The organism is Microcoleus sp. PH2017_28_MFU_U_A, from assembly GCF_020738035.1.
Lineage (GTDB): Bacteria > Cyanobacteriota > Cyanobacteriia > Cyanobacteriales > Microcoleaceae > Microcoleus.
The window spans coordinates 1-57,671 of the sequence record NZ_JAEQCX010000040.1 but is presented as its reverse complement, the minus strand read 5'-3'; the positions used below and the strand labels follow the sequence as shown (position 1 = coordinate 57,671).

48 protein-coding genes (1 of these 48 running past the window's edge) are annotated in these 57,671 nt (G+C 45.4%); 26 read left to right on the top strand and 22 right to left on the bottom strand.

Features of this window, described 5'->3' with window-relative positions; genetic code table 11:
* The 8 genes from JGK14_RS08725 to JGK14_RS08690 all read left to right on the top strand — a co-directional run.
* Positions 1 to 112: the 3' end of a GNAT family N-acetyltransferase gene (locus tag JGK14_RS08725; protein ID WP_293176364.1), read on the top strand. Its footprint begins 407 nt before the window's first position; only the last 112 of its 519 coding nucleotides appear in the window; its start codon lies beyond the left edge, outside the window; the stop codon is at positions 110 to 112.
* Between the two features lie 43 nt (positions 113 to 155).
* Positions 156 to 689 carry a dihydrofolate reductase family protein gene (locus tag JGK14_RS08720; RefSeq protein WP_293176366.1) on the top strand — a complete coding sequence of 178 codons (534 nt, stop codon included), beginning with the start codon at positions 156 to 158 and terminating at the stop codon, positions 687 to 689.
* Positions 690 to 1,803: 1,114 nt separating this feature from the next.
* Positions 1,804 to 2,913 carry a phosphotransferase gene (locus tag JGK14_RS08715; RefSeq protein ID WP_293176368.1) on the top strand — a complete coding sequence of 370 codons (1,110 nt, stop codon included), beginning with the start codon at positions 1,804 to 1,806 and terminating at the stop codon, positions 2,911 to 2,913.
* A gap of 108 nt (positions 2,914 to 3,021) precedes the next feature.
* On the top strand, positions 3,022 to 3,444 hold the full coding sequence (locus JGK14_RS08710) for a hypothetical protein (protein WP_293176370.1): 423 nt from the start codon (positions 3,022 to 3,024) through the stop codon (positions 3,442 to 3,444).
* A gap of 245 nt (positions 3,445 to 3,689) precedes the next feature.
* The gene (locus JGK14_RS08705; RefSeq protein ID WP_293176372.1) at positions 3,690 to 4,547 is read left to right on the top strand and encodes a hypothetical protein; all 858 of its coding nucleotides are present in this window, start codon (positions 3,690 to 3,692) and stop codon (positions 4,545 to 4,547) included.
* Between the two features lie 466 nt (positions 4,548 to 5,013).
* On the top strand, positions 5,014 to 6,096 hold the full coding sequence (locus JGK14_RS08700) for an RNA-guided endonuclease InsQ/TnpB family protein (RefSeq protein ID WP_293195818.1): 1,083 nt from the start codon (positions 5,014 to 5,016) through the stop codon (positions 6,094 to 6,096).
* A 188-nt stretch (positions 6,097 to 6,284) separates the two neighbouring features.
* Positions 6,285 to 6,686 (top strand): GNAT family N-acetyltransferase, encoded by a 402-nt coding sequence (locus JGK14_RS08695; protein WP_293176534.1) that lies wholly within the window; start codon positions 6,285 to 6,287, stop codon positions 6,684 to 6,686.
* Between the two features lie 128 nt (positions 6,687 to 6,814).
* A complete protein-coding gene (locus JGK14_RS08690) occupies positions 6,815 to 6,943 on the top strand; it encodes a hypothetical protein (protein ID WP_293195820.1) in 129 nt (42 codons plus the stop codon).
* Here the strand turns inward: JGK14_RS08690 and JGK14_RS08685 are convergent.
* Positions 6,923 to 7,654 (bottom strand): WecB/TagA/CpsF family glycosyltransferase, encoded by a 732-nt coding sequence (locus JGK14_RS08685; protein WP_293176378.1) that lies wholly within the window; start codon positions 7,652 to 7,654, stop codon positions 6,923 to 6,925. The two genes, JGK14_RS08690 and JGK14_RS08685, sit on opposite strands and share 21 nt — an antisense overlap.
* 171 nt (positions 7,655 to 7,825) lie before the next feature.
* Positions 7,826 to 7,963 (bottom strand): hypothetical protein, encoded by a 138-nt coding sequence (locus JGK14_RS08680; RefSeq protein WP_293190302.1) that lies wholly within the window; start codon positions 7,961 to 7,963, stop codon positions 7,826 to 7,828.
* A gap of 111 nt (positions 7,964 to 8,074) precedes the next feature.
* Between JGK14_RS08680 and JGK14_RS08675 the strand changes: the two genes are divergently transcribed.
* Positions 8,075 to 11,284 (top strand): glycoside hydrolase family 15 protein, encoded by a 3,210-nt coding sequence (locus tag JGK14_RS08675; RefSeq protein ID WP_325314965.1) that lies wholly within the window; start codon positions 8,075 to 8,077, stop codon positions 11,282 to 11,284.
* 104 nt (positions 11,285 to 11,388) lie between these two features.
* Here the strand turns inward: JGK14_RS08675 and hisB are convergent, their stop codons facing one another.
* Positions 11,389 to 12,030, bottom strand: coding sequence for an imidazoleglycerol-phosphate dehydratase HisB (hisB, locus tag JGK14_RS08670; RefSeq protein WP_293176536.1), 642 nt, complete (start codon positions 12,028 to 12,030; stop codon positions 11,389 to 11,391).
* Positions 12,031 to 12,198: 168 nt separating this feature from the next.
* Positions 12,199 to 12,975, bottom strand: coding sequence for an enoyl-ACP reductase FabI (fabI, locus tag JGK14_RS08665; protein WP_293130545.1), 777 nt, complete (start codon positions 12,973 to 12,975; stop codon positions 12,199 to 12,201).
* A 317-nt stretch (positions 12,976 to 13,292) separates the two neighbouring features.
* Between fabI and ntcA the strand changes: the two genes are divergently transcribed.
* The 3 genes from ntcA to ruvX all read left to right on the top strand — a co-directional run bounded on the left by ntcA (position 13,293) and on the right by ruvX (position 16,749).
* Entirely contained in the window at positions 13,293 to 13,958 is a 666-nt protein-coding gene (gene ntcA / locus JGK14_RS08660) for a global nitrogen regulator NtcA (RefSeq protein ID WP_293145473.1), read from the top strand.
* A gap of 77 nt (positions 13,959 to 14,035) precedes the next feature.
* Positions 14,036 to 15,724, top strand: coding sequence for a DUF3084 domain-containing protein (locus tag JGK14_RS08655; protein WP_293210222.1), 1,689 nt, complete (start codon positions 14,036 to 14,038; stop codon positions 15,722 to 15,724).
* A 614-nt stretch (positions 15,725 to 16,338) separates the two neighbouring features.
* Complete coding sequence (ruvX, locus tag JGK14_RS08650; protein WP_293216890.1) at positions 16,339 to 16,749, top strand: Holliday junction resolvase RuvX; 411 nt, start codon at positions 16,339 to 16,341, stop codon at positions 16,747 to 16,749.
* Between the two features lie 79 nt (positions 16,750 to 16,828).
* Here ruvX and JGK14_RS08645 read toward each other — a convergent pair whose 3' ends face one another.
* The 3 genes from JGK14_RS08645 to JGK14_RS08635 all read right to left on the bottom strand — a co-directional run bounded on the left by JGK14_RS08645 (position 16,829) and on the right by JGK14_RS08635 (position 20,217).
* Positions 16,829 to 17,428: a hypothetical protein gene (locus JGK14_RS08645; protein ID WP_293176390.1), complete on the bottom strand. Its 600-nt coding sequence runs from the start codon at positions 17,426 to 17,428 to the stop codon at positions 16,829 to 16,831.
* A gap of 71 nt (positions 17,429 to 17,499) precedes the next feature.
* A complete protein-coding gene (locus JGK14_RS08640; protein WP_293195829.1) occupies positions 17,500 to 18,405 on the bottom strand; it encodes an Rpn family recombination-promoting nuclease/putative transposase in 906 nt (301 codons plus the stop codon).
* A 231-nt stretch (positions 18,406 to 18,636) separates the two neighbouring features.
* Positions 18,637 to 20,217: a photosystem II high light acclimation radical SAM protein gene (locus tag JGK14_RS08635; RefSeq protein ID WP_325314968.1), complete on the bottom strand. Its 1,581-nt coding sequence runs from the start codon at positions 20,215 to 20,217 to the stop codon at positions 18,637 to 18,639.
* A 375-nt stretch (positions 20,218 to 20,592) separates the two neighbouring features.
* Here JGK14_RS08635 and JGK14_RS08630 point away from each other — a divergent pair, with 375 nt between their 5' ends.
* Both JGK14_RS08630 and JGK14_RS08625 read left to right on the top strand, forming a co-directional pair.
* Positions 20,593 to 20,982, top strand: coding sequence for a DUF1830 domain-containing protein (locus tag JGK14_RS08630; RefSeq protein WP_293210231.1), 390 nt, complete (start codon positions 20,593 to 20,595; stop codon positions 20,980 to 20,982).
* A 482-nt stretch (positions 20,983 to 21,464) separates the two neighbouring features.
* Complete coding sequence (locus JGK14_RS08625; RefSeq protein ID WP_293210233.1) at positions 21,465 to 22,049, top strand: hypothetical protein; 585 nt, start codon at positions 21,465 to 21,467, stop codon at positions 22,047 to 22,049.
* Between the two features lie 180 nt (positions 22,050 to 22,229).
* On the opposite strand, the gene JGK14_RS08620 is transcribed toward JGK14_RS08625, so the two are convergent.
* Positions 22,230 to 22,877, bottom strand: a complete 648-nt coding sequence (locus JGK14_RS08620) for a calcium-binding protein (RefSeq protein WP_293190312.1) — start codon at positions 22,875 to 22,877, stop codon at positions 22,230 to 22,232.
* 505 nt (positions 22,878 to 23,382) lie between these two features.
* On the opposite strand from JGK14_RS08620, the gene JGK14_RS08615 reads away from it, so the two are divergent.
* Positions 23,383 to 24,282: an AfsR/SARP family transcriptional regulator gene (locus JGK14_RS08615; protein WP_293195836.1), complete on the top strand. Its 900-nt coding sequence runs from the start codon at positions 23,383 to 23,385 to the stop codon at positions 24,280 to 24,282.
* 5 nt (positions 24,283 to 24,287) lie between these two features.
* Here JGK14_RS08615 and JGK14_RS08610 read toward each other — a convergent pair whose 3' ends face one another.
* A complete protein-coding gene (locus JGK14_RS08610) occupies positions 24,288 to 27,965 on the bottom strand; it encodes an NB-ARC domain-containing protein (RefSeq protein ID WP_293176400.1) in 3,678 nt (1,225 codons plus the stop codon).
* A 470-nt stretch (positions 27,966 to 28,435) separates the two neighbouring features.
* On the opposite strand from JGK14_RS08610, the gene JGK14_RS08605 reads away from it, so the two are divergent.
* Positions 28,436 to 29,800: a calcium-binding protein gene (locus tag JGK14_RS08605; RefSeq protein ID WP_293176402.1), complete on the top strand. Its 1,365-nt coding sequence runs from the start codon at positions 28,436 to 28,438 to the stop codon at positions 29,798 to 29,800.
* Between the two features lie 139 nt (positions 29,801 to 29,939).
* On the opposite strand, the gene JGK14_RS08600 is transcribed toward JGK14_RS08605, so the two are convergent.
* From JGK14_RS08600 to purL, 7 genes are all read right to left on the bottom strand, one after another.
* Positions 29,940 to 31,016, bottom strand: coding sequence for a DUF3474 domain-containing protein (locus tag JGK14_RS08600; protein WP_293176404.1), 1,077 nt, complete (start codon positions 31,014 to 31,016; stop codon positions 29,940 to 29,942).
* A 1,064-nt stretch (positions 31,017 to 32,080) separates the two neighbouring features.
* Positions 32,081 to 33,547, bottom strand: coding sequence for an amidophosphoribosyltransferase (gene purF, locus JGK14_RS08595; protein WP_293176406.1), 1,467 nt, complete (start codon positions 33,545 to 33,547; stop codon positions 32,081 to 32,083).
* A gap of 777 nt (positions 33,548 to 34,324) precedes the next feature.
* Positions 34,325 to 34,759, bottom strand: coding sequence for a hypothetical protein (locus JGK14_RS08590; protein ID WP_293176408.1), 435 nt, complete (start codon positions 34,757 to 34,759; stop codon positions 34,325 to 34,327).
* Positions 34,760 to 34,791: 32 nt separating this feature from the next.
* Positions 34,792 to 35,196: a hypothetical protein gene (locus JGK14_RS08585; RefSeq protein ID WP_293176410.1), complete on the bottom strand. Its 405-nt coding sequence runs from the start codon at positions 35,194 to 35,196 to the stop codon at positions 34,792 to 34,794.
* Between the two features lie 5 nt (positions 35,197 to 35,201).
* Positions 35,202 to 35,417, bottom strand: a complete 216-nt coding sequence (locus JGK14_RS08580) for a hypothetical protein (RefSeq protein ID WP_293176412.1) — start codon at positions 35,415 to 35,417, stop codon at positions 35,202 to 35,204.
* A gap of 124 nt (positions 35,418 to 35,541) precedes the next feature.
* Positions 35,542 to 36,345, bottom strand: a complete 804-nt coding sequence (locus tag JGK14_RS08575) for a formylglycine-generating enzyme family protein (protein WP_325314963.1) — start codon at positions 36,343 to 36,345, stop codon at positions 35,542 to 35,544.
* Positions 36,346 to 36,464: 119 nt separating this feature from the next.
* Positions 36,465 to 39,047, bottom strand: a complete 2,583-nt coding sequence (gene purL, locus JGK14_RS08570; protein ID WP_325314962.1) for a phosphoribosylformylglycinamidine synthase subunit PurL — start codon at positions 39,045 to 39,047, stop codon at positions 36,465 to 36,467.
* 633 nt (positions 39,048 to 39,680) lie between these two features.
* Here purL and JGK14_RS08565 point away from each other — a divergent pair.
* The 3 genes from JGK14_RS08565 (at position 39,681) to JGK14_RS08555 (ending at position 41,742) form a co-directional block, all read left to right on the top strand.
* On the top strand, positions 39,681 to 40,280 hold the full coding sequence (locus JGK14_RS08565) for a pentapeptide repeat-containing protein (RefSeq protein WP_293176417.1): 600 nt from the start codon (positions 39,681 to 39,683) through the stop codon (positions 40,278 to 40,280).
* A gap of 641 nt (positions 40,281 to 40,921) precedes the next feature.
* Positions 40,922 to 41,065, top strand: coding sequence for a hypothetical protein (locus JGK14_RS08560; RefSeq protein ID WP_293230776.1), 144 nt, complete (start codon positions 40,922 to 40,924; stop codon positions 41,063 to 41,065).
* 23 nt (positions 41,066 to 41,088) lie between these two features.
* On the top strand, positions 41,089 to 41,742 hold the full coding sequence (locus JGK14_RS08555) for a hypothetical protein (protein WP_325314961.1): 654 nt from the start codon (positions 41,089 to 41,091) through the stop codon (positions 41,740 to 41,742).
* On the opposite strand, the gene JGK14_RS08550 is transcribed toward JGK14_RS08555, so the two are convergent.
* A complete protein-coding gene (locus tag JGK14_RS08550) occupies positions 41,671 to 42,225 on the bottom strand; it encodes a hypothetical protein (RefSeq protein WP_325314960.1) in 555 nt (184 codons plus the stop codon). The genes JGK14_RS08555 and JGK14_RS08550 overlap by 72 nt on opposite strands.
* On the opposite strand from JGK14_RS08550, the gene JGK14_RS08545 reads away from it, so the two are divergent.
* Both JGK14_RS08545 and JGK14_RS08540 read left to right on the top strand, forming a co-directional pair.
* Positions 42,203 to 46,600, top strand: a complete 4,398-nt coding sequence (locus JGK14_RS08545) for a S8 family serine peptidase (protein WP_325314959.1) — start codon at positions 42,203 to 42,205, stop codon at positions 46,598 to 46,600. The two genes, JGK14_RS08550 and JGK14_RS08545, sit on opposite strands and share 23 nt — an antisense overlap.
* Positions 46,601 to 46,608: 8 nt before the next feature.
* A complete protein-coding gene (locus tag JGK14_RS08540; RefSeq protein WP_293190326.1) occupies positions 46,609 to 47,889 on the top strand; it encodes a hypothetical protein in 1,281 nt (426 codons plus the stop codon).
* 158 nt (positions 47,890 to 48,047) lie between these two features.
* On the opposite strand, the gene JGK14_RS08535 is transcribed toward JGK14_RS08540, so the two are convergent.
* Positions 48,048 to 48,224: a hypothetical protein gene (locus tag JGK14_RS08535; RefSeq protein WP_293205866.1), complete on the bottom strand. Its 177-nt coding sequence runs from the start codon at positions 48,222 to 48,224 to the stop codon at positions 48,048 to 48,050.
* 140 nt (positions 48,225 to 48,364) lie between these two features.
* On the opposite strand from JGK14_RS08535, the gene JGK14_RS08530 reads away from it, so the two are divergent.
* The gene (locus tag JGK14_RS08530; protein ID WP_293195841.1) at positions 48,365 to 49,498 is read left to right on the top strand and encodes a flagellar assembly protein H; all 1,134 of its coding nucleotides are present in this window, start codon (positions 48,365 to 48,367) and stop codon (positions 49,496 to 49,498) included.
* A gap of 121 nt (positions 49,499 to 49,619) precedes the next feature.
* Positions 49,620 to 51,377: a DUF3352 domain-containing protein gene (locus JGK14_RS08525; RefSeq protein WP_325314958.1), complete on the top strand. Its 1,758-nt coding sequence runs from the start codon at positions 49,620 to 49,622 to the stop codon at positions 51,375 to 51,377.
* Positions 51,378 to 51,800: 423 nt separating this feature from the next.
* Here JGK14_RS08525 and mrdA read toward each other — a convergent pair whose 3' ends face one another.
* From mrdA to JGK14_RS08505, 4 genes are all read right to left on the bottom strand, one after another.
* On the bottom strand, positions 51,801 to 53,627 hold the full coding sequence (gene mrdA / locus JGK14_RS08520; RefSeq protein WP_442921441.1) for a penicillin-binding protein 2: 1,827 nt from the start codon (positions 53,625 to 53,627) through the stop codon (positions 51,801 to 51,803).
* 174 nt (positions 53,628 to 53,801) lie between these two features.
* Positions 53,802 to 54,617 (bottom strand): RNA-guided endonuclease InsQ/TnpB family protein, encoded by an 816-nt coding sequence (locus JGK14_RS08515; RefSeq protein ID WP_293216880.1) that lies wholly within the window; start codon positions 54,615 to 54,617, stop codon positions 53,802 to 53,804.
* Positions 54,571 to 55,296, bottom strand: coding sequence for a helix-turn-helix domain-containing protein (locus JGK14_RS08510; RefSeq protein ID WP_325314957.1), 726 nt, complete (start codon positions 55,294 to 55,296; stop codon positions 54,571 to 54,573). Before JGK14_RS08510 ends, JGK14_RS08515 begins: the two co-directional genes overlap by 47 nt.
* 202 nt (positions 55,297 to 55,498) lie before the next feature.
* A complete protein-coding gene (locus JGK14_RS08505) occupies positions 55,499 to 55,792 on the bottom strand; it encodes a hypothetical protein (protein WP_293176435.1) in 294 nt (97 codons plus the stop codon).
* Between the two features lie 113 nt (positions 55,793 to 55,905).
* Here JGK14_RS08505 and JGK14_RS08500 point away from each other — a divergent pair, with 113 nt between their 5' ends.
* From JGK14_RS08500 to JGK14_RS08490, 3 genes are all read left to right on the top strand, one after another.
* Positions 55,906 to 56,388 carry a hypothetical protein gene (locus JGK14_RS08500; RefSeq protein ID WP_293176437.1) on the top strand — a complete coding sequence of 161 codons (483 nt, stop codon included), beginning with the start codon at positions 55,906 to 55,908 and terminating at the stop codon, positions 56,386 to 56,388.
* 190 nt (positions 56,389 to 56,578) lie between these two features.
* Positions 56,579 to 57,376 carry a serine O-acetyltransferase gene (gene cysE, locus JGK14_RS08495; RefSeq protein WP_293176439.1) on the top strand — a complete coding sequence of 266 codons (798 nt, stop codon included), beginning with the start codon at positions 56,579 to 56,581 and terminating at the stop codon, positions 57,374 to 57,376.
* Between the two features lie 8 nt (positions 57,377 to 57,384).
* On the top strand, positions 57,385 to 57,588 hold the full coding sequence (locus tag JGK14_RS08490; RefSeq protein WP_293210258.1) for a hypothetical protein: 204 nt from the start codon (positions 57,385 to 57,387) through the stop codon (positions 57,586 to 57,588).
* Positions 57,589 to 57,671 lie beyond the last annotated feature (83 nt).

Sequence of the window (57,671 nt, the reverse complement as noted above, 5' to 3'; positions counted from 1 at the left end):
ACGTCTTGGCTTTCAATTTGTTGAACCGCGACAGTTTGGTGACGATGACTGTTTTGTTTATCGCCTGAACCGGGCAGATTGGCACCCCAGTAATGAGAATAACGCTCAATGACTTGTTCGTTGCACAAGCATCGCCCTGGAAAGGAGGTTAATCAATGACAAAAATCGTACTTTATATTGCAACCAGTCTGGACGGTTATATTGCTCGTAAAGACGGCAGTATTGATTGGCTTACAGCTTTTGAGACGGACGAAACTGACCACGGGTATGGTGAGTTTTATCGATCGATCGATGGATTGGCGATGGGACGCAAAACCTACGAACAGGTGTTGAGCTTTGGCGAGTGGCCCCATCCCGGCAAGCCATCCTACGTTTTTACCCAGCAAAGCCGATCGCCCGATCGCGATGATGTGTTATTTACCTCCGCAACGCCCGATCGATTTCTGCACGAAATGGAGTTGCAAGGACTCAAACGAATTTGGCTAGTTGGAGGTGCAGAATTAATCGCCTCATTCCTCCAATGTCAACTGATTGATGAATATATTCTGTCGATCGCACCTATCATGTTAGGCGAAGGAATTCCCTTATTCTTGCCATCTCCCATGGAGATGAAATTAAAGTTAATAGAAGTACAGAAGTATCCGACCGAGTTAGTTCAAGTAAGATACACCAAATATAAAAGTAAATAAAAAATACAGACAAAGGAAGCTTTCACATGAGCAAAGTTCGCATTTAATTCTGCTGAGGAATCAGTACAGGTTTTATTTATCGAGTGATGTCTAGCTTTAAAATGATTAGAGGCGTACCAATTGCATCGGGATAGCGACGGTTAACAACAACTTTGAATGCCAACTCAATTTGAGTCTGAGGAAAGTTTTGTGAAACCCATGCTGGCGAAAAATTGTATTAAGCAGACGATGGCGACAGTCCTAATAATGAATGTAATTGTTGGCAATCCGTTTCAGCAACAAACAATCTCAGATGTACCAGATAGGAATCTCCTCAGAATACAGTCTTATCGTCAGTCAGTTTTCCTGTTCTTGAATTAGTACAGGTCAAGGGAATTTTCAAGGTCAAAATTCATTCTTTATTGTAGAATATCTTTGAGCAAACTCCACAGCAGCAATCGGGTGGGATCAAAGCCTCTGTCCACAACCAGAAGTTTGATGAAAGCCGACGAACTCCCGCGATTGCTATCAGTCAAGCCCCTCTCTATCCCAGGGCTGATTTATTCTAATATCAATTTACGATTTAAATCTGGACAAAGCTTTTAGTAGCAAGGAAAACAGGAGTTTTTAATAATTTGCTAAGCCTGCTACAGAAAGATCTACCCAACGCCTCATAACATAAGGGTTAGAGAGATTGGAAAATTTTAGAAGGAATCAGCCCTGCTCTCTATCCCAATCTCCTGCTGCTTCAAAAGCAGAGTTTGCCTAATATCGATAGGGACTGTTGACATTTGGTAAAATCCCCATGTATTGTTAACGGAAAATTAGTACCCCGTGAGGACGGTGATTATATCTATTCAGGCGATCGTCTCAATTGAGACTGATTACCAGGAATATTTGGTGAGGTCAGACAGGAAAATGTCAGTGATGCAACCGCATCAAAATCTCGCAATCGAATCGGATTTGCAGCGGTATGGTTAACGGCTTGAAAACACTCAGGCTGTTATGAGTTTCCTTGGGCGCTGCCCTACAGCTTGCTTGGAACAATTGAGATCAATGGTAATGGCGCCGACAAAGTTATTGTCAAACGTGCTCTGAGTATGAAGGCACTAGCTTTGAGTTCTAGGAATACAGAATGGTCAACTCAATCGCATTTTCAGGGGTGAAGGGTACGGTTGTCAAAGTTGTTTTCCAGGAATGTAAATTCGTTGAGGATTTTATGCCAAACTCTACTTTGAAATCATCGATCCCAGAAGCAAAACTCGAAGCAGTTGAAACAGCAATTCAAACTGCTTTTAATACCAGAAATGTCGAAAGTATCCAGCTTCTAACTGGAGGGTTCTCCTCAGCGCTGGTTTATAAAATTACCGTGAATGGTAAAGCTTATGTATTAAGGCTGATTATGCAGATCGATCCGCTCAGCGATCCCGTTCGGCAATATGCTTGCATGAATTTGGCCGCAGAAGCTGGCATTTCACCACAGGTTTATTATTTCAGCACGGAAGATGCTTTAGCAATTACCGACTTTATCGAAGCTGTACCTTTGTCGAAATATGTTGGCTCGCGAGATGATTTGCTGGCAGAATTCGCAAAAATGATTGAATCGATTCATGCTACCTCGCTTTTTCCAAAATTCGTGAATTTCATGGATGGCATTGACGGTTTTATTCAGGAGTTTAAGGCTTCAAAAGTATTGCCAGAAACTGCAACAGCAGAAGTTTTCAAATATTACTCAGAAATCCAGATGGTTTATCCGCGTCACGATCGCGATTTAGTCTCAAGTCACAACGATTTGAACCCACACAATATTCTTTTTGATGGCAATAAATTCTGGGTTATTGATTGGGAGGGAGCCTTTGGGAGCGATCGCTATGTGGATTTGGCGATCCTTGCCAATAGCTTTGTCACCACCGAAAAGCAGGAAAACATCTATCTAAAGGCATACTTCGGTGACGCACTGGATGACTGCAAGCGCGATCGCTTGTTCCTGATGCAGCAAGTTTGTCACATTTTCTACGCGCTACCGTTTATGAAGTTTGCTGCGGCGTTGCGTCCCCCCAATTTCGTCCATGACAGCAGCATGGATACGCCTGGTTACAGACAATTTTGCTGGCAACTTGGGGCTGGTGAAGTTTCGCTTAATTCCTATGAAGGAAAACTATTGTTTGGAAAAGTCTTGTTGAACGAGGCTTTGCACAATATGAAAACAGCGCGATTTGTAAGAGCGATCGAGCAAATGGCATAATAAGATATGATGTTCGCAACCTAACTCTGTGAATTCAGATTCCATCTCTTGAGAGCAAAACAGTTCCATAGATCGCGATTAAGGGGTAGCACATTGATTTCCACAGCAATGCAAAATCAAGAAATCACAGATTTTGGAATCAAACTGATTGCAACGGTGAATGGGATTGCAGCCTTACTGCACTTGGGTTTCTGGATATTTGCTTTCCTGCGGCTGCCCCGTCCATCGGTTGTCGAGACAGAAGCAGAACGTGTTGACCTAATCGTGACTTACGGGTTGGGAGTTGCGGATCTTTTATGGTCTGTACCTCTGTTGATTGTGGGTTGTTTTTGGCTTTACAATGGCAGGGAAATTGGTTGGCTAGCGGCACAAATGGCAAACGTGCTTTATTGGTACTCTTTTACGTTCATTCTGATCCGCGAACTGAATGCTAAGTCTATTCGTTTTGGCACCCTGCTATTTTCGCCGTTTGCGATGTTCTCACTGTGGGCGGCCTGGTATCTATGGCAGGTTCGCACCATGTTTTATTAACCAGAAAATAGATTAGATTAATAGTGCAGAAAAAGTTCTAGCTGGATGATTCTGAAGCAAAACTACTGGTTGGAAAAGTCTTGTTGAACGAGGCTTTGCACAATATGAAAACAGCGCGATTTGTAAGAGCGATCGAGCAAATGGCTCGATAAAATCTACGCTTTAGTCATGACATTCAGGGAAATTGCCTGCGTTTAGTAAGCGGGATAGTTAGATATAAATTCCACCTTTTTGCCGATCGTTGAATGAAACATACCGCAATTGATATGCCGCGCATTCCCACCGCGCCGAGTTCAATTCAGAAGGGAGTTCCTCTGAAGCATCTGCTTGGGTCAGAAGCAGTTGATTGTTTGGCACACAATATCTTGCTCGCGTACCCGCAATTTGATGAAAAATCGTTTCGTCAGGTTGCGTTAGATGGATTGGATTCGCTTGAACTTATGGAACGCGGCCGACATCTGGCATTAGCACTCCGTCAATGTTTGCCTGATAAATATGCGACAGCTATTGAGATACTTGTGGCTTCTTTGACACCGCCACTAACTCAAACAGATGGACTAAAACTGGCAGTATTTTTTTATCTTCCTCATATTTGTTTCATTGCTAAGTATGGTATAGAACTAAAAGATAATGATGGACAAGATCCGTTTGAAATATCCATGCTTGCCCAATACGAACTTACCAAACGGTTTAGTGCGGAGTTTTCCATACGACCGTTTCTAATTCAACAACAATATCGCACCCTTTCGCAACTGCTTGATTGGACATCGGATCCAGACCCCCATGTCCGTCGTCTTTGTTCTGAAGGTACGCGATCCAGACTTCCTTGGGGAACGCGAATCCCCGCTTTCATCGCCAACCCAGCCCCCGTATTCCCAATCCTTGATGCCCTGAAGGACGATCGCAGCCTTTACGTGCGTCGCAGTGTCGCCAACAATCTGGGCGATATTGCCAAAGACCACCCCGAACAGGTATTTGCAATTTGCGATCGTTGGCTAAACGGTGCCTCTAATGAAGTCAAATGGCTCATCCGCCATGCTCTTCGGTACCCAGCAAAAAAAGGAAATAAAACCGCTCTCCAACTTAGAGTCGCAGCTAAATAACGAAAATCACTTTAATAAACCTCTCCTAAAAAGATTCTGGAGGCCTTGCTATATGACGATTTTAAAATACAATAAAAATAAAAGTGTTTTTGTTGCGTAAGTCATATTTGAATTAAATTTCCAATCAAATATCGATCGAGAAGGCAGAACCATGATTGAGACGACTAATCTGCAACTACTCCCCGTCGAACGGATACACATCAAGGCTTTTTTGAGCAGTAAAAGCGAGCTGGCAGAACTTTTGCAAGTCACAGTACCTAATAACTGGCCGCAGTTCCCTCACCGAAAACGAGCGGGAAGCCCCGGGCTTTAGACATGGGGAGGAACGCGGCTGCGACTTATTTAGTCGCCTACATCTTTTTTGAGAATAAATCTTTTCATAGTCGCCTACAAAATGTTTTTTATTGGCAAAATCCCACCTTAAATAAGATTGCTATGCTAATCTAATAATCAGGAGGAAATAGAAATGTTTGGATGTCAACAAAATCTCATTAGTCCCGATAATAATCTCAAAGCAATTCTAGAATTCCTGTGCAGTGAGTCATCAAAATTGACGAATTGCGGAATTTATTATGCTCGACAGATGTACTTCAAGACTGGTAAAATACCGACGAGGGCAGAGTTACACAAAGTGTTAGGCACGGAGAATCAAAATCTGCATTACAAGGCATTCTATTCGGACACGGCACAGCAGATTTTAACTACTGTCGCCGAGTCTTTTAAATCCTATATTGGACTTCTAGAAGGCATCAAAAAAGGGACGGTAACTCAAAGACCTAGATTACCTAATTATCGACAAGGTGGTCTAGCTTTGGTGACTTATACAGGTCGCTCCGTTCGACTTAAAGACGGACTTTTGAGATTTCCGCTGGGTACTAAAGTTAAAGCCTGGTTCGGATTGGATGCTTTTTATCTACCTTGGCCTACAAACTTAGACGACAAAGCAATCAGAGAATATCGAATCCTACCTAGAAACGGCTGCTTCTATTTGGAATTAGTCTACAAAACGGCAGATATCCAAGCAGATGTAGACCCATCTAAAGCTTTGATGATCGACCACGGAATGAACAACTGGCTAACTTGTGTTAGTAATATAGGAACTAGCTTGATCGTTGATGGGTTACATTTGAAGTCGCTCAATCAAGGATACAATAAGCGTGTTGCTTTTTTGATGTCAGGGAAGGCAAATGGTTATTGGTCAAAACGACTGGCGCGTTTGACAGAAAATCGCAATCGGACGATGCGAGATGCTATTAATAAAGCAGCTCGAAAAGTGATAAATCATTGCTTAAGCAACAATCTTGGTACTGTTATATTTGGTTGGAATGCTGGCATGAAGAATGCTATTAATCTTGGCTCTCAAACCAATCAGAATTTTGTGCAAATTCCGACGGGTAGACTCAAGAATAGAATTGCTAAACTGTGTGAAGAATACGGGATTAAGTTTGTAGAAACGGAAGATTCGTATACTTCCAAGGCTTCATTTATTGACCTTGATTTGCTACCTAAATTCTGCGAAAAACTTTCGTGGGTGGCAACCTTGTGGTAAACGAGTTAAGCGCGGATTGTATCGTACTCTTGAAGGTTTGTTGATTAATGCAGACTGCAATGGGGCAGCGAATATTGGTCGAAAAGTAGCGGCAACCTTGGGGATAAGTCTCAAGGGAGTCAGTAGAGGTGCTTTGATAACGCCTTTGAAAGTCCCTTTGTGGTCTTAGTCAAGAATCCCCCTGATTCATCAGTGGGGAGTATCAAGCATTTTCCCTCCCTGAGGATGAATCCTTACCGCTTTCTAATGGTTGGAATGGATATTTGTTTATTCACCCGCAACAGGCAGTGCTTGTGGGTAATGGAGGTTTCAAAGGTGAACCAAATGAGTCGGGCATTGTAGAAATTGGTTATGAAATAGCTGCCGAATACTGGAATCGCGGATTGGCAACTGAGGCAGTACAGGGGCTAATTGACTATGCTTTCGATCGCGAGGAAGTGCGAGCAGTCAACGCTCATACTCTGGGTGAAGCTAATGCTTCCAATCGGGTACTACAGAAGGTGGGGATGCGGTTTGTGTCCGATGTTGTTCATTCTCAATTAGGTACAATCTGGCTCTGGCAGATCGATCGAGATTCTGCCAATCGTTGATGGAATTGATGAGGATTTTTGTAGCAAGGTCAACAGGTGCGATCGATCGCCCGCAATGACTCGCCAGTTGTTTCGAGCATCCGCTTTAACACTCGCTACATCACCTGTGCTTCATCATCATGTAGAATATGCTGAATCTGTCAAATAAATTAACCACAATTATTGTAGAGACGGGTTCGCGGGCGATCGCAAATATCAGCAATAACACCCGCAAACCGGATTTGATTGGGAACTTTCTAAGCTCGCAAATCGCCTAAAGCTTTCAAGGCAAATTGTGGCAAAGCCAACATCCTGCGCCAGCGCCAAGGTTCTTGATAAAGCCGGTACAACCATTCTAAATGATTGTCGCAAAACCACGCCGGTGCGCGGTCTTTTGTTCCAGCCCAAATATCAAAACTGCCGCCAACTCCCACCCAAATTGACTGCGGACAAAGGTGGCGGTGTTCGGCAATCCAAAACTCTTGGCGCGGCACTCCTAAGCCGACAAAAATAATTTTTGGCTGTATTTGTTTGAGGCTTTCACAGAATTCTGTTTCTTCCTCAGCAGAAAGATAGCCGTGTTGAGCAGAAATAGACAATCGATTAACTTTTTGCTGCCAACTTTCCGCCGCCTTCGCCGTGACTCCGGGCGCACCTCCAAAGAAAAATATTGGTTCGGAATTCGGCAATTTTCCGGCCTGTTGCAGCAGCGATTCTGCTAGTTCAATCCCCGGAAACCGCTGTGCCGATTTGCCGCGCATTCGCAAATACAGCACTACTCCAGAACCGTCGGGTATCACGAGCTCGGCAGAGCGAATTACATCGGCTAAAGCCGGGTTTTGTTCGGCTTGCATTGCCATTTCAGCATTCAGCGTCACGACGTGAGTCCCTAACCCTTGATGCAGGCGCTCTATCAGCCAACCTGCATAATCGTCTAATATGTGAACTGGTAGTCCCAGCACTGAAAATTGCGGGCGCGATCGATCCATATTTCTTTCTTTGAGATTCCTACACACCTAGTTGTTTAAATTAGCTTAGTTTGGCGATCGCCCTCAGACAAGTCTCGGACGCAAAAAACCCGATTTTTGGCACCAAAAGTCTGTTAAGTCATCATTCTGTGGCCGATAAACCGGGTTTTTGGTCGAAATCGCGATCGCCTCTTAGCGTTCCATTTTCTTGACAGAGCCGTCAGCGTACCATTCCATCGGCACGAGTTCAATTTTACCATTAATTTTCACTGTAGAGTAGACAATCTTTACGAAAGCAACGCTGTTGTTATTGTTGTTGCGGCTAGACATGGCAAATACCTTGTTATGTTTGTAGAACTTGAGAAATGATAGAAACTCTGATATATTTAAAAGTCTATTCACCGCAATTCGGCTCGCATCAGGAAAACTAAGGAAAACGAAATGGCGATCGCAACAACCCAGCGGCAAACCCGGTTAGATTATTACTACCAGCAAATCAAAAACGTCATCCTCAAACGCCAGAACCCAATAACCGGTTTGCTGCCGGCGAGTACGGCTGTTAACGCCCACGGCGACTACACCGATGCCTGGGTGCGCGATAACGTGTACAGCATTTTGGCAGTGTGGGGTTTGGGTTTAGCTTACCGCAAAATTGATGGCGATCGCGGCAGAACATTTGAACTCGAACACAGCACAGTCAAACTAATGCGCGGCTTGATGTTTGCGATGATGCAGCAAGCAAACAAAGTCGAACGTTTTAAAAATACTCAATTGCCCCTAGATGCCCTGCACGCTAAATACAATACTCAAACCGGAAACATTGTTGTCGGCGATGACGAGTGGGGACACTTACAGTTAGATGCTACATCTATATTTTTGTTGATTCTTGCTCAAATGACGGCTTCTGGATTGCATATAGTTTTTACAATCGATGAAGTCAATTTTGTCCAAAATTTAGTTTACTACATCGGTAGAGCTTACCGCACTCCCGATTACGGAATTTGGGAAAGAGGCCATAAAATCAATCGCGGTAATGCCGAATTAAATGCCAGTTCTGTGGGTATGGCAAAAGCAGCACTGGAAGCAATCAATGGATTGGATTTGTTCGGAGTTAACGGTTCTCAAGCATCGGTAATTCACGTTTTGCCGGATGAAATTGCCAGAAGCCGCATCACTTTAGAATCGCTTTTGCCTCGCGAATCTAGTTCAAAAGAAGTAGATGCTGCTTTATTGAGCGTGATTAGTTTTCCTGCTTTTGCTGTGGAAGACAAAGAATTAGTAGCACGGACTCGCAATAAAATTATTGACAAATTACAGGGAAATTACGGCTGCAAGCGGTTTCTGCGGGACGGACACCAAACAGTTTTAGAAGATGCCGATCGCCTGCATTACGAACCGACAGAATTAAAGCAGTTCGAGCATATAGAATGCGAGTGGCCGCTATTTTTCACTTATCTGCTCTTGGACGGTATATTTGAGGGAAATCAAGCCCAAGTCGAAGAGTACCAGCAGCGTTTGGCATCTCTGGCAGTCGATCGCTCTGGTTTACCTTTACTACCAGAATTGTACTACGTCCCCGCCGTAAATATAGAAGCCGAAAAATTAAATCCCCGCAGCCAGAAGCGCTTACCCAACGAAAATGTTCCCCTAGTTTGGGCGCAAAGTTTATATTTTCTCGGTCAATTGCTGAACGAGAAATTAATTGCAGTGGGCGATATCGACCCGCTAGGAAGGCATCTGTCAGTCGGCCAGCAAAGAGAACCTTTAGTGCAAATTGCCCTGTTAGCTGAAGACGAAGATTTGCAAGCAGAACTAGCCGCTAACGGCATTGCAGCCCAAACGCCCAAGCAGGTAGCACCCATTCAAGTCCGCCAGACTAAGGAATTATCCGCTATTTACGCGGAGATTGGACGCAACGATCCGCTAGGCTTAACCGGCCGCCCCGTGCGCCGTTTGCGGAGTTTGACGACTTCCCGGGTGTTCAAAATTTGCGGAGAGGCGATCGTATTTCTCCCCTCATTTTTGGACCCAGAAGAATTTTACCTAACTCTAGACTACCATTTTCTAGTATCTAAAATCCAAAGTGAAATCGCTCACATTCACCGCCACTGGTATCAGTTGGGACGCCCCACAGTAACGCTAATGTTAACTCATGCGATGCTGGAAACCGGCCGGGAAGCGTTGTTAGACTTGATGAAAGAACTCCGGGACGGACACTGCAAAAACACGCCAGTTAAACTCGGGAATCTCAACCAGTTAATGCTGACTGCGGGTACGGAAAGAATTGATTTCATGCACGATTTTGAATTCACCGAATCTCCGGTAACAGGTGCAATAGAAACCCGCAGCTATCTCGGTTACAATCCCGAAAAAACTTGGCCTTTGGGTCACACGCAAGAATTCAAACTAGAGTGCGAAACTAATACTAAATTGCTGCTCGCTAGCCTGCGCGGTTCAGAGAACTTGTACGAACAAATAGAGCTGCTGCACACATTGATTCGACTAAAAGGACTAAATTTCGATACAGGATTTGGATGCGCCGAAGCAACAGTAAAAGTTGTGGATTTGCTCAACGAAGTTTATACAAAAGCTGGAGAAAGTTCGCAGTCAAAAATCCAATGGGCAGTCATCCGCCATGCTGCTGGATTGCTGGACAAGGTTGATATCAGCTTGTCGGATGCGGTGACAGACATTTTGGTCAGGCAAAAACAAATTGCTGTGGGGAAAGCCTACAGCGAAGATTCGGTGATTTCGCGGCCTGGTTCTTACATGGAAGTGATGGACAAAATCCGCCAATTCTGCGGAGAAGATGTTCGCGATCGAGTTCTCACCCAAGAAGTTATTATCTATCTCAGCGTCCTAATTAAAGCCGAACCGCAGTTATTTAAAGGTCTGCTGACACTGAGAGTTAGCTACTTTATTTTGTTGTTGACCAGCGAATTAGCCCGCGAATTGGGAGTTACGCAAAACGAAGCTTACGAACATTTAATGCAGCTAAGTCCCTTTGAAATCAAAAATCGCCTGCGCCAAGTGTTGACAGAATACGAGGAAATGAATCAAATCCTCAAAGAGCAAGAATCTCTGCGCGTCAAACAGCCGGAAAAAGATATTGAATGGGTAGTCGCGCCTGTTTTTGAAGAACCACAAATGCCTGCGGGAGGATGGCGCCGGAAGCGGCAAATGGAAGGTGCAGTCAATCGCGTGCCCAAGGATTTTTATCCGAATGTCTGGGGATTGCTGCGGCACTGTAAAGGCTTGATTATTGGCGACAAATTAGAGCGCCGAAATCGCTTGGACAGCGATGTTATTTTATCGGAAATGACCCCGGGCGAAAAGAATTTTGCGCTACAAATTGAGCATTTGCTGAACAAGATTGTGGCACCGGAATATCGACAAGTAAATATTGAGGCGCTGATGGAGTTGGCGGCGATCGCCCAGCGGAATCCAGAATTGAAAGTAGAAGAATACATTGTTTTAGATGTATTAGTCGGTCACGCGGTGCGGCTGAATTGGCAAGGAAAACACCCGGAAAGAGCGGACAGGTATGATGAAGATAAGGCGGCGGCGTGGCAAGGTTTTTACAATACTTCGCCCTACGTTTGTGCGAGTCACGTCCTCGATGCTTTCCGATTCTTGACGACGTTTGGATAGGTAGTAGGGTGTTGTGAATTTAAATTGCATATTCGGGGTGGTGCTGCGAAGCCCACCCCACTAATTGTTTGATTGTTTTTTGGGACGCAGTTACTACCCCTAAACTACAAAACTCCTTTAGAGCTCGGAATCCGACTGGCGCGCCGAGGATCGATCGCCACCGCCATCCGCAGAGCCCGCGCAAATGCCTTAAACGCGGCTTCGACAATGTGATGAGAATTCCCGCCCTGCAACTGTCTGACGTGCAGTGTCATTTGAGTGTGGTTCACCACCGCAGCAAAAAACTCTCTCACTAACTCGGTGTCGTAACTACCGATGCGCTGGGTGGGAATTTCCAAGTTGTAACTTAAATGAGGCCTTCCCGAAAAATCTAGCACTACTTCAATTAATGCTTCATCCAGCGGGGCGATGAAGTGTCCGAAACGAGAAATGCCCGATCGATCTCCGACAGCTTTTGCTAGGGTTTGACCTAAGGTAATGCCCACATCTTCGTTCGTGTGATGGTCGTCGATCGCCAAATCGCCGATCGCCTGCACGTCCAAATCAATCAATCCGTGAGAAGAAATCTGCTGCAACATATGGTCTAAAAACGGAATTCCTGTAGACGCCTTGCAAGTTCCCGAACCGTCGAGATTGAGGCTGACAGTGACATCCGTTTCGAGTGTTGTGCGCTTCACCAAGGCGGCCCTGGCGATCGTGTTACTAGAAATTGGAGGAGGTACAGGCGGGCGATCGATTATTTCCATAATTCGCAATTGGTCATTCATTAGAATTAATTAGTAATTTGGGATTAACACTTTTGTAGCGAACAAAAGACAGTTATTGACAGTTGACTGTTTGCAAATCTTGCTGTCAACTGTCTAAAAACTTCGCTGTCAACTGTCAACTGTCAACTGTCAACTGTTTAAAAGCTGTTACATTCCCATGATTTCGTAACCGGCATCGACATACAAAACTTGACCCGTAATCCCGCTAGATAGATTGCTGCACAGAAAAGCCGCAGCATTTCCCACTTCCTGCTGAGTTACCGTCCGCCGCAGCGGTGCCACTTCCTCAACGTGGTGGATCATGTCCAGAATGCCGCCAACTGCTGACGAAGCCAGAGTCCGAATCGGGCCTGAAGAAATGGCATTTACCCGAATATTTAACGGGCCGAGTTCCGCCGCCAGATACCGAACATTCATTTCCAAAGCAGCCTTAGCAATTCCCATGACATTATAATTAGGAACTACCCGCACACCGCCCAAATAAGTTAGCGTGATAATACTGCCGCCTTCGGCCATCAGCGGTTTAGCAGCAGCACAAAGCCGCACCAGCGAGTAAGCGCTAATATCCAAAGCATTGGAGAAGCCTTGACGCGAGGTGTTGCTGAAATCTCCGGAAAGTTCGTCTTTGCCGGCAAAAGCCAGACAGTGAACTAGGACATCTAACTTGCCCCACTTGTCGGCGATGGTTTTAAAAGTAGACTCGATTTCGCTTTCGTCTTGGACATTGCAGGGCAGATACAGACTGGGATTGAGCGGTTCCACGAGTTCAGCGACTTTGCGCTCGTGCTTGCCTTTTTCGTCCTTCAAATAAGTTATGCCGAGATTAGCCCCAGCTTTGTGGAGCTGCTGGGCGATGCCCCAGGCGATCGAGCGATTGTTGGCAATGCCCGTAACAAGAGCATTTTTTCCGGTCAAATCTATCATCTGTATTTTTTTAAGAAGCAACTAGCACCGTTCTCATTGGCTGTATGCGACAACCCCGCCAGTTTAGACACAACCGATTCAGATTTAACTGATTCAGACACAATTGAGACACAATTGATATTAATTTTGCTGTGGAGCTAGATGGGGCGGAATTGAAAAAGTTAAGAGAAGGGCTAGATTTAATCATACAGCGTGTGCTTACCTTAACATTAGATGACAGTAACAGAATCCCTAGAGATTGGAGGTTGGGCAGTATATTTACTCAATAAGGTTAATCGACAAGTTACAAAGTATTGATTAGTACAAAGGATCTCGTCGTGACACATGATAGACCGCTAGCAGCCGTGTTCCGCCAAATCAGCGGCGGGGCGTTTCCGCCCATTGTCGAAAACTTTGAACGGGGCAAGACAATTTTTTTCCCTGGAGATCCGGCTGAGCGCGTCTACGTTCTCATTAAAGGCGCTGTGAAGCTCTCCAGGGTGTACGAAGCAGGGGAAGAAATTACAGTCGCCCTCCTGCGCGAAAACAGCGTATTTGGGGTGCTGTCTCTGATTACGGGACACAGATCGGATAGGTTTTACCACGCGGTAGCCTTTACACCGGTGGAATTGATCTCGCTGCCGATCGAACAAGTCGAGAAAGCGCTCAAGGAAGACCCGGAATTGTCGATGGTGATGCTCCGGGGACTCTCTTCTCGGATTTTGCAAACCGAGATGATGATCGAAACGCTGGCACACCGAGATATGGGTTCGAGACTCGTCAGCTTTTTGCTGATTCTATGCCGGGATTTTGGGGTGCCGAGTACGGATGGGATTACGATTGATTTGAAGCTGTCCCATCAGGCGATCGCCGAGGCGATCGGCTCGACGCGGGTAACTGTGACTCGTTTGCTGGGGGATCTCAGACAAGAAACAATGATCTCGATCCACAAGAAAAAGATCACAGTTCACAATCCGGTGGCCTTAAGCCAGCAATTCACTTGATGCCGAGAAATTATACGATTTTGGATTTTGGATTCTTTCTTCAATCCAAAATCCACAATCTAAAATAAGAAATCGGAATGACTGCTGGATACATCTTAATATTTGTAATGTTAGTGTTGGGCGGCGTGATCGCTACTGTTAGCGATCGCCTTGGGACGAAAGTCGGCAAGGCCAGATTGAGTTTGTTCAAACTGCGCCCCCGCGATACCGCTGTTGTAGTGACAGTGATGGCCGGCAGCATCCTGTCAGCCATTACTCTGGGCATTTTATTTGCTACCAGCAAGCCGCTGCGAACCGGAGTTTTTAGCATAGACGAGATTCAAAAAAGACTCAACAACGCCCGCAGAGAAATCAAACAAGCCACTCAAGAGAAAAATCGAGTTGAAACTGAATTAGCTCAAGCTTTGGCGGCTCAATCCCAAGCTAAAGCCAATTTAGAGCAAATTAATCAATCGCTCCAAGCAGCTAATGCCGAGCAAGCTAAGACGCAAACAAAATTAAATTCGCTGCGGGCCCAACTTAACAGCGTGCAAGCAGCCAAGTCTAAAACTGAACAGCAGTTAAGTCAGGTAGAAGCGGCTAAATCGCAAACGGAAGAACAGCTTGCTACTGTGGAAGCGGCTAAATCTCAGACAGAAGAACAATTGAAATTGGTGGAAACGGCGCGATCGACTACCAGAGTTCAGCTCGATCGCACTGAGAATCAATTGAAGACTGTTTCAGGGCAAAAAACGACTTTGAGCTCGGAAATCGCCCAACTGCAAGCGGAACGCCAACAGTTAATCGAGCAGCGAGAGCAGGTTAAAACTCAAATTGCTCAGCGGGACAAGGAAATTGCCCAGCGAGAGGCAGAAATTACAAAACGAAATGTGGCAATTGTCGATCGCAACAAGCTAATTGCTGAGCGAGACAAGGAAATTGCCCAGCGTGCGGAAAATCTCGCCCAGCGCGATCGCATAATTGTCGAGAGGGACAAGGTAATTGCCGAGAGGGAAGCACTTTTAGAAACCCTGGGACAGCAACAAGCTCAACTCGAACAGCAACAAACTTTATTGCAGCAGCAAATGCAAGTTTTGGAACGCGATTTTCAAGCCATCCGCGAGGGAACAGTTGCGATCAGGCGCGGTCAAATTTTAGCTGCTGGTGTTGTTAGCATCAAAGAAGCGGGTACGGAAAGCCGCGCGATCGATCGACTGTTGCAAGAAGCAAATAAAACCACCGTCGAACTGATGCAGCCGGAAAATAATAAGGTTAGAGAGCAGGTTATTCAAATTACTAAAGCGGAAATCGATCAATTAATCAGTCAGATCAAAGACGGTAAAGACTACGTGGTGCGGATTGTAGCCGGCGCTAATTACCTGCGACAAGAAAAGGTAATTAAGGTATTTGCAGAAGCCGAAATCAATCGAGTGGTGTTCCGGGCTGGAGATGTGATTGCAGGGGTTGCTGTCGATCCGGTAACTTTACCTGACGAACAGGTGCGACAACAGTTGCAGCAATTGATCGAAGCTTGTCAATTTCGCGCTCGGTTAATTGGTGTTGTCGGCGGTAGAGTCCAAGTTGCGGACAATCGGATTGAAACTTTGGGCGGTTTTGTCGATCGACTGCAACAATACGATAAACCGCTGGAAGTTCGGGCGATCGCCGCGGATGTCACTTACATCGCCGGGCCGCTGAAAATAGATTTAGTTGCTCTGTCAAACGGAGTCGTGGTTTTCCGCACCGGACAACAAGATCCAGGTAGGGGAGATTTGAAACTTAGATAAGAAGTGCGATCGATTTTGCACCGATTCAAGATAGTAGGGTGCGTCGCCATCTGCAATTTGCAAATCAAATCGACAATCTCACAGCAACGCACCGCCAGAATCAGATACGCCTTCTGATATCATGTCTGGTCGATTACCATAACAAAAAACGGTTTGTAGTGCGGACTTCAGTCCGCTCAATATTGCCGGTTTGTAGTGCGGACTTCAGTCCGCTCAATATTGCGGACTTCAGTCCGCACTACGAACGAATCTTGCTGCGGTCAATGGATGGGAGACGATATCGATCGAAACAGAGAAGTAAAGATTGTGGCAAAAACCCGGTTTCTGATTGCTGCGGGGAGTCAAAGAAACCGAGTTTTTTCGATAAATTAAAACGGGAAAGCAAAGATTGTGACAAAAACCCGGTTTCTGATTTTAGGCATTATATGGTCGCACGGATTCCCATGATGATATAATATGTCAATCCTGCAAAAAAGTCAAGTAAAATAAGTGCGATCGCCCGCCAAGATTTTGCGACAGTCAAAAATGCAAATATTAGATTAGATATAGGTTGGCGATTGAGTTGGCCGGCGCTCGATCGCAACTACAAACTTATTAACACAGGACTCATAAATATGATTTTAGGTTTCGATCCGGGTAAAGACAAGTGCGGCATCGCCGTGATGGGTAGAGATAAGAACGTCTGCTACCATCAAGTTGTGCTGTCCGACGAAGCAATATCTACCATTCAATCACTGTGCAAACAGTTTCCGATCGAGTTATTAGTCATGGGAGACCAAACAACTTCTAAAAGTTGGAAACAAAAACTCAGTCAGACTTTGTCGCCCTTTATCAAAATTGTGCAAGTTGACGAGAGGTTCAGCAGTTTGGAAGCGAAGGATCGTTACTGGGAAATGTACCCTCCGACGGGCCTTTCTCGCTTGATTCCCCAGGGAATGCGGACTCCGCCGCGGCCTGTAGATGATATTGTGGCGATCGTCCTAATTGAAAGATATTTAAACAAGCAGTTGACATTTGACAGTTGACAGCGAGGTTTTTAAGCAAGTTCTAAAAACTTTGGGTTTAGTGCGAAATCCTATTTTTTACTGAATAAGTGAAATCTAGCTAAGTCTGTTGAACCATCCAAACCAAGAATCCTAAAATGGTTTCCACGGGAAGCAGCGGATAATCGGTAAGATCGATCGCCACAGTTGTTCCTGAAAGCTTGAGAAAACGCCATTGAGTGCCGCTGCTGATACAACCGTAGATAGTTGCGATCGGGTGTTCTGCTGCTTCGTTAAAGCGCTGTGCTGCTACCATTTCAGCAATACATTGACCGATCCCTTCGTTCAAATCGGCTTTTTTTGCTTCCACAACTACGATCGCAGGTGCTTCAACGGTAAGCTGTTCGGGCGATCGGCTAATTAAAAAATCGACGTATCCGGTAAGATCGCAACTGGGGTCAACATTAAATTCCCGTCCCGAAAATAAACTGATTTGGCGGTTCATCAAGCGCCGGACTTCTTGCAAAACTGGGTAGACAAGGGCTTCCGATCTCGCTTTTTCGGAACCAACTGCGATCGTCCAAGGCAAATCTTCTAATTCGCTAGTCAATCTCGGACTGGGATTAATTGATTCCACCTCAGGAAAAAACCGAGTGCCCTCCACGATAGTTAACTGAAAGTCTTTTTTAGCTTTAGTAATTGTGAATTGACTGTAAGGCATAATGTGCGATCGCTCTTTATGAAATTGAAAATGCTATAGACAAGATACGCAAGGCGCACTCTGACTTTTTACTATCGATCGCCCATTTCCTGCAACCAACTCACCAAATCTTCCGCGCTATTGAAATCAAGCACAGCTTCTGTCAAAGTATCGATTCGATCGCTAGATAACTGTGCAATTCTAGATTTAATTGACTCATCCAAAGTTTCCAGCTTTCGTTCCAGCAAACGAATCACAGTATTAATTTGACCCCGCTGAGCTCCGGTTTCTAAGGCTTCTTCTATAGACCTTTGCTGATCTTGCAGATAAAAGACCTGTGCTTCCAGTTGATCTAATTCTTTGCGGCTGAGGTTCACGGTATTAGCAATACCAAAAGCTTGCTGAATCGGTGCAGTTGTTTCCAGCGATTCTGGAACCATTTCCAAATTCGGTGCTTCTCTGATAAAATAAATCCACTTGTCAGCTAGAGATTCTAACTCATCAACAGACTTATTAAATTTTGGTAACTCCACAAAAATTAGCGTCATTGTCGGACAGATATAATCAAAATGTTCTTCCTCTTCTTTAAAAGAAAAACGCGAAATAATTTTATTGGTGTTTTCAAACAAAATAAAATCCGTAATTGTGATGGCAATTACTGGGTCTAAACTGAAGTAGCCCTTGCCCCGCGTGAGTTGATTTCCGTAAGCTTTCGCTGCATTGTAGGCAATCCGTTTTTCAAAGGCTTTAACATTCAAAACTTGCATTTCGATAATCACGATCGTCCCGTTATCTAGGGTTGCTTTGACATCTAAATACGAGTCTTTCAATCCCACAACTTCTCCGGCTTGATACGGATCGATCATTTGTAAATCTTGAATTGTGGGATTGCCTTGATAAATCAGACCGTTGAGAAAGCTAATCAGAATAGGTTTACTTTCTGCGGAAGCAAATATTCTTTTAAATGCAAAATCCGTTCTGGGGTCGATAAAAGTCATGATGTTTATCTCCTATTTATGATTCTGTTTTCCAAGTGTTGACAATGTGAAAAAATTAGGTTCGTAGTAAGGACTTTAGTCCGGTTTGTTTTAATTTCCGAAGGACTGAAGTCCTCACTACGAACCTTCTTGAAGGACTAAAGTCCTCACTACGAACCTTTTTGTCGTAAAGACTTTAGTCCGGCTTATCTTAATTTGGAAGGACTGAAGTCCTCACTACAAACCAGGAAATCAACGAACAGCAGTTAACTGTTTGTCTTTGATTTCAACAGGTGCAGTCAAAGCTGCTTCCAAATCCGCACAGCCGAGTTTTTCCTCCAAAATCGCCATCACTTCGCGGCCGAAATCATTGGAATTTCGCTGCCAAGCTTCTAAACAAATTTGTCCGAAAAACGAGCCCAAAGGTTCGGGATTCCACAGCAGTTTGCGCGCTGTCCAAGGCATCAAACTCATCGGGTCGTAACCGGGTTGCAGAATATCTTTTTTGAAGGCGTATTCTTCTAAAATTGTGTGCGGCTGCAACCCGATAAAGAAAATCGCTGGTTCTACTTTATCGACTCCGAAAATTCGCTCTAATTCTCGGTGGTAAGCAATAGTTTGGCGGATGGTTTCAAGAGTTTCGTCAATGACGTTGAATGAATAATTTACCGAAACCACATCGTTGTAACCGGCGGCTTTTAAATCGCGGCAATTTTGCAAAACTACGCGCAAGTTGTAGCCCATCCGCATTTTGCGAACCAGTTCCTGGGAACCGCTGGTGATGCCGATTTCAAAGTAATTCATTCCCGTTTTTACCATCAAATCGCACAATTCGGGTGTGAGATTGTCCGCACGGATGTAAGCAGCCCAGTGGATGTCACTCATGCCGTCGGCGATGATTTTTTGCAATAATTCGATCGCATCATCGATGAATTTGCGCGCCGGGATAAATTGAGCGTCGGTAAACCAGAAATTGCGGATACCTCGATCGTACAATTGGCGCATCTCCGCCACCACCTCATCCGCCGGATTGATCCGCACTTGCTTCCCTTCAATCACCGTATAGATGCAGTAACAGCAATTGTGAGGACAGCCGCGCTTGGTTTGGACTCCGAGGTAGAAGTCCATATCCTGTAGATAATAGGAAAATTCTGGCCAAATGCTCTCGATGTAGTTATAGTTGCAAGCAGTTTTCTCGATGTTGGCTGGCTTTTCGTGAATTAGTCGATCGCGCGGTACAGTTTCTCCTACTACATAACACCTTTCCTGTGCCAAATCTTCGCCTTTAATCAACTTCTCCAGCAAAGCCTCGCCTTCGCCCACCGAAACCACAGTCCCGGCCGGCAAGCTGCGGCCCAACTGCTCGTAAAACACGCTCACAGCACCGCCACCGACGACTGCACGAGCGCCTGGATGGTATTTCCGGGCCCGCTTCAATCCGCGCTTAAGCAGTCCCAGATTGCGCCAGAGTTCGGTGTAGTAGGACGTGGCCAAACGCAATCCTCCGAGAGCTCCCCGGAACTTGGTTAGGGGATTTTTGGCGTAGTAAAACTCGAAGGCATTTTGCAGCGGATTTCCGCCTCTACCGCCCACGGGCGCGTAAATTTGAATGTCCCGCCAAGAGAAAACTAACAGCGTTGGCCTAAACTCATCTACGATCGCATCCAAACCTTTAGCGTAGTCGAGGGGCGGCACTGCGCCTAAGTCGAAAATCCGCTGTTGGACATCGGGAAACAGCTTGTGCACGTGATCCGAAAGGTACACAACTCCGATCGGGAAAATGGGATTGCAAGGGAGGCGAACGTACAAAACTCGGTTTTCTCGGCTTTCCATGATTGCCATATCCTAATGTGGAACTTTTTTAACTATGTTTATATTCTTTTAATATAACTTTACATTCAATCTAATTTTCGCAATTTAATATTAAATATTCTTAAATTTTGCTAAGAGGCTTAAGGGTGAGCTGGTGGGTGTCGATGGGCGATCGCAGCAGAAAAAAGTTAAATTTTAAGCAAATACAGCGTATATTGACCGAAAATCGCCGGAAAAAGTCAAAAATTTGGTATTTTTTTGGGTAAAGACAAGTATGAGGTGCGATCGGTCTCTCATCTGTTATTCAGTTGGTAGTCGGCTTTACAGTAGGCCGGGATCGCAAGATGTTAGCCTGAGAAGATAACTAAAACTTTTAGGCAAAGCCCCTCAGCATTTATGGCTCAAATTCTTGACCCAGTACCCTCAGACGCCGACAGCAAAATTCTCTGCTGCTACGTCAACGCCACGAGTCAAATTCAGATTGCTCGCATCTGCAACATTCCTAACTGGTATTTTGAACGAGTGGTGTTTCCCGGACAGCGTTTAGTCTTTGAAGCGATGCGGGCCGCAGCATTGGAAATTCACACCGGGATGATGGCCAGTGCAATTTTGTCGGATAAAATTCCTTGCGATCGCTTGCAGATTAACGAAGGCCCTTATTCAAGCGTCAATCCTAGCAGATCCCGAGGCAAAGCTCAGGGCGATCGCACCATGATGGCCGGCCGCCCCAAATCCCGAGAAATCTCAGAACCTTTGACAGTACCCGCATTAACAGCCGTTGATTAATATAAGTTGTGAGTTTTGAGTTATAAATTGTCCGTTAATTGATAACTGGGCACTCAAGATTCCAACTCCTGCAAATCGGTAAAAACTCAACAGTTAAAAATCAAAGTTTCTGAATAGAATTTTAGCTCGAAAGTCAACAGTGCAAATATAGTCATGTTTTGCATATTTGCCTGAGTATTTGTAGGGTGCGGATCCATCAACAATCCCTCCCATTTAATCGACTTTTCGAGTGGCGACGCACCTTATACCATTTCTTTCAAGTATTGGTACATAATTATTGAGTTTGTTTGCTCGACTATTCAAAAGTATAGGTGCGTCGCTATTAGACGAGCGATTTTTATTTGGGGATTTTTAATGGCGACGCACCCTACGGCTCAAAACTTCATGAATATAGCCGATACCCGTGCTGCATCAATGATTTGATTCGGGTTCTGCAACTGTCAACTGTCAACTGTCCACTGTCCACTGCTATAATTTCAGCCATGTCAGCAGAACCGATCGCACTTTCGCCATCTTCCCCCCCAGTATTTGAGCCGGCAGTATTCCGGCTTTCTCCCCTGATTAGAATCACGCTGTTGAGTTTGTACTTCGCCCTGAGTATTCCGTTACCGTTTCTGTCGGAAGTAACGAAAGCACCCGTTCCGCCCGCTGCACTCTGGGTGGCAATTGCGATCGGCGCAGCGGGCCTTTACGGCGTGCTCAGCGAACGGGTAATCCTCACCGAGGAGGGGATTGAAGTTACCTATCCGAACTGGTTTCCGCGCGTGTTTCGCAGGGGTTGGGATCTTCCTTGGACTGAGGTGAAGGCTCTTAAACCTCGATCGACCGGTCAAGGAGGTTTAGTGTACTATTTTTTGAGTCATGCGGGTGAAGGTTATTTGTTGCCGATGCGGGTGGCTGGATTTGGTAAATTAGTGCGTTTGGTGGAAGCGAAAACGGGTATTGATACTAGAGATGTTCGCCCTTTGTCTCAACCTTGGATGTATCTTATTTTACTTTTATGTACGCTGCTGCTGCTGTTGGTGGATGCGTGGACGATCGCAACTGCGATTAGTCTGAAAAGTTAAGAAATTCAAGTAATAATTGGTAATCGGCAATTGGTAATCGGTCAATCCTGGACGCAACCATCAAAGAAATAGGGGCAACCACGAGTGGATTGCCTCTATAAAACGCTATATGTTGGTGTGTTATATGGCGTCATGCACCCTGCATGACTCGATTATGGATCCTTTATTTCGAGCAGATCCCTAAACGCTAAAGAACGAGGAATTAGGCACATTGATCGTGTCTTGAATAACAGCAATCCGGTTTCCGTTTAACAGAATCTCCGTGTCAAATGCGCTGCCCCCCAGTTGAAGGTCACGATCCTTCCTTAGCGTGTACTGAGACAGACTGCCCTTAATCTGAATCTTGTCGCCCTCACCCGGTGCAAAACCTCGGATCAGCGCGAATTGGTTGGATGCAGTGTAGAAGGCAGTGGAGAAATTGCCAAGCACATAGGTATCTGCACCACCTCCACCAAGAAGATCGTCAACTTGAGAACCAGATTGATTGCCGAAGCCATTCAAGGTGTCATTGCCCAATCCCCCCGTTAGGAAATCTGAGCCCGCCTCACCATTCAAGACATCGTTGCCTTGGCCACCGCTCAACTGATCGTTGCCAGTACCACCGAAAAGTACGTCATTGCCACCATTACCCTGGACGTTATCATTTCCGTTTCCAGCAAAGATTGTGTCATTACCATCGCTCGGCAGGGCTGCACCACCGTTATCACCAAAGATGCGATCGTCTCCGTCAAGACCTTGAATGAAATCGTTTCCTCCAAGTCCCCTGATTGTATCAGCTTGTAAAGAGCCGATCAGATTGTTGTTGCCGTTAGTACCTGTAATATCCATGTTGGGTTTCCTGTTTCTTGTTAATTCAGTCATGTGTAGAACCTAACAAGGCATCGTCTACGCATCGTCCACAGCAGCGTGAATCGATCGTGAATTGGTAAAAATTTCTGGCTTTACTGTTTTGGCTCCCATTGCCAAACTCAGCAATTTTATAAAGATCATCTTTTTCCTCAGTACCTCTGTGGGTACTTTGTATGCTCCTGAATGAATACATACGACTTTTTATGACTTTTTCTGGCTGGCATTGTCAGTGCATTCGTTTAACTTGGGTTTATCAGGTCAAATAAACCCGCTGATACTAATACTATTCCCTAAAACTCATGCAACAGTAAAAAGAGTAGGTTGATTGCCTGAAATCAAGCCAAGGATGCAGAGTGTAGCAAGAGTTTTTAGAATTGGTATCTCCAGCAAAGATAACTGACTCAAACGCACAATTTAAGTTCTGGGAATTGACCCAAATCACACACTATTCACTCAATTAAGTTTTTGTAAGAGGCACAATATTATGACTCGATTAGCGTTAGCATTGCTCGGACAAATGCAAGTAATGGTGAACGGGCAGCCAATCCTGAATTTCCCCTATGAGAAAGTGCGGGCGCTGTTTGCTTATTTAGCGATCGAATCAAGCTATCCCCATCACCGCGATTCTCTGGCTGCGCTGTTGTGGTCAGATCGGTGCGAGTCAAACGCTCGCAGCAATCTTCGCAAAGCCTTATGCACGCTCCGCCATCTGCTAGCAGATTCGACGGTTCACTCACCGCTATTTCTCACCACGCGCAATACGATTCAGTTTAATCCTGCGGGCGAGCATACGTCTGATGTCGCTATATTAACTCAATTGCTTGATGGTCACAGCGAACATTCCTATGCCGGTGGTGAACTCGATCCAGAATGCGTGTCTGATTTAGAACAAGCAGTTGCTTTGTATCGGGGAGCGTTTCTCGATCGCATTCAACTTCCAGATAGCGAAGCTTTTGAAGCATGGGTGATGCTGAATCGCCAACGATTCCACGAATTTGTGGTCAACGCCTGTATGGCACTTGTCACACACTACGAACACCAGCATAACTATCAAAAAGCACAACATTACGTTCAACGGCAGCTTCAACTAGAACCCTGGAATGAATCAGCCCATCAATGTTTGATACGGATTTTGGCACAGTGCGGGCGGCGCACGGCTGCTTTGAAGCAGTACGATCGCTGCTGTCAGATTCTAGAACAAGAATTAGCCACCGAACCAGAACCCGCAACGATCGAGTTATGGGAAGCGATTCGATCGGGCATATTTCCTGACCGGGCGAGTGCAGATTTCGATCGGGTGAATCTACTATCCATCTCTGCGGTTTCTCAGCACTCGGTTCGAGAATCCTTAGCGGTAGTGGGACAGTGCGGACGGCAGACATGATATAACTAATAACTATTCGCAATTTCCACTGCTCCGAGCGCCTTGAGTGTTGATTTTTGAGCATCGGTTATACCCGTGACACCTGCAATATTCATGCCTTCATAAATCCTGGGCGATCGCATATTTCCAACAGATTCTGCCGTCTCCATTTCCCACAGATTAATAGCTCCATCGGCGCTGCCGCTGGCTATGGTCTTACCATCGGGAGAAATTGCGATCGCCCAAACTTCAGATGTATAGTTCTGGATGGTTTTAACACATTCCCCGGAGCACACATCCCACAACTTAATTGTTTTATCGTGACTGCCGCTGACCAAAATTCGCCCATCTAAACTAAACCGCACGCACCAAACTAAAGCTGCGTGACCTTGCAAGGTTTTCAGACATTCTCCAGACTCAACATCCCACAGTTTTACCGTTTTGTCGTCACCGCTACTTGCTAGAATCTTTCCATCTGGGCTAAAAGCAACCGAAAACAGCAAACTGGTATGACCTGAAAGGGTTTTGAAACATTCCCCAGAACGCACATCCCACAATCTCACCAGTCTATCATCGCTGCCACTGGCTAAAATTGTGCCATCTGGACTGAAAGCAACTGACCAAGCACGACAATTATCTGACAGAATTTGGCAGCATTCACCAGTCTGAACGTTCCACAATCGGAGAGTATGAGCATTATCGCTACTTGCCAATGTGCGACCGTCTGGACTGAAGCTAATGGCAAACACGACATTCGGAATGCTTGTACTCCCCTGCATTACCCGCAGCAATTGACCTGTAGCGACATCCCACAAGCGGATAATGCCACGATTACTGCTGCTAGCAAGCATTTGACCATCTGGACTGAAGGCAACCCACCAAACCCAATTTGTATGTCCTTGCAGTGTTTTGCTGCACTCACCAGATTGGACATCCCATAATTTGAGTGTTGTGTCATCGCTACCGCTGGCTAATAACTGTCCATCTGGACTAAAAGCAAGCGATTTAATCCCAGCGCTGTAGCCGTGCAGCGTCCTGAATGATTCTCCTGTTTCCCGATTCCAGAGCGTGACGGTGCAATCTAAGCTACCACTTGCTAGAGTATGACCTTGCGGGTGAAATGCGATCGACCAGATCCAACCGCAGTGTTTCTGCATAATTTTGAAACACAGTCCAGTCGCAACATCCCAGAGTCGAACCGTGCAATCATAACTGGCACTAGCGATCGCGCAACCATCGGGACTAAACGCGACTCCTGCAACAGGATCGGTATGTCCCCGCAAAATCTTTAAACATTGTCCTGTAGAAATCTCCCACAAGCGAACAGTACCATCCCAACTGCCACTGACCAGAGTTTGATTATCTGGACTAAAAGCAATCGACCGAATGATGTGTGTATGCCCTTGCAATGTGTTAATAATTTCCCCTGTTTCAAGCAGCCACAATTTTATAGTTTTGTCGTAACTACAAGTCGCCAAAAGTTTACCTTCGGGACTAAAAATCACCGATGTTACAAAATTGGTATGTCCCTGAAGCGTCTTTAAACATTCACCCGTTGCCACATCCCACAACTTAATTGTGCAGTCCCAACTACCACTAGCTAAGGTTCGACCGTCTGGACTAAATACAACAGAATCCGCCCATCCGGTATGCTCTCTTAATGTTTGAATACACTCACCAGTAGCCAAATCCCATAACTTGACGGTATGGTCAAAAGAGGCACTTGCTAAAGTTTGATTGTTCGGACTGAAAGCAACACGAGCAATCCAACTGGTGTGTCCTTCACAGGTGAGAAAATCTCGATAATCTTGGGTGCGGCAGACTCGAATCTTACCATCCGCATTGCCGACTGCCAAAAAATTACCATCGGAGCTAAAGGCAACAGATACAGCCCCATTTGAATTGCTGGTAAAAACGGATTTAGATAGATCGGAATTGGCAAAGTTCACTCGATGCAAGTTGGTACCAATCAGATAAGCTTGCCAGATACTCAAGTACGAGAAATCATAGTCGCTTAAATTTATTTTTAATTGAAGTAACAGGTTAATCAAATTGCCACCCGCATATCCCACTGAGTTAGGAAATTGCGATCGCATCCGAAACAAAACCTGATTTAGTTGATATTCGACCTCTTTATTAGAGCGGTATTCGCCGATTAGTCGTTCGGCAAACGGTGCTAAAATTAAGCGAGTTTGGCTTTCTCTGACGTAATCTTTAGCCTCGGCTTTAATCAGGGCGTGGGTTATGAATAAATCTAGATTCTGCGACTGAATTTCCCGCTCGAACCGCTCGATCAACTGTTCGGTAACGTACTCCATCACCACAGGTTGCAAGGTGAATTGTCCGGCATTTTTTTCGATCAGCGATCGCCCTCTTAGCGACAACAAAGCATCCAGCAGTTTAGATTGTGAAGGGAGGGAAACAAAATCCGCCCGTAACTCGGCAAGCGTTATCCATTCTCGATCGATCGCCAGCCAATACACGATCTGCTTTTCCAAGTCTGACAAACGACGAAATTGCCCGTCGAGCAGAATATTGATATCTCCAAACGCGATCGCTCCATGCTCCAAAAAGTTGGTAATATTGCCATCAAATAAATCTCGCACGGTTGTGGAGACAATTTTGAGCGCTAGGGGATTTCCGCAATAATGTTGAGTTAAATTTACCCAATCTGTTTCTGTTGTGGAAAAACACCCATTGGCTTGTAAAATATTTTGCACTTCCTCGGAACTTAAGCCTATTAAGGGTAAGGTTCGCACAGGTGAGTTTTCGCCTTCCAACGGCATCAAAGTTGTGGGTTTTTCCCGACTTGTTAATAGCAGACAACTGGAATGCCCTTCGCTTCCCACTCGTGTCAGAAGTTCCCCATATCCCTCGTAACCTTCTCGATATTGTTCTACTATACCTGTGGGAAAACTCTGGTTTGGCAGGCATCCTGCCTGTCTTTGTGCTTCTGGGCTGGATAAATTTGCGGGGGACTTTGCGCCATCATTACTGCCGAGAATTGCCTCAAGGTTATCCAGGATTAAAAGACAGCGTGAGGCACGTAAATATCCCATTAATTGAGAAATTTGAGCCGACAGCGATGTCGGGAGTGCAGTTTCTTGCTGCCCAGAAAGGATTTGAATCAAATTTAACAATACATCTTCAATTGGTGGCGCGTTGCGTAAGGATTGCCAGATCAGGAAGTCAAAGTTATTTTGAAGTGCGATCGCGAGTTTTGCAGCCAGTGACGTTTTGCCAATTCCACCCATTCCAATCAAGGCAACCAAACGGCAGGAGTCGCTCACAATCCATTGTTGCAGTCGCGCTAATTCCTGATTTCGGCCGTAGAATGCGGAGACATCAACGATTTCTCCCCAGTGGCGGTGTGTAGAAAATTCTTGTTGTTGAATTTGCTGTTGCAGTGGCTGTATTTTTTGTATCTCTGTGCTGGATGATTCTACGGATACCTGACGCGCTCGCCGCCCTATTACTGCTTGAAGATTGCTTTTAGTAACCTTTTCTCCAAGTGCTTGACTGAGTAGTTGCCATAACTTGTAACCCACATCTTTTATATAACTAGCATCATAGCCAGCGCTACCAGCAATATCTAAATAAGATAGCCCTTCCCAAGATTGGCGAAATACGATCTCTTGGATGTTGCTCAGAGAAGTTGGCGCGATCGCACTATCTAAAATTTTCAGTGCTTCTTCCACAGTCATGGCTTTACAGCACTCCTAAATTAGTCTTCTGATATCTTGCTTTTCTTATTTTACGTGAGATAAGTTTTCCAGCCCATCTCACAAGAAAAATTAACCTCTTGCAGGTAAGTATCTCGCCTGCCTAGTCTGTGGATGCAAAATCTGAGTCCTCTTACTTTAACAAGATTTTTCTATGTTTTTACAAAAATAGCGATCTCAACATTTATCGCCCGCCAGCGGACGAACAATGGTCATCGAACTTGCCAATCTTAATCGTACTGACTTTTTCAGACTATTTATTCCTGACTTTTTACGGCCTTTTCTTGTCGTCATATCAAAGCTGATTGCTTAACTTGGGTCTAGAGCGAAACAAAACTTGCATTGTACGCAGCAAGAGTCGCTCAATTGTCAATCATTCATTTGGATGATTTTCTTGAGTTTGTAACAAAAGAGAAACATTCAAACCTAAACAAATAAGGAGAAACAAAATCATGGCGATTATCGGAAACCCAACCCCTGGTAACGACTTAATTCTTGGTGATGCAGCGAATAACTTCATCGATGCCCTCGCAGGCGATGATACTGTCAATGGTAACGGTGGCGATGATTCCCTCCTCGGTGGATTGGGCAATGACCAACTTCTGGGTGCAGTTGGCAATGACACCCTGATCGGTGGAGGAGGCAATGACGTTCTCGTTGGGGATATTTTTGGAGGCACGGGCAATGACAGCCTCAATGGTGGTGCGGGCGACGATGTACTTAACGGAGGCTTAGGTGCAGATACTATCGCTGGCGGCCCCGGAAACGATACCTACAGTGTCGGCTCACTTAATGCCACCTTTATCGAGCAGGCTAATGAAGGCAATGACATCGTTAATTCTCCTATCAGCTTCACTCTACCAAACAACATCGAAAGATTGACTTTGGTGGGAACTGCTAACATCAACGGCACTGGCAATGCCCTTGGGAATAGCATTCTCGGTAATGCCGCTAATAACAGTTTGAGTGGCTTAGCAGGGGATGATACAATTAACGGTCTTGATGGCAATGATACTCTCAATGGTGGTGATGGCATTGACATTCTCAATGGTAACAATGGCGATGACATCCTCAACGGTGGTGCTGGTAATGATGTCATCAATGGTGGTGCTGGAATCGATCGAGTCAAGGTGAATGCTGTTGGAAGTAACATCGTGCTGACTAACACCAGCGTGACGGGTGAGGGGGTTGATAGCCTGAATGGAATTGAGAATGCTGAACTGTTTGTCTTCCAAAGTAACAATATTCCCGGCAACATTGATGCTTCAGCTTTTACCTTAGGATCTGTTACCCTCGATGGTGGAATTGGCAGTAACGTCCTCATTGGTGGCAGTGGCAATGACTTTTTGGATGGAGAAGGTGCCAATGACACTCTCACCGGTGGCAGCGGCGATGACACTCTCAATGGTGGATCTGGTAACGATTTGCTCACTGGCGGTGCTGGTGCCGATCGATTCCTTTACGAAACTGGTCGAGCATTTATTGCTTCCGATGTTGGCCTTGATACTGTCACTTCTTTCAGCGTTAGTTCCGACAAATTCGTTCTATCCAAAAAGACTTTCGATACTCTTATCACTGCTGCTGGTGGAACGTTACTCAGTTCGGAATTTGAAGTTGTAGATAGTTTCATCGAACAGTTTTCAAGCAATGCCAAAATTACTTACAATCGTGTAAGTGGCGATTTGTCTTTTAACCGCAACGGTTCTATCCTAGTTGGCGGAGATGCAGAGGGCGGTTTTATTGCGGATCTCAATCCTGGAAACGTAGCGGGTGGTGCTCCTCTGCTGAGTGCTTCAAATATTCGGATTGTGGCGTAGGGAAGTTGTATGGGATTGGAAAAAATGTAAATAAAAGAAACCCGGTTTTATTGCAAAACCGGGTTTTTGAGTCGGAAGAGTTTTAAACAGTGGACAATTGTCAATAGTCAATTGTCCACTATTAAATTAACCTGCTAACTCAATTCGATTTCCGACTGTTAGGCGATTCGTAGTAAACTCCAGAACCTGTATCGGAAACAAAGTGACAATCCCAGTAAGAGCGAATAAAGCTCTTCCAAATGGGATCGGTTGATTTGCGATAATAATCGCCCAACAGTGGCTTGATGGCTTCTGTGGCTTCCTTCAAGTGATAGTGCGGCATTGTCGAGAAGATGTGGTGGGCGACGTGGGTGCCGATGTCGTGATGGATGGAATTGATGATTCCGTAATCGCGATCGATCGTAGATAGCGCACCTTTCAAGAAATACCAGTCATCTCCGCGATACCAGGGAATATCGGCTTCTGTGTGGTGCAGGAATGTTACCAAATCCAGCCACATTACGAAGATTACGTAGGGAACTAGGTAGAACTTCAGTAAAAACAGCCAACCAAATTGATAGGTTAACGCACCCAAAAAGGCTACCATCAATACCAATGATGCGGAACTCGTCAATACGTCCGCTTTTTCGGAAGGACGGAAAATCGGGCTACCGGGCATGAAGTGAGAACCTACCCGATCGGGCGATCGCCGAAACAGATAAATTGGATAAGCAAATAACATCAAATAAAAGCGTCCCAGCTTCTCGTACCAGGGCATTTGATTGTATTTGCTCTCCGACACTGGATACCAGCTTTCATCGTTGTCCAAGCTGCCTGTATTGGCGTGGTGGGTTCTGTGGCTGATCCGCCAACCGTGGAAGGGTACGAGAATGGGTGCGTGGGAAAGGTGTCCGATCAGGTTGTTGAGCCATTTGCTCTTAGAAAATGAACCGTGCCCGCAGTCGTGCCCGACTACAAACAATGCCCAAAACATGGTTCCCTGCATGAACCAGAAGATTGGATAAAATAACCAGGAATCTAGGCTGTAGGCGATCGCGTATAAACCTGCGATAATTCCAAGATCCAAAAAGAAATAAGCTAGAGATCTCCAAGCCGAGGGTTCAAAACAATGGGCTGGAATGGCTGCTTTGACATCACCAAGAGTAAAAGGTAACTCTTTTGTACGAGAGGATGAGCTGGTATTGCTCGGCTGATTGAGAACAGTATCTAATTGCACGAAGTTTCCGATTTAAGCTGACTTGAGAAACCGCATTCCGCCTTTTAACTTTCACTTTCAGCCCGCAAGGAGCCATATTTTTTACTCTGCAAGGGTTTCTAAAGTTCTTTAGTTCCGCATGAATCGCCCGCCCGCGATTCTCAAGCAAGTTGGCTTGTAGAATATTTGTGTGGGGAGATTTAGCGCGATCGACCCTGTTATCTGAAAAAATCCTATGTGTCCGTTGTTGGTACGAAATGCGACTTCAATTTGAGATCGCACTTTCTGGAGAAACTATCTCCAGTTCGCAGGTAGCATACAACATTTCCAGCAGGTATTGTCAACGAGAGTGTAGGTTGAGCCGATCGATTTTAGATTGGCGATTTTAGATTCAAGGACAAATCTCAAATCCGAAATCTCAAATCGGAGTCTTGGGTTTCACATCAAGCTCTACCTCAATACGCTTGGGCTAACACTGTTTATTGCCCGGAGATCCCCCTCGCATCCCCCTTAAGAAGGGGGACTTTGAGAAGATTCTTGTCCCCCCTTTTTAACGGGGGTTAGGGGGGATCTGTCTTAAACCAAGCCTATTGAGTTCTACCCAACTGATCGCTCCCTACAGTTCACAAATTCTGCCAGAGTTGCTAGAGCTAAGTTAATTTAACATTTCTACACACACTCTGGCAATGACTTACCAGAAAATTTTTTTCAATCGACAAATCGCGGAAAGCGAGCTAAGTAGATGAGTATGAAAATACACAAGTATGTCCGAAGAGAGCGAAACGAAGTGAAGCGAAGCATAAGCCCTAGCCCTTTCAGGGCGGCTTCGCCAACGGGCAGGCACGCGGCTACGCAGGGGTTACGGTTGCTTTACGTTCTGTTACATGAACCGATTTATTTACACCCACCTACTTACCCAAAAACGGATAGAAGCGCTAAACAATCGTCGCGAATACAGCAGAGTTTTAGACTAAAGTTTTAGATATCAGATTCACTGTGCGAGCCGTGTGAATCTAAAATCTAAAATCTAAAATCTAAAATCTAAAATCTACTGACTGGCGATCGCTTTCTCGCTGTTTGGTTTTCTAGGTTGCAGCCTTTTCTAATAAGAGCTTCGCCCGTTTGACCATTTCCGGAATCTCGATCGGATAATCGCCGGTGAAACACGCCGAACAAAAACTTTTCGTGTCTTCGTTAGTCGCACTCAGCATTCCTTCCCGGCTCAAGAAAGCCAAGGAATCCACCCCAATTTGAACGCCAATTTCGGCGACGGATTTGGTAGCAGCAATCAACTGATCTTGATTGTCGGTGTCGATGCCGTAAAAACAAGGATGAGTCACCGGGGGCGAAGAAATTCTCATGTGAACTTCGGTGGCGCCCGCATCCCGCAAGGCTTTGACAATTTTGCGGCTGGTAGTGCCGCGGACGATAGAATCGTCGATAATAATGACCCGCTTTCCTTCCAACACATCTTTGAGAGGGTTGAGTTTCATGCGGATTCCTGACTCGCGCATTGTCTGAGTCGGTTGAATAAAAGTGCGTCCGACGTAGCGATTTTTAATCAATCCTTCGGCGTAAGGAATGCCGGAAGCTTGAGAAAAGCCGATCGCCGCTGGGATTCCAGAATCGGGAACACCGATGACTATATCAGCATCAATCGGAGATTCGACTGCCAACCTCCGCCCGATCCGCAGTCGGTAGGTATATAAATTTTCACCTTCCATAATGCTGTCTGGTCGAGCAAAATAGATCATTTCAAAGACGCAAAGTTTGCGTTTTTGCTGCTGACTCCAGTGGAAAGAAGCCATACCTTCCTCTGTAATCCAAACTAATTCTCCCGGTTCTACGTCCCGCAAAAATTCAGCACCGATAATATCTAATCCGCAGGTTTCCGATGCTAAAACGTACCGTTGCGGAGTTGTGGGGAGGGTGCCAATTACCAGCGGGCGGACGCCGTGGGGGTCGCGGACTCCCATGACGCCTTGGGGGGTGGCGATCGTCAAACTAAAGGCTCCTTGGCACATAGCAAAGGCACTGATCGCAGCTTCCAGCCAGTCTTTGCCCTGGTCTACCTCCCAACCGATCGCCACTGCGATCGCCTCTGAATCCGTCGTGCTGACAAACTCGCACTTCCGAGACAGCAATTCTTCCCGCAATTCTTTAGTATTGACAAGATTCCCGTTATGTGCTAGAGCCAGACTTCCCAAGCGAGTTTCGACAACCACAGGCTGAGCGTTGACCACGCGGGACGAGCCGGTAGTAGAGTAGCGAGTGTGCCCTACGGCTAAGTTACCGGGCAAATGACCTAAATTCGATTCGTTGAAGACTTGGGAAACCAGTCCCATCTCCTTGTGCAGGTGGACTGTTTCACCATCAAAAGTAGCAATTCCGGCGGATTCCTGACCTCGGTGCTGCAAAGCATACAAGCCGAAGTAGGTCAACTTGGCGACATCTTCACCCGGTGCGTAGATACCGAAAACGCCGCAAGCTTCCTCGGGCTTGTCTGGTTTGCTAGAATGCTCGTCAGCCTCGAAGGAATGGTTGGGAATCATAGATGGGTGGGCTCCTAATGGGAACGGTGGGTTAGCGGGAAAGTTTCAGCGGGAAGTTTTGTTTGCGATCGCGTCGCATAACTTAATAATTCCTTAATATTGCCACGGATCGAACATTAATTTCAAGTTGTTTGGCATTCTGGCTGGGGATGTGGGGCGTTTAAGGGGATTGTAATATCGATCGCCCATATCTCTGATAGTAGCGTTTATTCACGGGGGCGATGCTCTTCGAGGGCTTCGCTAACGGGGGGAAAACCCGCATAAGTAATTCGGGATTCGCAAATCGATAGATTTTGTAGGGCAAATAGGTCTTTTTCAAAGATTAAGATATCGAGGGCGATTTCCTACGGGATAGCTACGCTTCACGGGCTGTTTGAAATATTAGCATTTAATGGCGATCGCTCTTGACTTTTGTGTGAGATTGACATACTATATCATCATGGGAATCTGTGCGGCCATATAAATCATTTTTGACACGACAAGTTATGTCAATAGCACAGAGCAGATAAATTTTTCAGTCTAATTGGTAGGGTGCGTCGCTGCGAGATTCTTGATGAAACTTGCAGATTGTAGATGGCGATGCACCTTACTATTGTGTGGTGCGTCGCTGCGAGATTGTCGATCGAAATTGCAGATTTTCGATGCGACGCACCCTACGGATTAAGTCCATGCACTTGCTATTATGTGGTGCGTCGCTGCGAGATTGTCGATTTGATTTGTAGATTGTTGATAGCGACGCACCCTACGGCTTCAACCCGCACATCCTCCGGGTTTTGTTTATCTAGACGCGGTTTCAACCGCCGCTTCCAATTCTTGAAAAATTTTGTAACTACCGCAAACTACTTCGATACAAATATCTCCTTCCAGCCGAAAGTAGAAAAGAGTTGAAGAACCTGTCTCAACCAAACCCTCTTGATTTTGAAAAGGATAGGACAAAGCAGATAAAATTTGACTTTTATCTTCTGTCAGTTGTCTTAATTCTGCGTTACCTACCCAGAAGCAAGAGTCTTCTGAGTCGGCGTTGACAGGTTGAGAGATTACCTGATGCACGAGTTGATAGAATTCGATCGCAGTATCGTAGATCCCGGTTCCGAAAGTAAAGTCCAAACGCAAGGTTAAAGGTTGAGGGATGAGAGAAATACCTGTGAGGTCGGCACTTTTCAGGTCTTCTATGCAAAAATGTTTTAAAGGGCGATCGGTTGTAGCAGTCATAGAATTACCGTGCCAATAAATTATGGTGGAAATTAACGCTTCAGCTCAATATCAAACTCAAGCCGAGAACGATAAAAGTGAACGTCAAATTCTAAGAAAAAATTTGTCTGTCCCAGAATCAATGATACGCTATCACTTTTTGCCCAAGCAAATACTAATCTTACCGGAGCAAACTCCCCTATTTCAGCCATGAAAAATACTGGCATCGCTGGTTGATTACCAACGTTACCAGCCAGTCGAATAATGGCTTTGCTGTCATCCCACACTAAGCCAAGCTGAATTCCTATTTTGTAAGGCAATACACTCACTGTTGCACCGCTGTCTACTAACCCAACAACTTCGACTCTCTGGTTATTGTGGTGCAGAATCAAGGGAATGCGCGGTAAGCTGTCAAACTCATCTTGAGAGGGGTGATTGGTAGAGTATTGAAATCGCATAATACTCACTTTTCGTTGCTGTTAGCCAGATTCATTGCCTGCATCAAAGCTGTACCAGCACCAAAAGTATTGTAGGGAGTTGGCAAGTAGTAAGTCTTGTAAGGTTCCAAAGGAAAAATATTCTGACTGATATCTTCTTCCGCCATAAGAATACGGATTAACTCTCGTTTATCGATCGCAGACAGTTTTTTAATGGTAGGGAGTAATTCTGTTAGTGTCATCGGTTGTTTTCCTACGATGCGTCTATCTTGATGATAGCAGGTGAACAGTGTTTGTAGGGTGCGTCGCTGTGAGATTGTCAATTTGATTTGTAGATTGTTGATAGCGACGCACCTACAAGTGAGACTACCCAGAAACAAGAGCAACGCGAAAACCTCTGTCGTCGTCGCCTGCCCTATTCCCGGAGCGATAGGCACTGCGACAATTCACCGCATGACATTTCCAGGAACCGCCACGAAGAACTCTCAAGTCAGAGTGAGTTTCCCAAGAACTTCCATCATTTGGTGCGCCATTGTAGTTAAAATTCACGCTATCGCTGCACCATTCGTTAACATTCCCGTGCATATCGTAAAGTCCAAAAGCATTCGGAGGAAAACTCCCGACATCCGTTGTTTCTTTGCGGGAAGGTTCCCATTGTGCAGAACCATAGGGATAGCCACTATAATTGACTAAATCCGCGGTAATTGTTTCGCCAAAGTGAAAAGGTGTTTTAGTTCTCGCGCGACAAGCATATTCCCACTCGGCTTCCGAAGGTAAGCGATAAGTCTTGCCTGTTTTTTGGGAAAGTTTCTCGCAGAATTCCACAGCATCATTCCAACTTACTTTTTCTACAGGACGTTTCGCGCCTTTGAATTTAGATGGGTTATTTCCCATCACCGCTTGGTATTGTTCTTGAGTGACTTCATACTTGCCCATAAAAAAAGGAGAGATGTTAACTTTGTGTTGCGGATTTTCCATATTTTCTTTCCCTACTTCCTCAGTGGGGGAGCCCATCAGGAAACTGCCTCCAGGGATTGCTATCATTTCTAAGCTTGCACCGCCACCTAAATCTTCGCTAATAAATTGTGCTTGATTGTCTTTACGGTTAGTTATATTACCCTGGACATCAACTGTCACTGTTTCAAAATCAAACGTTTGTAAATTTCTCATAATTGTGGGTTTTAAAGAAGAAAATATATTGTAGAAATTTAACCCGCGCAGGCGGGTTTTGTCAGTGTAGCGGTGGTTGAAACCAGGCACTTTCAACCACCGCTACTTATCGCTCGCCATCAAACAGATCCAATTCGACGCTCGATCGCATTATAGAACCGATCGCCCATATCACCCATCCCGACCTCAATCAACCCCAAATTATCCGCACTCAACACCCGCAAAGGCGAGTCAGCACCCCCAACTACACCGATTTTCTGCCACATTTTAGCCAAATGTTCTTGCAAGTAAGCTTCCCAAACTCCTTGATTTTCCGGCGCGATGGAAACAATAATGCAGTTGCCCATTTCACCAAACAAAACTTCATCCCAACGGCTAACATTTGCCGAATTCAAGCCCAGATGGATTTCCGCACCCAGTTTACCAGAGATGCAGGATTCCGCCAGGGCGATCGCAATTCCACCTTCCGCAGCATCGTGGGCCGAACATACCCAACCGCTGCGAATACCGTCGCGACAAACTGATTGCACTTTCCTTTCCAATTCAAAATTAATCCTTGGCGGTTTCCCCGCTACAATCCCGTGAACTGCCGCTAAATATTCCGAACCTCCGAGAGTAGCAAAAGCCGATTTCTTCGGAGTTTCAGTTTTCAATTCAGAATTAGCCGATTGAAAAAAGGTCAGTTCATCCTGACTATTTGCTCCAATTCCCAACACATAAATTAAATCGCCCTTCTTTTGCCAACCTTGACCGCAAATCTTCGTCAAATCTGGAATCAATCCCACCATTCCGATTACCGGAGTTGGATAAATCGGTTGAGGATTGCCATCAGAATCAACCGTTTCATTGTACAGAGAAACATTACCCCCAGTCACAGGTGTTTTCAACTCGCGACAAGCATCAGCAATCCCGCGACAAGCCGATGCTAACTGCCAATATCCTACAGGTTTTTCGGGACTGCCAAAATTGAGATTGTCCGTAACTGCAATAGGTTCAGCACCGACACAACTTAAGTTTCTCGCTGCTTCCGCTACGACGGCTTTTGCACCTTCATAAGGGTCGAGATAAACATAGCGAGAATTGCAATCAACCGTCGCCGCAACTCCGGGAATAACCCCCCCTGGCGAGGGCGGGCACGGGGGCACCGCCCCTACAAGGGGGGGAGAAAATTCGGCAGTTTCTCTTCCTTGTGCTTTCTTAAATAAGGGAATAGCTTCTGCTTCCTCTTGTAGCGTCGCCTTAGTAAGGGCGGGTTCTTCCTCTTGTAGCCCCCCCTTAGCAAGGGGGGGTTGGGGGGGTTCTTTTTGACATGGTTCCAGAGGCCGCAATCTGACCACAGCAGCATCAGCGCCTCCCGGCAAAACAACAGTATTATTTTGCACCTGATGGTCGTATTGGCGATAAACCCAGCGTTTAGAAGCGATGGTGGGAGTATCTAAAAGAGTCAGCAAAATCTGATTCCAAGTTTGGAAATCACCTTGAACTTCGATACCGGCTGCGGTGCATTCCGGCAACTTGTCCGCCGTCCATTCCCATGCTTTTCTAGCATATTCTGGCGCTTCCGTTAACAATTCGCGGTGATAAATTGGCGTATTATCTGCCAAAGCAGTCGCGGTAATTTCAGCAGCGATTTCGCCTTTAAACAGAATTCGGACGATCGGCTCTTCAATCACTGTCCCCGCGACTACGGCGTGCAATCCCCAGCGGTGAAAAATATCAATTAATTCCTGTTCCCGCCCTTTTTGGGCAACAAACAACATCCGTTCTTGCGATTCCGAAAGCAGGTATTCGTAGGGAACCATTCCGCTTTCTCGAACCGGAACTTTATCTAAATCAAATTCAATTCCGACACCACCTTTGGCTGCCATTTCCGATGTCGAACAGGTAATTCCTGCCGCGCCCATATCTTGGGCGGCGACGACTGCGCCAGTTTTGAATGCTGCCAAACAAGCTTCAATTAAAGATTTTTCCAGAAACGGGTCTCCTACTTGAACAGCGGGGCGATCATCCATCGATTTGTCAGTCAATTCTGCACTGGCAAAACTTGCTCCTCCCATGCCATCTCTGCCAGTAGTTGAACCCACATAAAGCACAGGATTTCCGATTCCCGATGCGCCAGATTTAACAATTTCTTGAGTTTCCATTAAACCCAAAGCCATGACATTAACTAGCGGGTTTTCAGAATAAGCAGCATCGAAATAAACTTCGCCGCCAACCGTGGGTACGCCGATGCAGTTTCCGTAGTGACTGATTCCCGATACAACACCTTTGAACAATCTCTGAGTTTTGCTATCATCTAAATTGCCGAAACGTAGAGAATTCAAAAGTGCGATCGGGCGAGCACCCATTGTAAAGATATCGCGGAGAATCCCACCGACGCCAGTTGCAGCACCTTGGAAAGGTTCCACTGCTGACGGGTGGTTGTGGGATTCAATTTTGAAAGCAAGTTGCAAGCCATCTCCCAAGTCTACGACGCCGGCATTTTCTCCTGGGCCGACGAGAATGCGATCGCCCTCTGTGGGAAACTGTTTTAATAGCGGCCGCGAATTTTTGTAGCAGCAGTGTTCGCTCCACATCACGCCGAACATTCCCAATTCAGCCTTATTGGGATGGCGGCCGAGGCGCTGAACGATTTCTTCATATTCTTCGGGTTTGAGTCTTTCAGCGGCAATTTGTTCGGGGGAAAATGGGAGGTTTGGCATAATAATTGCGATGTTTTGTAGATTTTACATCCCGACTTGGGATTTTGTCGATCGGGATTTAGGTATCAAGACCAAAGAAACCGGGTTTTTTATTTAATCTGAGGGTTGGAAGGAAATCTTTGGGTGCATCTGGTTTTTGAGGAGGGCGAAGCATGACCGCATATAAATTATTAGTTATAATCCCATATTGACTGCGGTCATGCTTCGCCCCTACAAACATATTTGTCTTGCGCCAGATGCACCCAAATCTTTTCGGTAAAAAACCCGGTTTCTGACCACTCGTCCATCCAGGACTGTTAATGCTAATTTCTAGGATGACAGAGTTTGTGGATAACAGCATTCAGATTTTAATTTCTAGCATGAATTGAAGGGGCTGCATTGTTGTCAACTTAATCTCAAAGATCGTAGCAGTTTTTGGCGGCTCCGATGAGTTCCTAGGACGCGATCGATCGTACAGGGAAACTGAGAAGTTACCAAATATCGGATAATAATTGACATATATCTTATTTTCTGCTAAAGAAGTCGCACCCGACAGTTAAGATATGCTTAATTCCTCAAACCCTCTTCCCTCTTCCCTCTTCCTTCTTCCCTCTTCCTTCTTCCCTCTTCCTTCTTCCTTCTTCCCTCTTCCTTATGACTCAAAATCTCAATTTTGCCAACCAAAACTTGCGGAACCGTTCATTTAAAGGGCTGGATTTATCAGGGGCGAACTTCAGCGGTTGCGACATTCGAGGCTGCAATTTCACCGGGGCGATTTTGAGAGGGGCAAATTTTCAGGGCGTCAGAACCGGACAAAGCCGCCGCCGAGTAAAAAAATTGATTGCTAGGGCTGGCGTAACAGCGGTGATAGTGACGGCTGCTGGGGCTTTGATTGGACTGATTGGCGGGGTGGATGCGGGGGCTGTGGCTGTGGCTGGGACTGCTGCGACGGCGATTGCTGCGACTCGGGGCGAGGCGGGAATTGTGGCGGGGGCTGTAGCTGGGGCTGCTGCTGCGATCGGCGCTAACGGTATTGTGACATTTTTGGGCGGGGATACTCTGAGGGGAATTGGTTTATTTTTGGTTTCTGGGGTTATTTTGGGGTTATGTGCGATCGGCTTTTTTATCGCGGTTGAAGAAATCGAAAAATTGTCAGTAACGTCGTTTAGAAAAGCTGATTTAACTGGCGCTATATTCGATCCCGGGGCGGTTCTCGATGCTGATTTTTCCGATGCGCGAGGCTTGCCGTGGTAAGCTGCATTCTCAGAAAGATGAGGTACGTTGTTGGGCTTCAGCCCTCTTGGTTTCAGTGGTTATATAACCTGTCAGTCATACCTCACCTTTTTGAGAAAGGCTATACTAGCTTTAAGATTTTAAAGTTTTGTGACAGTTCTAAGTTTTGGACAATTATTGAGGTAGGAGCGTAGGTAAAGGCGATCGACCCATCAAAGCATTGTCATCAGACAAATAGGTACGTAGTTGCGCTTCAGCGCTCTTTATCAATATATGTAAAGAGCATAGTCATCAGACAAATAGGTACGTAGTTGCGCTTCAGCGCTCTTTATCAATATATGTAAAGAGCGTCTATATGTAAAAGTTTCGTAAAGATGCCACACAGCTATTGACACGTTATAACGGTTATTAGTAAGCTCAACAAAGCAACAAAAACAGCCGAACAAAAAAAGAGCGATCGGCACAAACATCTTTCATCAACATCTTTCATCAGAGCGCCGACCATCAGAGCGCAACTGACAGTTTAACGCTGAGTGTAGCGCTTTTATTCGCGCTGCATAAAACTCAATCATTGGCTGATAAATTCCAAAAAACAAAAGTCAATACTATCCTTGAACGTCCAAGGAAACGCATTAACATTTGAAAAATCAGGGAAGCAACTAATGTTATCAATCAACTCGCTCACCCCCAGCACAACTACCAGCACATCCATAATTCCTGACATTACAGAAAAGACGCAGTTAGGAAACATTGCCAGCACTTATCATTCCCCCCCCCAGAAAAAAACATACAGCCAAGCGAATTAGACACGATCAACATCTGTCCAGAATTGTTAAAGGAAAGGCAATTATCAGTCGAAAGCAACACAGAGTTACCGATAAAAACCACAGAAATAGACGCTTTACTGATTGAAAAGCCCGGAACGACAATCGATACTCTACCTAAAAAAGACGCAACAACAACCTCCACAATAGATCCAATTACTGGCAACAGCACAAAATTAGAAACTACCAATAACCTCAAAACTGACTCCAGCACATTCACAGCAGAAGCTAAAAATGGGACTGTTTCGGACATTACCAATTCTGTGACAACTCCTGCCGAAATAAAACCAAATTCCTCCGCTACCGAGACTAAAGTTGCAACAGTTTCCGAAGATTCAACTAATACCAAAAATCTGATCGAGGCAAAAACAGATTCTCCAACAGTAGAAACCAAAAACGCAACAGCGACAGCTTCCGAAATTCCCGACAGCAACGCAACAACAGCAGACACAACTCCTGAAAAGTGTAAATGTACTGAAGTGGCAGAAACCAAAAATACGACAGTTTCAGAAATTCCCACTTCTACGACAAAGCCTGCGGAGGTGAAAGCAGATTCCTCCGCGACAGACACGAAGAATACGACAGTTTCAGAAATTCCCACTTCCACGACAGAATACGACAGTTTCAGAAATTCCCACTTCCACGACAAAGCCTGCTGAGACAAAAGCAGATTCTCCAGCCACAGAAACTAAAAACACGACAAAGCCTGCGGAGGTGAAAGCAGATTCCTCCGCGACAGACACGAAGAATACGACAGTTTCAGAAATTCCCACTTCCACGACAAAGCCTGCTGAAGTAAAAGCAGATTCTCCAGCGACAGAGACTAAAAACACGACAAAGCCTGTCGAAGTAAAACCAGATTCCTCAGCGATAGAGAGTAAAAGCGCAATAGTTTCAGAAACTCCTAATTCTGCGACAAAGCCTGCTGAGACAAAAGCAGATTCTGCGACGACAGAGACTAAAAACACGACAGTTTCCACTGCTGCGACAAATCCTGCTGAGGTGAAACCAGATTCTCCAGCCACAGAAACTAAAAACGCGACGAATCCTATCGAGAAAAAAGCAGATTCTCCAGTAACAGAAACTAAAAATCCGATTGTTTCGATAAATCCTGCCGAAGTGAAACCAGATTCTCCAGCCATAGAAGCTAAAAACTCTACTGTTTCTACTGCTGTGGCGAATCCTGTCGAGAAAAAACCAGATTCTCCAGCCACAGAAACTCAAAACCCGACTGTTACGAGAAAGCCTGTCGAGAAAAAACTAGATTTCTCAACGACAGAAACCCAAAACGCGACAATTTCCCCAAATCTAGTCCCAACAATCTCAGAAAACACTCAACTAGCCGTCGCAGTTATTCATTCAATAGACGAAATAACAGGTGAAAAAACAGAAACAACTGCCATTCCCTCAGCTTCTACTGAAACAGAAACCGCCGAGTTACCAGGAATACCAGCAGCAACAGACATTCTCACCGGGGAAATTGAAAATACCTCATTAAATCTCCCCAATACCTTTGTCAATGCAGACACTACCGAAATTACCAGCCAAGCCGATGAAAGTTTCCCACTAATTTATGACGAGGAAATTTCCACACTGTTTGAAACTCTCAACCGCACATTAGCCACAGCAGAATCAACCGACAACCATCCACTATCCGAGTCAGAATACACAATTGCCAACTTTGATACCGACTCGGAAAACCTAACTAATATTCCCCAAACAGCCACCACTCAAAATTATTTGCCGTCAGACTCAGCAAATATCATTCCCAACACAGACAATCAGCCAGAAACAACCATTGACGAGTATGCAAACCCTAACTTTGAAACCGAATCCCAAAAAATAACCGTTATTCCAGAAATAGCATCATCCGCAAATAATCAGCCAGAAAATCCTCTTCATATCATCGCCACCAGTCAAAGCGACTCCGAAACCAAGATTAACGATTACCCAGTTGCTGACACGACTACCGAATTAGAAACAACTCCCAATTTCCCCCAACCAACTCAACTATTAATCGGCATCATCGACACCGGCTTTGCCGCCGACAACCCCAACATCGACTACAGCCAAATCATCCTCGGAAAAGACTTAATCGACAAAGACAACAACCCCCTACTCCTACCAAACGAAGGAAACCAACACGGAAGCGCAATCCTCGAAATAATTGCCGGTGACAAAAACAAAAACAATCACCAAACACCAATTTGGTTGGGAAGAGCCACAGGTTCCGGCAACTGGCAAGAATCCTTGATAGAATTTGTAGACACAGCAAAAGCATCAAAACAACCAAACGCCGTAGTTAACCTCAGCTTCGACTTAACCCAAATCAATCCCGACGGCACGCAAACCACACGGCACAAACTGACAGAAACAGAAACAGCAGCACTCAAATACGCCTTTGATAACAACATCCTGATTGTAGCAGCCGCAGGTAATGAAGGCTCGAAATCCTCAGCTCTAGGACAAGCCTCAACCGAATTCCCCAACATCATCACAGTCGGCGCAGCTTCTAACAACAACCGCAGCCCATATTCCAGCTACGGAGAGGGCTTAGACATCCTAGCATTGGACACAATTGGCAGCACAACAGAAACCACAAGCCAACCAAAACAAGGTACATCAATAGCAGCAGCCATCATCACAAAAACCATCTCCCAAATGTGGGAAACCAACCCATCCTTCAACCCCCAACAAATCAAAAACATCCTCCTAGAAACAGCAACAGACATCGACGTACCCGGATGGGATGAAAGAACAGGATACGGCATCTTAAACCAAGAATTAGCCATAGCCACCGCCGCCCAAACAATCCCCGCAATCCCAGTATTAGCAGCCACCAAACAATTAATCAAACCCCTAACCAGTCCCGACGAAAACATTAACCAAGCCACAGCCAAACCGTCATCAAGAGCAGCATTAACCAACGCTACAACCAACCAACCAAAAACCACCACTACCTCAACCGGAGACAACAACGTCGGCACCAGTTCCACTACCACAGAACTAGCGCCAAATACTACCAGCAATACCAGCAAATCCGGCAGTACAACCAGCACAAACACCCAAACCAACAGAAGCTACTCACACACAAACTCCAACTGGAACAAAAGCCGTACCAATACCAACAGTAACGGCAACTCTTTCTCTGAAACAAAAACAGATACAAACACAAACACCAAGGACTACACAGACAAAAACCTTTACCTCTACTCAATAGAAAGAACAGATAAATCCCAGTCAAGCCAGAACCGACTCAAATACGAAGGCACAGGAAACAGCCAAACCTCATCCAAACAGAAATGGAGTTCAAATCGCAACTATACCAGTCCTTCACAAACTCAAAAAAGTGCTTCTGACAGTTACCTAAACAGCCAAAGTCAATCCGATGGCAAACATGACGGTAACTATGGAGAAAGCAACTCTAAAACCCAAGAAGATTCAGGTTCAAAATCAACCACAAACAATCAGTACACCAGCAGTAATGGAACTTCCGGCGACAACACTACAACTCAAAGAAAAGGAAAAATTAACTGGACTTCGAGCAGCAAAGGCAACAATTCCAACAGCACTTACAGCGGCGATAATTCCGAAGTCACTCAATTCAACTCTCACAGCAAAACTAGCAGTGGCCCCTCCAAAACTAACAATAGCAGCGACAACCATTCAATCACCAACAACACCTGGGACAACACCACAACCAACGGCAAAACCGTCGGTAGTAGCACCCGCGATACTTACTCAGAAGGGAACAGTAATGCTAACAGCAGTTACGATGACGGCAAATCAAAAAATAAGAGCAACACAGACACATATACCCAGAATCAGTCCCAAGAAACAAACAGCAGCAACGGCACTAACTCTTGGAGAAACAATCGAGATAATAATTACTCAGTAACTCAGGGCAACAGCACGGAAAGTTACAAAAATGGGGGAGATACTAGAAACCACAATCGCGACCATTATTCAATCAATAAATCAAACTCTTCCAGCAGTAACAGTGCCGGAAAACCCAGCTCCAAAAACGAAAGTGAAAGCTATTCTGAAAATCAACAGCAGTGGGATACTGAATACAAAGCTGATACTTACACGACCAAAAGTAACAGCGATGAATCGACAATAACCGCGAGTAAAAGTAATAGCAGTACCGAAGGCAACAATACCAATTCGTCTAGCAATAGCGATACCTCAAAGACGAGTAATTCACAGACAGTAACAACTTACAAAGATGGTCGAAAAGAAGAGAATGGCAGTTCGACCTACCAAAAATGGTTGAGGGATAGCAGTTACGATAGTAAGGGGGTAGTGAGTGACGTTTACAAGTATTCTAGCTGGACTTCGAGTTACACCAAGTCTTACTTTAAGGGAGGTTACAGTTGGAGTGAGACTATCAGTGGCTCAGATTCTGAATCGACGACTAAAAGAGCTGTTTATAGCAGTAGTCGCAGTGACTGGAGTTGGACTCGTAGCGGGACAGTCTGGGATGATGGCAGGAATGATTGGAGTGAGAGTTGGTCGAAGTCTAGTTGGAAAGATGGTAAGTATTTGCCGGGTGAGTCTGAGTCGAAAAGGGGAGGGTTCGATCCGAAGAAAACAACACCGCAGGTAAATGATGTACCGAAATTTGGGGAGGCACCGCGGTTGAATAAGGCTCCGAAGGGGAAGAATGTGCCACCGGAGTTAAATAAGCCTCCTAAGCCGAGTCAGGATATTTGGACACCACCGCGTCGTACTTTTAAAGAGCTTGAATCTGAGAAGGTAATTAATAATGCTCCTGATAATTGGGTTGCTGGGCCTGGTGGTGGTGGAGAACCTTCTTTCAAGGAAAAAATCAGGAGATTATTGACAACAGGGGCAGGGGCGATCGCCAATTATAACAAGATTTTTGCTTTAATTTTTAGGTCTTCACAATCCGAGCGAAGGACAATAACTCAAGACCCAAAAATGATGCGACTCATCAGAGATAGTTTTAGCAGCAAACCAGAGTTAGCAACTGCAATCGCAGCATCCTTACTCACAGGAGAGCAGCGCTGGAGTAACACTCCCAATGACTTGATTTCCCATTTTTTGTATGGAAATACGGAGAATGCTTTATCTTTTGATGCGACAATGAACTGCTGGGAAATGATTTTATATGCAGCTTTTCTCTGCGGTCAAATTAGTGGTAAACAGATCAAGAATTTTCTAGAATCAACTTACCCAACAGGCCGACAGATGACTACAATGGGATACAGTAGAGATCCAGAGTTACCATTCTACCCAACTCGTAAAAAAGATGCTTCCAGCCCAACAAAATATCCTCAGCCTGGAGATTTAGTGTATTTTACAGATAGAACACCATTTCCTGGTCATGTAGCAATCTCACTATTTGGATCGCTAGTTGTCAGTTTGTGGGAATTTCCAGATCTAGGTGATGGAAAAAAGAATCGCATACAGATTATTGATATTGGCGATTTACCAGGACAAGTACAGATCGGACCTCCTCTTGCAGAAGCGATAAAAGCAGGAAAGATTTAGCAACCATCATGAAAAAGCGTTACCTGTTTGTATCAGCAATTATACTGCTTATAACCGCAGTTATTTTTCAAGAAAAATATTGGCAATCAAAGGAGTTAAAAAACCATAGGCAGCCAGAGGAATCAACAAAACCAATTAGTTGTATGCAACTAAAAATTTGGACTATTGCAAAAAAGGAGTGGAATAATCCAATTAAGCTAGAAGCAGTAGAAATGCAACCCCCTCCTCCTGAAGCGGCGCAAGTTAGAGGGATACCAGGCCCTAAATATTACCCAGTAAGACCTTACATAGAAACCTCTGTAAGTCCAGGAGGACTAGCAAGCACTGTCGTTAAAGGTAACGAGCAAACAATGCCGACTGCTATTTTTGTGAGCAAGACTGCAAAAGTGATACCGCTACTAGAGTCGCCAGGGAGTCTCGGTGCTCGCAGTGACGGAGTTTGGTCTATTCGTAATCAAATAATATCTCACTACGACACCACAGGAGTGCTAAAACAGTCCGTCAAAATTCCTGGTACAGAGATTGTAGGTGTTGAAAAAGACGCTGTTTGGGTGATGAGCCTTGACGAAGCTTGGTTTGTAAGTGCCAGTGGTAAGGTACGTGGGCCGTACCCGTGGAAAGGATTTAATAGTTCAGTTGGATCGGGAATTGCACTGTGCACGTTAGATGGAAACAGTGTGCGTCGCATACAATGTCTAGAACCAGATGGAAAAAAGTATGCTGTTCCTATTGCGTTGCATCAACCTATAAAAGGAACACTTTTATCCTTTTCAAAGGAGCGGGTTCTGACTGTGGGTATTGCTGGTGCATTGGGTTACTACAGCACTAGAAATGTCAATGCTGACTTAACCATAGAGAATGCGGGTCTTACATCAACAGGCGATGCTTTTGTGTCTCTTAATGTCGATAACAAATGGGCAGATATTTGCATTAGTAATGGTAGATATCGAAGGCTTTCTATTAAATACAAAAAGCCAGATTTACCATTTTCTATTCCATTCATACATAACTCATTTCCCTTTCCGCTGAGACTAAATGTAGTTGCAGTTGAGGGCGATCGCACGTTGGTTTACGGTTTCGATCGCGCTGTGTGGTACAAGGGATCTCGCGTTGAGAAAACTTTTGTAGTGGACGATAATGTCTATCGCAAAGATATATTTCCTTATCACTGGAGGACTGCTACTAATTTTGTAACTGCGAATAGTTCAGATGGAACAATAATTATTTCAACAAGCGGGCCAACTGGAATGGCAATTATTGGGATGCGTTGGAATCCTGAATCTAAGTAGTTGGACGTGTCGGTGAATGTTGAAAAGTGACTGATTTATAATCCGATCGCCCTCGCGCCCTCGCCCCCGCACAGTCAAACACCAGTTTTGTGCGAGCTCTGTGATTGTCGTTTGCGTGCACGAGGGATCTCGCACGTTAAGAGTTGGTAGACTGACAATTACCTATTCCTCACCCATTCCCGGAATTCTCGCACTGCTGCGGTTGCGCCTGTCGTTGGAGTGCGATCGATCGGTCTGTTGCGATTTTCATGTTCCGGTAGCGGCACCATAATTTCTAATTGACCTTGATGATAAGCAATTCTGGCGGAACGTTGATTTCCCAGTTCCGCGAGCAAATCTTCATATAATTTCCAACTGATGTTTGGTAGTAAAACTCTTTATTCAGAGGACGTTGATATTGTTAACATTTGAGTTGGGTTTGTATTAATGACTATTTGTTTGTGTAAAATAGCAGGGAGTGCAAAACATTGACTTTATGACTAAGTTTCCCCACGATCAGTTTGCTAAAGAATACCTTCAAGAGTTATTGTCGCCTCTGGGAGAAGTAGAAACCAGCAAAGATGTCACCGCTGAAGTCAGAGAAATTGATGTCTGGTTTCAACCCACTTCTTTTGAGGGCGAATATGTTCAGAGTTTGGGTTTATTGGGTAAGATGGCTGCTACTGTAGCTGTGATTGAGCCGTTTCGCAATCCGGTTAATACTGAGGGAATCTTCAGTTGTGTGGTAAAACTATTAAATAGTAGGGCGAAACTGGGGCGGCAGACTAATCGAGAAGACCAGCGTTTAGAAGAAAGACAATTGCCGAGGTTGTGGATTTTAACTCCCACTGCTTCGGAACTTTTACTGGACAGTTTTGGTTTTCGGGTTCCCGAAGAGTCGGAGGGCTGGGCGAAAGGAGTTTATTTTTTAACTCAGGTTTGGAGAGTCGGACTAATCGCGATTCACCAGCTACCGAGAAGCCCCGAGACTATGTGGTTGCGGATGTTGGGCCGCGGGCGGGTACAGGAACAGGCGATCGCAGAACTCAGTGCATTGCCTGTGGATAATCCACTCCGAACTAACGCGCTAGAATTATTGTACATCTTGCAGGCAAATTTGCAAGCGAATACACCACCTATTCCCGCAGGGGATGATGAAGATCAGGAGTTAGTTATGGCGATTGCACCTCTTTTTCAACAACATTTAGAAGCTGCACAACAACAAGGCCTCCAACAAGGCCTCCAACAAGGCCTCCAACAAGGCCGGGAAGAAGGACAGCGGATGATTTTGGAGAGTTTTTTGCAAGTTAGATATGGGGAGTTAGACCCACGAACTGTCGCATTAATTCTACCGATTTCGGCTTTGCCTGTTGCCGAGTTCACCTTGCTGTTAGTGCAATTATCTACTCTGCCTGCGGGAGAAAATGAACACCAAAATGTGCAAATTTTGTTGGCACAAACAGTTATGGAAAAAACCTTCATTCAATCGGGACAATTAGAAGAAATCCCGGTAAATCTCATCCCCGATCTGCTGGCTTTATCCCCAGACAATTTATCATCGCTGTTGGCAGACTTGCCTCAATTATCGATTGAAGAACTGATGGCTAGATTGGCACAATCATTGACTTAGAAAAAAATAAACTGACGGGTAATAGCCTGTCAATATTGGGGCGGTTTCTCACAGACACCGCCTCTATATTTTGCAGGTGTCAATAGCTACGGTCATGCGCTACTGTAGTTAATAATAGACTGTGGTCATTAGTCCTTGTTGTATGAAGCTGCGATCGTTCTTTTCTTTCCTCATTGCTGGCGTTTTGGTACTCTTAGCCTTGAGTGCAGGCGGTTTTTACTGGCTGTCAACCAAAACTCCCCTAAATTTGCTCGCTGGTGGGCCGACAACTACTCCGGCTGCGGCTGTGTTTGTCTCGAAACAATCACCTGTGTTAGTTTCAATGCTGGTAAATCCCGATCGCCTCGAAGCATTGCGACAAATCTTTGCCTCTCCTGAAGAAAGAAGCCGATCGCACGCTGAATTCGAGCAAATAAAAAAAAGCTTCCTCGTTAATACTGGCCTGGATTACAGTCGCGATATCCAACCTTGGATAGGTGACGAAATTACTTTCGCCACCACCACGCCAGATTTCGACGATCGCGAACTCAACAACGGCAAACAAACCGGGTTTTTGCTAGCCGTTTCCTCCCAAAATGCCGATCGCAGTCAAGAATTTCTCACTTCCTACTGGCAAAAAGAATCTCGTAAGGAGAAAACTGTGCAGTCGGAAGTATACAAAGGTGTCAAAATTTATTATAAAGAGTCACCAATAACTAACCCTAAAAAAGATTCGATTTGGTCTTTCAACTCGCTTTCTCTACCAAATTCAACTTTGCCTCCCAGCTTTGCAACAGCAGCAATCGGCGGTAGTTCTGATTCAGGAAGTAACAGTAGTTTTGTTTTATTTTCCAACAGTCCGAATGTGCTGCGAGATGCAATTGATAACGTAGAATCAGCAAACCGGAATCTCAACAACAGTCCTAACTATCAAAAAGCTTTGCAGCAGCTAACTCAAGGCAGAATAGCTTTAGGATTTGTCAATCTCCCGCAGTCGGAAACCAAGCAAAATTCCCAAGTTTCCCCCAATTCCCTCGCAGTTGCTATCGGAGTCAACCGACGGGGATTGCTGGCCCAAACTGCTTTGGTGACATCGGGAGACAAAACAGCAATTCCCACACTCTCCGCACCAGTGCAAGCCTTGCAGTACATACCCTCAGCCAGTCCTTTCACTGTCGCCAGCACCGATTTAAGGAATTTTTGGACTGATTTGTCATCGGCGGTGTCAACTAACGCCGAGGCTTCAAAATTAGTCGATCGCGCGATCGCAGATCTTCAGGAAAATTGGGGCGTCAATTTGCCCCAAGATATATTTAACTGGGTACAAGGAGAATACGCTTTAGCCGTGGTTCCGAGTTCGTCAAACACTCCCGACTGGATTTTTGCGGCCGAGAAATCTGCTGATGCTCAAAAGGCGATCGACAAACTCGATGAAATTGCCCGCAGCAAAGAATACAGTATCGGCAACTTTACTCTCAGAAACCAGAAAATTACCGCTTGGACGCAGTTGACAACGAGCCAGAGTTACGATGTAAAAAATAAGAGCAAAAGTGCGATCGAAACCGAGGCAAAAGGAGTTCGAGCCACTGTCGGCAAATACGAAATTTTCACGACTTCCGTAGAAGCAATGGACGCAGCACTCAAAGCAGCCGAAACAGGCTCTTTGGTGGCAAATCAAGATTTTCAAACCAGCATCGAACCGCTACCGCCAGCTAACGACGGCTATTTTTATTTAGACTGGCCCTCTAGCAGAGCAATTTGGGAAAAACAAATCCCGTTGTTGAGGTTAATTGAACTTTCTGCAAGACCACTTTTTGACCACTTGCGATCGCTCACTGTCACCAGTACGGGAGAAGTCGCAGGAATTCGCAAAGCTACAGTATTTATGCGGCTGAATTAGTCAGTTGTCAGTTGTCAGTTGTCAATAATTCGGACAGTTTGATGCCATCCGTAGGGGTGGTAAAAACCCGGTTTTTTACGTAAACGCACCTCGACCATCTATCAGCAGTGCAGTGGGAGCATCTCAGTTTTGATTTTATAGTGCTGTCCCCGCTCGCGATCTATCCAACACTCGCGAGCGGGGACGCTCGCACTGTAAAGAAATTGCTTTTTCCAAAAGTGAGAGGCTCCCAGTCCAGTCATGAGTCATAGCACGTTTAAAAATTATTGGCACAAACATTGTGTTTGGGCTTACTGTCTCATAACTAATGACTGATAACGTTCGCGAGCTCTTAAGCTCGCAAAACATGACTAATGACTAATAGCGTTCGCGAGTAACGTTCGCGAGCTCTTAAGCTCGCAAAACATGACTAATGACTAATGACTACTCAGGATTGACTACTATTGGGTTGACTGGTGTTTTAGGTTTCCCAAAATAGGCTTGAAACACCTCTTTGGCGATGGGGGCCGCGGCAACAGAACCAAAACCGCCATTTTCCACAACCACGGCGATCGCAATTTCCGGCTTGTCCGCAGGCCCATAGGCCACATACAGCGAGTGATCCTTCTGTCCGATCACCTCCGAAGTCCCAGTTTTGCCCGCTGTTAGTGGAATTGAACCGTCATTGAGCCCCTGTCCCGTACCGTCGGTAACTACTGCCACGAGTCCTTCTTTAATCACATTAACTGTCGAAGGTTTCATCCCCGTAGGTACTGGTTTTGTCTCAGGCTTGCCAGTCAGAGAACTCAAAAGATGCGGTTTGACCCGATTACCACCATTGGCGATCGAACCTACCATCACCGCCGCCTCCAAAGGAGTCACCAACACGAACCCCTGACCGATCGACATTGTTACCGTATCACCAGCATACCAAGGTTCTTTATAGATTTTTTCCTTCTGGGCCGGGGTCGGCATTTGACCGTGATCGCCACCGCCTAGGCCCAAAAGCTTCAAATCCGTATCCTTACCAATGCCCAAGCGGTGTCCCCACTTAGCAATTTCGTCCGGCCCGGCACTCATCCCGATTTGATAAAAAAACGTATTGCTGCTGAAAGCCAAGGCATCCCGAAAGCCGATGTTTCCGTAACCGCCGCTGTGTTCGTTAAAATCAATTCCCCCCACAGTAATGTAAGACGAAGTACCAATAATTGAGTCCGGCGAAAACTTGCCCGACTCCATCCCCGCGACGGAAGTCACAATTTTAAACGTGCTGCCGGGGGGATAGCCTTGCATGGTTCGATTCACAAATGGATTTTCTTCCTGTTGAAGAGTTGCCCAATCATCCTTAGTGATTTTTCGCGTAAACAAATTGGGGTCAAAAGTCGGGTGGCTGGCCAAAACTAATACCGCGCCGGTTTTCACATCAAGGGCCACTACTGCTCCCCGGCGGTTCCCCAGGGCTGTTTCGGCTGCTTTTTGCATGGACAAGTCTATGGTTAGCTGCACTGCCTCGCCCGGTTTGGGCGGTGTCTCCCCCATCAGTCGCAATTCTTGATTTTGGGCATTTACTTCGATCAGCCGATCGCCCCACACACCCGCAATTTCCTTGTTAGAACTTGCTTCTATGCCCATCTGACCGACAATCATCCCCATTGGATATTCCGGGTGAGCTTTCAAGTCTTCTGCGGTAGCTTCGCCAATATATCCCAAAACGTGAGCAGCTAAACTGCCTTCGGGATAGTAGCGGCTTGCTTCTGGCCGCACTTCCACTCCCCGCATTTGTCCCACCTGTTCTGCTAGCGGTACAAACAATGCTGGTGGCATAGCTTGCTTGATTCGCACCGGTCTGTAGGATAGAGGATCGACTTTTTTTAATTTCTCTAATATTTCTTTAGCCGGGATTTTTAGCAGCGGACTCAACTTTTGTGCTGTCACTTTCCACTCTTCGGGCGTTTGTTCTTTCGGCCACAAATAGACCGATCGAGCTAAATTGTTAGCCGCTAGCAGCTTGCCTTTGCGATCGACAATGTGTCCGCGATTCGCCGGCATGGGTACTAGGCGAACGCGATTGTTTTCGGCTCGTTCCCGGTTTTGCTTGCCTTGTACCAGTTGCAATTCCACCAGCCGGCTAGCGTGCAGGCCCAGCAAACCGGTTGCTACTAGCATTAACACGATCGCCCGGTGTATCGGACGCGACTGTTTCTTAGGAGTTTCCAGCAGAGTTTTGTCATTCGAGCGAAATTCAGAGAGCGCAGAAATTTCTCGTTGCATCATTCTATAGGTAGATGTTAAATCCTAGATTTTAGAGTCCTGATTGTCAATTTTGCAGTATACATCATCACACCCGGGGCCGTTCTATAGGTGCAAGCTGCATTAACGGGAATTGACCGTTGGGCGAAGCGGAAAGATTGTTGACACTCCCCGGCAGTCAAGGCACGGGGATTCTTAAGACATTTCGGTCTTAATATCCCTATGGCTAGGGTTCCCAAACTCACCACATTTGCTTTTTGAGCGTGGTGATACCTTTTGGGCGTCTAGGTACATAGTACCAGGTTTCGCAGAGTCCCCGCGTACCATTTTCAAAGCTCGATCTCTAATCGTTTTTGCAGCACCAATATCAGCGTGTTCATGATAGCCACATTCTACACAGATGAATTTTTCACCATCTCTGTTGGACTTATCTATATGACCACAATTTCGACATTCTTGGCTAGAGTGTTTAGGATTGACTTTAATGACGACCTTTCCTTGCTTTGCAGCTAGATACTCAATCTTCAAAATCAATTCACCCCAGCCTGCATCAGAAATAGAGCGATTTAAACCTTTTTTTCTGGACTGTCCATTTTTGAGAAATCTTCCAGTTTTCTCCTCAATTTTTACACGACAACGACGTAGCATTCCAGAAATATGTAAATCTTCTAAAGCAATTGCATCAATATTTCGCTCCACTATTTTGTGAGCGACTTTCCATTGATACGCTTGACGCCGATTGCTGATTTTTTGATGTAATAGTCCTACTTTTTTGGCTGTTTTTTTCCGATTTTTACTGCCTTTGACTTGGCGACTAACTCGTCTCTGTCTAATTTTTAAGGTGCGTTTAACTTTTTTATTAGTTGAAAATTTGGGATTTTCAATTTGATATCCATCGGAAAGATGCACCAGCTTGGTAATCCCTAAGTCGCATCCAATTACTTTAACCACATCCTGGAGAGATTTAGCCTTGTAATCGGGAACAGACTTGTCTTCGATCCTCAGAGACACGTACCAACCATATATAGCCTTTCTCAAAAAGGTGAGGTATGACTGACAGGTTATATAACCACTGAAACCAAGAGGGCTCTCTTCCCAACAACGTCCGCGAATCTTTCGCTAGATCCGCTATAGTGAAACCATCAGGGATTGAGCGTGAGTTATAAAACCGCATCCAACCTACTTTGGGCAAGTAGATTTTGTTACCTTGTATCTTTATTCCCATTACAAAAGTAAAAGAGGTAAAGTTACTACGGTTTTTGAATTGAGGAAATCCTCTGCCTTCAAAAAAGTTTCTGTAGGCAGTATCTAAACGTTTAACGTTCTGTTGCAAAACTGTTGAGTCACTGCCACTATACCAAGGTCTAGCTATTTTGAGCTTCGGTAAGGATGTGATTTGAATGTCACCAGCAGTGCGACGAGGATTTTTGAGTTTACCTTCAAAATCTACCTTGCCATCTTTCCAGGGATTCCCAGTTGCACCATTTTTACTGACGAAGCAGGTTAATGGACAAGCTTCAACCTGATTTCTGAGATCGGAGTAGTCTCCTTGAACAAACTGTTGGTTATATTGAATGATTCTGTCGTTCAGGCACCAGTTATAGTGACTTCTCAACATATCCACCCAGTTTGAGATTTTTAAATCTTGGGTTTGATTTGGACGAAGTTTGTAAACATAGTTGGTCAACAAGATTGAGTCACCTCCTGTTTGTTGTGTACCTGATTTAAGCTTAAACTAAAATCTATTGGATTGAAGGGTTTGTCATACTTCTTTGTATTGAAAAGGTTTAAAAGTTGAAGCCTTGCTCTATATTTGAATTAAAGCCGTCCTATAATGACGGGGTTTTCAACCCAATTTTCTGATAATTGGCTTTTGAATAACTAATAACTCGTCACCGATCGCTGCAAACTAATCGCCCAAGCACCAAGAAATAGCCAGCAAAATCAAAGTCAGGCTGAGCCAAACCGGGAAATGGAGCCAGCCAGATAGAGTCATAGGTAACAATAGCAAAACCTCGGCGAATAGGGAAGCAATTCCCAATACAGAGGCAAGCAGTATCAAATTTATCATCTTGACACCGTACAATTGCGGGTATGAGCGTGGCGCGTGTGGCAGAACTGGGAGTGGCACGAGGAAGGGCGATCGCACAGGTGTTGTTCTGATAAAAATAAGGAAGAGAAACCAAGAGGTTTTGAACTAATTAAAAAAAAATGTTCTTCCTCTCCTAGTTCGGATTCTTGGGGCTGCGATGGGTAAATTCTGAGTTGTGATTTTAAGTTGTGACAGAGGAGTAGTGCCATGTTGTTTAATCCGCGAGTTCATTTCAAAAACGCTGCGATCTTGGCTGCGACTTGTGCGATCGCCACCCACCCAGTTTTAGCAGAAACAGCCAATTTCGGCACATTAATTTTATCGCGAGGTTTTGGGGCCCCAACAGCAGCTTTGAGAGGTTCCACAGGCGGATCGTACTCTCTATCTGCCATTGCCAACGCCGATCGCCACAAAAACAAATGTTTGGGTTTTGCCACCCCCACTCCCGACCACATCATAGTCTTGCAGCAAAACTTGGACAAACTTACCATCCAAGTCAACAGCGGAGGCAAGGACACCACCTTACTCGTACAAGGCCCCGGTAACACCGTGCGCTGCGGAGACGATACAGGTCAGAATAAAGATGCTGGCATTGTAGATTCAGACTGGCAAGCAGGCTCATACAAAATTTGGGTCGGCACACTCGAACCCGGAGTCAAGTCTAACTATACGATCTCAGTACAGGAATAGGGTGCAGTGGCGCTGTGAGGTGGGGACAATCGAATATCTTCAAATTTTATCGCAATCTCCCCCAATCTGCTCCAGGGACACTCCCCCAATCTCCGACTCCCCAAATCTCGCGCTCCGCCACTAACTTCCCCCATCAAGTAAAATGTAAGATCGAAAGTGCCGTGTTTAACCAAAATTGGTAAATCCGAAAGTGCTAAAGACTCTTAGAGCTGACTTCAGTATAATTTTCGATCGCGACCCAGCCGCTCGCAACTGGCTGGAAGTTTTGTTTTGTTACCCAGGTCTTCAGGCCCTAGTGCTGCACCGCCTCGCACACTGGCTTTACGTACTGGGTCTTCCCTTCATTCCCCGCTTAATTTCCCACATTGCTCGCTTTTTGACCGGCATTGAAATTCACCCAGGGGCAACGATCGGCAAAAGCGTCTTCATCGACCACGGTATGGGGGTTGTGATTGGCGAAACAGCGATCGTCGGCGATTTTGCCCTAATTTACCAAGGTGTCACCCTCGGCGGCACAGGCAAGGAAAGTGGCAAACGTCACCCTACCGTCGGTGAAAATGTAGTTGTCGGTGCCGGCGCCAAGGTACTCGGCAACCTGCTAATTGGCAACAACGTTCGCATCGGCGCCGGTTCCGTCGTCCTGCGAGACGTACCATCTGACTGTACCGTTGTAGGGATTCCCGGCCGCATTGTTTATCGATCGGGAGTGCGCGTCAATCCCCTAGAACACGGCAGTTTGCCGGATTCCGAAGCTGCGGTAATTCGCTCTTTAGTCGATCGTATCGAATCCCTCGAACAGCAACTAAAAAGTTTGATTCCCCAACCATCTGCCTCATTAACTTCTGTTTCCGATTTCCATTCAGCATTCTCAACTTTAAATCAAACCAGTCATGTAGCTGTAGCTGAAAAAAACCAATTAGCTGTTGCCACCGCTTGTCAGTTAAAAGATAAAGCAATTCAAGAATTTTTCGACGGCACCGGCATCTAAAATTTGAATTGGGAATTGGGAATTGGGAATTGGGCATTGGGAATTGGGAATTGGGAATTGGGCATTGGGAATTGGGAATTGGGAATTGGGAATTGGGCATTGGGCATTGGGCATTGGGCATTGGGAATTGGGCATTGGGCAAACAGGGCATTGGGAAGAAGGCCAAACAGGGAAGAATGCCCGCGCAGGGCATTGGAACCAATAACCAATAACCAATAACCAATAACCAATAACCAATAACCAATAACCAATAACCAATAACCAATAACCAATAACCAATAACCAATAACCAATA

Coding starts and splice junctions, on each gene's coding strand:
- JGK14_RS08720 (WP_293176366.1), top strand. CDS start 156: ATGACAAAAATCGTACTTTATATTGCAACCAGTCTGGACGGTTATATT.
- JGK14_RS08715 (WP_293176368.1), top strand. CDS start 1,804: ATGGTCAACTCAATCGCATTTTCAGGGGTGAAGGGTACGGTTGTCAAA.
- JGK14_RS08710 (WP_293176370.1), top strand. CDS start 3,022: ATGCAAAATCAAGAAATCACAGATTTTGGAATCAAACTGATTGCAACG.
- JGK14_RS08705 (WP_293176372.1), top strand. CDS start 3,690: ATGAAACATACCGCAATTGATATGCCGCGCATTCCCACCGCGCCGAGT.
- JGK14_RS08700 (WP_293195818.1), top strand. CDS start 5,014: ATGTTTGGATGTCAACAAAATCTCATTAGTCCCGATAATAATCTCAAA.
- JGK14_RS08690 (WP_293195820.1), top strand. CDS start 6,815: ATGCTGAATCTGTCAAATAAATTAACCACAATTATTGTAGAGACGGGT.
- JGK14_RS08685 (WP_293176378.1), bottom strand. CDS start 7,654: ATGGATCGATCGCGCCCGCAATTTTCAGTGCTGGGACTACCAGTTCAC.
- JGK14_RS08680 (WP_293190302.1), bottom strand. CDS start 7,963: ATGTCTAGCCGCAACAACAATAACAACAGCGTTGCTTTCGTAAAGATT.
- JGK14_RS08675 (WP_325314965.1), top strand. CDS start 8,075: ATGGCGATCGCAACAACCCAGCGGCAAACCCGGTTAGATTATTACTAC.
- hisB (WP_293176536.1), bottom strand. CDS start 12,030: ATGGAAATAATCGATCGCCCGCCTGTACCTCCTCCAATTTCTAGTAAC.
- fabI (WP_293130545.1), bottom strand. CDS start 12,975: ATGATAGATTTGACCGGAAAAAATGCTCTTGTTACGGGCATTGCCAAC.
- JGK14_RS08655 (WP_293210222.1), top strand. CDS start 14,036: ATGACTGCTGGATACATCTTAATATTTGTAATGTTAGTGTTGGGCGGC.
- ruvX (WP_293216890.1), top strand. CDS start 16,339: ATGATTTTAGGTTTCGATCCGGGTAAAGACAAGTGCGGCATCGCCGTG.
- JGK14_RS08645 (WP_293176390.1), bottom strand. CDS start 17,428: ATGCCTTACAGTCAATTCACAATTACTAAAGCTAAAAAAGACTTTCAG.
- JGK14_RS08640 (WP_293195829.1), bottom strand. CDS start 18,405: ATGACTTTTATCGACCCCAGAACGGATTTTGCATTTAAAAGAATATTT.
- JGK14_RS08635 (WP_325314968.1), bottom strand. CDS start 20,217: ATGGAAAGCCGAGAAAACCGAGTTTTGTACGTTCGCCTCCCTTGCAAT.
- JGK14_RS08630 (WP_293210231.1), top strand. CDS start 20,593: ATGGCTCAAATTCTTGACCCAGTACCCTCAGACGCCGACAGCAAAATT.
- JGK14_RS08625 (WP_293210233.1), top strand. CDS start 21,465: ATGTCAGCAGAACCGATCGCACTTTCGCCATCTTCCCCCCCAGTATTT.
- JGK14_RS08620 (WP_293190312.1), bottom strand. CDS start 22,877: ATGGATATTACAGGTACTAACGGCAACAACAATCTGATCGGCTCTTTA.
- JGK14_RS08615 (WP_293195836.1), top strand. CDS start 23,383: ATGACTCGATTAGCGTTAGCATTGCTCGGACAAATGCAAGTAATGGTG.
- JGK14_RS08610 (WP_293176400.1), bottom strand. CDS start 27,965: ATGACTGTGGAAGAAGCACTGAAAATTTTAGATAGTGCGATCGCGCCA.
- JGK14_RS08605 (WP_293176402.1), top strand. CDS start 28,436: ATGGCGATTATCGGAAACCCAACCCCTGGTAACGACTTAATTCTTGGT.
- purF (WP_293176406.1), bottom strand. CDS start 33,547: ATGATTCCCAACCATTCCTTCGAGGCTGACGAGCATTCTAGCAAACCA.
- JGK14_RS08590 (WP_293176408.1), bottom strand. CDS start 34,759: ATGACTGCTACAACCGATCGCCCTTTAAAACATTTTTGCATAGAAGAC.
- JGK14_RS08585 (WP_293176410.1), bottom strand. CDS start 35,196: ATGCGATTTCAATACTCTACCAATCACCCCTCTCAAGATGAGTTTGAC.
- JGK14_RS08580 (WP_293176412.1), bottom strand. CDS start 35,417: ATGACACTAACAGAATTACTCCCTACCATTAAAAAACTGTCTGCGATC.
- JGK14_RS08575 (WP_325314963.1), bottom strand. CDS start 36,345: ATGAGAAATTTACAAACGTTTGATTTTGAAACAGTGACAGTTGATGTC.
- purL (WP_325314962.1), bottom strand. CDS start 39,047: ATGCCAAACCTCCCATTTTCCCCCGAACAAATTGCCGCTGAAAGACTC.
- JGK14_RS08565 (WP_293176417.1), top strand. CDS start 39,681: ATGACTCAAAATCTCAATTTTGCCAACCAAAACTTGCGGAACCGTTCA.
- JGK14_RS08560 (WP_293230776.1), top strand. CDS start 40,922: ATGTTATCAATCAACTCGCTCACCCCCAGCACAACTACCAGCACATCC.
- JGK14_RS08550 (WP_325314960.1), bottom strand. CDS start 42,225: ATGGCTGGAGAATCTGGTTTCACTTCGGCAGGATTTATCGAAACAATC.
- JGK14_RS08540 (WP_293190326.1), top strand. CDS start 46,609: ATGAAAAAGCGTTACCTGTTTGTATCAGCAATTATACTGCTTATAACC.
- JGK14_RS08530 (WP_293195841.1), top strand. CDS start 48,365: ATGACTAAGTTTCCCCACGATCAGTTTGCTAAAGAATACCTTCAAGAG.
- mrdA (WP_442921441.1), bottom strand. CDS start 53,627: ATGCAACGAGAAATTTCTGCGCTCTCTGAATTTCGCTCGAATGACAAA.
- JGK14_RS08500 (WP_293176437.1), top strand. CDS start 55,906: ATGTTGTTTAATCCGCGAGTTCATTTCAAAAACGCTGCGATCTTGGCT.